Annotated in this window: 56 protein-coding genes, 1 tRNA gene and 3 pseudogenes (1 of these 60 running past the window's edge); 24 read left to right on the top strand and 36 right to left on the bottom strand. The window is 64.1% G+C overall.

The genetic code is table 11. The annotated features are described in order from the left end of the window. The 4 genes and pseudogenes from cobG to FJ986_RS17935 all read left to right on the top strand — a co-directional run. Window positions 1-1,123, top strand: a pseudogene (gene cobG, locus FJ986_RS17920) (precorrin-3B synthase) (it extends 447 nt beyond the left edge of the window). Further along, window positions 1,047-1,679 carry a precorrin-8X methylmutase gene (locus FJ986_RS17925; RefSeq protein ID WP_140495569.1) on the top strand — a complete coding sequence of 211 codons (633 nt, stop codon included), beginning with the start codon at window positions 1,047-1,049 and terminating at the stop codon, window positions 1,677-1,679. Before cobG ends, FJ986_RS17925 begins: the two are co-directional and overlap by 77 nt. Then, window positions 1,676-2,446, top strand: coding sequence for a precorrin-2 C(20)-methyltransferase (locus FJ986_RS17930; RefSeq protein WP_140554997.1), 771 nt, complete (start codon window positions 1,676-1,678; stop codon window positions 2,444-2,446). The genes FJ986_RS17925 and FJ986_RS17930 overlap by 4 nt, the downstream gene beginning before the upstream one ends. Next, on the top strand, window positions 2,443-3,207 hold the full coding sequence (locus tag FJ986_RS17935) for a precorrin-3B C(17)-methyltransferase (RefSeq protein ID WP_140521149.1): 765 nt from the start codon (window positions 2,443-2,445) through the stop codon (window positions 3,205-3,207). The genes FJ986_RS17930 and FJ986_RS17935 overlap by 4 nt, the downstream gene beginning before the upstream one ends. Here the strand turns inward: FJ986_RS17935 and FJ986_RS17940 are convergent. Further along, the gene (locus FJ986_RS17940) at window positions 3,171-3,932 is read right to left on the bottom strand and encodes a cobalt-precorrin-6A reductase (RefSeq protein WP_140521150.1); all 762 of its coding nucleotides are present in this window, start codon (window positions 3,930-3,932) and stop codon (window positions 3,171-3,173) included. The genes FJ986_RS17935 and FJ986_RS17940 overlap by 37 nt on opposite strands. 1 nt (window position 3,933) lies before the next feature. Between FJ986_RS17940 and cbiE the strand changes: the two genes are divergently transcribed. From cbiE to FJ986_RS17980, 8 genes are read left to right on the top strand one after another with little or no spacing between them, the layout of a single operon-like run. Next, on the top strand, window positions 3,934-5,175 hold the full coding sequence (cbiE, locus tag FJ986_RS17945; protein ID WP_140675294.1) for a precorrin-6y C5,15-methyltransferase (decarboxylating) subunit CbiE: 1,242 nt from the start codon (window positions 3,934-3,936) through the stop codon (window positions 5,173-5,175). Continuing rightward, the gene (locus FJ986_RS17950) at window positions 5,172-5,558 is read left to right on the top strand and encodes a cobalamin biosynthesis protein (protein WP_140675298.1); all 387 of its coding nucleotides are present in this window, start codon (window positions 5,172-5,174) and stop codon (window positions 5,556-5,558) included. The genes cbiE and FJ986_RS17950 overlap by 4 nt, the downstream gene beginning before the upstream one ends. Next, window positions 5,555-6,319 carry a precorrin-4 C(11)-methyltransferase gene (gene cobM / locus FJ986_RS17955; RefSeq protein ID WP_140675300.1) on the top strand — a complete coding sequence of 255 codons (765 nt, stop codon included), beginning with the start codon at window positions 5,555-5,557 and terminating at the stop codon, window positions 6,317-6,319. The genes FJ986_RS17950 and cobM overlap by 4 nt, the downstream gene beginning before the upstream one ends. Further along, window positions 6,316-7,134 (top strand): uroporphyrinogen-III C-methyltransferase, encoded by an 819-nt coding sequence (gene cobA, locus FJ986_RS17960; protein ID WP_140675303.1) that lies wholly within the window; start codon window positions 6,316-6,318, stop codon window positions 7,132-7,134. The genes cobM and cobA overlap by 4 nt, the downstream gene beginning before the upstream one ends. Then, window positions 7,131-8,444, top strand: coding sequence for a cobyrinate a,c-diamide synthase (locus tag FJ986_RS17965; RefSeq protein ID WP_140554993.1), 1,314 nt, complete (start codon window positions 7,131-7,133; stop codon window positions 8,442-8,444). The genes cobA and FJ986_RS17965 overlap by 4 nt, the downstream gene beginning before the upstream one ends. A gap of 3 nt (window positions 8,445-8,447) precedes the next feature. Further along, complete coding sequence (gene cobS, locus FJ986_RS17970; RefSeq protein ID WP_140516437.1) at window positions 8,448-9,224, top strand: adenosylcobinamide-GDP ribazoletransferase; 777 nt, start codon at window positions 8,448-8,450, stop codon at window positions 9,222-9,224. A 24-nt stretch (window positions 9,225-9,248) separates the two neighbouring features. Then, window positions 9,249-10,259 (top strand): nicotinate-nucleotide--dimethylbenzimidazole phosphoribosyltransferase, encoded by a 1,011-nt coding sequence (gene cobT, locus FJ986_RS17975; RefSeq protein WP_140675305.1) that lies wholly within the window; start codon window positions 9,249-9,251, stop codon window positions 10,257-10,259. Window positions 10,260-10,298: 39 nt separating this feature from the next. Beyond that, window positions 10,299-10,562: a hypothetical protein gene (locus FJ986_RS17980; RefSeq protein ID WP_140675308.1), complete on the top strand. Its 264-nt coding sequence runs from the start codon at window positions 10,299-10,301 to the stop codon at window positions 10,560-10,562. A 137-nt stretch (window positions 10,563-10,699) separates the two neighbouring features. Here the strand turns inward: FJ986_RS17980 and FJ986_RS17985 are convergent. Continuing rightward, a tRNA-Lys gene (locus FJ986_RS17985) sits at window positions 10,700-10,775 on the bottom strand. A gap of 107 nt (window positions 10,776-10,882) precedes the next feature. After that, a complete protein-coding gene (locus tag FJ986_RS17990) occupies window positions 10,883-11,815 on the bottom strand; it encodes a PhzF family phenazine biosynthesis protein (RefSeq protein ID WP_140495414.1) in 933 nt (310 codons plus the stop codon). Between the two features lie 130 nt (window positions 11,816-11,945). On the opposite strand from FJ986_RS17990, the gene FJ986_RS17995 reads away from it, so the two are divergent. Genes FJ986_RS17995 through FJ986_RS18005 form a run of 3 tightly spaced genes read left to right on the top strand, consistent with a single transcriptional unit; the run spans window position 11,946 to window position 15,170 of the window. Further along, on the top strand, window positions 11,946-13,238 hold the full coding sequence (locus FJ986_RS17995; protein ID WP_140675311.1) for an efflux RND transporter periplasmic adaptor subunit: 1,293 nt from the start codon (window positions 11,946-11,948) through the stop codon (window positions 13,236-13,238). A gap of 4 nt (window positions 13,239-13,242) precedes the next feature. Further along, the gene (locus FJ986_RS18000) at window positions 13,243-13,950 is read left to right on the top strand and encodes an ABC transporter ATP-binding protein (RefSeq protein ID WP_140564194.1); all 708 of its coding nucleotides are present in this window, start codon (window positions 13,243-13,245) and stop codon (window positions 13,948-13,950) included. 2 nt (window positions 13,951-13,952) lie between these two features. Then, entirely contained in the window at window positions 13,953-15,170 is a 1,218-nt protein-coding gene (locus tag FJ986_RS18005) for an ABC transporter permease (protein WP_140521160.1), read from the top strand. 24 nt (window positions 15,171-15,194) lie between these two features. Here FJ986_RS18005 and FJ986_RS18010 read toward each other — a convergent pair. The 3 genes and pseudogenes from FJ986_RS18010 to FJ986_RS18020 all read right to left on the bottom strand — a co-directional run. After that, window positions 15,195-15,443, bottom strand: a pseudogene (locus FJ986_RS18010) (PIN domain-containing protein); the annotation flags it as partial. A gap of 85 nt (window positions 15,444-15,528) precedes the next feature. Then, complete coding sequence (locus FJ986_RS18015) at window positions 15,529-16,245, bottom strand: hypothetical protein (RefSeq protein ID WP_140516449.1); 717 nt, start codon at window positions 16,243-16,245, stop codon at window positions 15,529-15,531. Window positions 16,246-16,248: 3 nt separating this feature from the next. Continuing rightward, a complete protein-coding gene (locus FJ986_RS18020) occupies window positions 16,249-17,361 on the bottom strand; it encodes an endonuclease/exonuclease/phosphatase family protein (protein WP_140675314.1) in 1,113 nt (370 codons plus the stop codon). A 188-nt stretch (window positions 17,362-17,549) separates the two neighbouring features. On the opposite strand from FJ986_RS18020, the gene FJ986_RS18025 reads away from it, so the two are divergent. Next, window positions 17,550-18,119 carry a BA14K family protein gene (locus FJ986_RS18025; RefSeq protein ID WP_140495400.1) on the top strand — a complete coding sequence of 190 codons (570 nt, stop codon included), beginning with the start codon at window positions 17,550-17,552 and terminating at the stop codon, window positions 18,117-18,119. A gap of 69 nt (window positions 18,120-18,188) precedes the next feature. Here FJ986_RS18025 and ilvC read toward each other — a convergent pair whose 3' ends face one another. From ilvC to FJ986_RS18040, 3 genes are all read right to left on the bottom strand, one after another. Next, window positions 18,189-19,208 carry a ketol-acid reductoisomerase gene (ilvC, locus tag FJ986_RS18030; protein WP_140495398.1) on the bottom strand — a complete coding sequence of 340 codons (1,020 nt, stop codon included), beginning with the start codon at window positions 19,206-19,208 and terminating at the stop codon, window positions 18,189-18,191. A 25-nt stretch (window positions 19,209-19,233) separates the two neighbouring features. Then, window positions 19,234-19,887: a TetR/AcrR family transcriptional regulator gene (locus FJ986_RS18035; protein ID WP_140670211.1), complete on the bottom strand. Its 654-nt coding sequence runs from the start codon at window positions 19,885-19,887 to the stop codon at window positions 19,234-19,236. 150 nt (window positions 19,888-20,037) lie between these two features. Next, entirely contained in the window at window positions 20,038-20,496 is a 459-nt protein-coding gene (locus tag FJ986_RS18040) for a MarR family winged helix-turn-helix transcriptional regulator (RefSeq protein WP_140516702.1), read from the bottom strand. A gap of 100 nt (window positions 20,497-20,596) precedes the next feature. Between FJ986_RS18040 and FJ986_RS18045 the strand changes: the two genes are divergently transcribed. Further along, entirely contained in the window at window positions 20,597-21,334 is a 738-nt protein-coding gene (locus FJ986_RS18045; RefSeq protein ID WP_140675316.1) for a glutathione S-transferase family protein, read from the top strand. On the opposite strand, the pseudogene FJ986_RS30855 reads toward FJ986_RS18045, so the two are convergent. Beyond that, window positions 21,282-21,442 (bottom strand): annotated as a pseudogene (locus FJ986_RS30855) (FAD-dependent monooxygenase); the annotation flags it as partial. The gene FJ986_RS18045 and the pseudogene FJ986_RS30855 sit on opposite strands and share 53 nt — an antisense overlap. Window positions 21,443-21,513: 71 nt before the next feature. Continuing rightward, the gene (locus FJ986_RS18055) at window positions 21,514-21,924 is read right to left on the bottom strand and encodes a helix-turn-helix domain-containing protein (RefSeq protein ID WP_140670207.1); all 411 of its coding nucleotides are present in this window, start codon (window positions 21,922-21,924) and stop codon (window positions 21,514-21,516) included. A gap of 134 nt (window positions 21,925-22,058) precedes the next feature. Between FJ986_RS18055 and FJ986_RS18060 the strand changes: the two genes are divergently transcribed. Continuing rightward, complete coding sequence (locus tag FJ986_RS18060) at window positions 22,059-22,952, top strand: SDR family oxidoreductase (protein ID WP_140675319.1); 894 nt, start codon at window positions 22,059-22,061, stop codon at window positions 22,950-22,952. 39 nt (window positions 22,953-22,991) lie between these two features. Here FJ986_RS18060 and FJ986_RS18065 read toward each other — a convergent pair whose 3' ends face one another. The 3 genes from FJ986_RS18065 to FJ986_RS18075 form a co-directional block, all read right to left on the bottom strand. Then, the gene (locus tag FJ986_RS18065) at window positions 22,992-24,032 is read right to left on the bottom strand and encodes an aldehyde reductase (RefSeq protein ID WP_140675322.1); all 1,041 of its coding nucleotides are present in this window, start codon (window positions 24,030-24,032) and stop codon (window positions 22,992-22,994) included. A gap of 40 nt (window positions 24,033-24,072) precedes the next feature. Further along, the gene (locus FJ986_RS18070; RefSeq protein WP_140495382.1) at window positions 24,073-25,992 is read right to left on the bottom strand and encodes a potassium transporter Kup; all 1,920 of its coding nucleotides are present in this window, start codon (window positions 25,990-25,992) and stop codon (window positions 24,073-24,075) included. Between the two features lie 103 nt (window positions 25,993-26,095). Next, window positions 26,096-26,836 carry a pyridoxine 5'-phosphate synthase gene (locus tag FJ986_RS18075; protein WP_140675325.1) on the bottom strand — a complete coding sequence of 247 codons (741 nt, stop codon included), beginning with the start codon at window positions 26,834-26,836 and terminating at the stop codon, window positions 26,096-26,098. A 112-nt stretch (window positions 26,837-26,948) separates the two neighbouring features. On the opposite strand from FJ986_RS18075, the gene FJ986_RS18080 reads away from it, so the two are divergent. Continuing rightward, window positions 26,949-27,350, top strand: coding sequence for an STAS/SEC14 domain-containing protein (locus FJ986_RS18080; protein WP_140495866.1), 402 nt, complete (start codon window positions 26,949-26,951; stop codon window positions 27,348-27,350). Here the strand turns inward: FJ986_RS18080 and FJ986_RS18085 are convergent. From FJ986_RS18085 to FJ986_RS18125, 9 genes are all read right to left on the bottom strand, one after another. Then, entirely contained in the window at window positions 27,343-28,470 is a 1,128-nt protein-coding gene (locus tag FJ986_RS18085; protein WP_140516474.1) for an ATP-dependent RecD-like DNA helicase, read from the bottom strand. The genes FJ986_RS18080 and FJ986_RS18085 overlap by 8 nt on opposite strands. Before the next feature lie 128 nt (window positions 28,471-28,598). Continuing rightward, entirely contained in the window at window positions 28,599-28,961 is a 363-nt protein-coding gene (locus FJ986_RS18090; RefSeq protein ID WP_181168352.1) for a nitrile hydratase accessory protein, read from the bottom strand. Further along, window positions 28,948-29,607, bottom strand: coding sequence for a nitrile hydratase subunit beta (gene nthB, locus FJ986_RS18095; protein ID WP_140521166.1), 660 nt, complete (start codon window positions 29,605-29,607; stop codon window positions 28,948-28,950). Before nthB ends, FJ986_RS18090 begins: the two co-directional genes overlap by 14 nt. Next, window positions 29,604-30,227, bottom strand: coding sequence for a nitrile hydratase subunit alpha (gene nthA / locus FJ986_RS18100; RefSeq protein ID WP_140521167.1), 624 nt, complete (start codon window positions 30,225-30,227; stop codon window positions 29,604-29,606). The genes nthB and nthA overlap by 4 nt, the downstream gene beginning before the upstream one ends. Before the next feature lie 73 nt (window positions 30,228-30,300). Continuing rightward, on the bottom strand, window positions 30,301-33,462 hold the full coding sequence (locus tag FJ986_RS18105) for an efflux RND transporter permease subunit (protein WP_140564201.1): 3,162 nt from the start codon (window positions 33,460-33,462) through the stop codon (window positions 30,301-30,303). Continuing rightward, a complete protein-coding gene (locus tag FJ986_RS18110; protein WP_140521169.1) occupies window positions 33,459-34,745 on the bottom strand; it encodes an efflux RND transporter periplasmic adaptor subunit in 1,287 nt (428 codons plus the stop codon). Before FJ986_RS18110 ends, FJ986_RS18105 begins: the two co-directional genes overlap by 4 nt. Window positions 34,746-34,960: 215 nt before the next feature. Beyond that, on the bottom strand, window positions 34,961-35,557 hold the full coding sequence (locus FJ986_RS18115) for a LysE family translocator (protein ID WP_140516483.1): 597 nt from the start codon (window positions 35,555-35,557) through the stop codon (window positions 34,961-34,963). 109 nt (window positions 35,558-35,666) lie between these two features. Beyond that, window positions 35,667-36,239: an acetolactate synthase small subunit gene (ilvN, locus tag FJ986_RS18120; RefSeq protein WP_023676680.1), complete on the bottom strand. Its 573-nt coding sequence runs from the start codon at window positions 36,237-36,239 to the stop codon at window positions 35,667-35,669. A gap of 82 nt (window positions 36,240-36,321) precedes the next feature. Beyond that, window positions 36,322-38,103: an acetolactate synthase 3 large subunit gene (locus FJ986_RS18125; RefSeq protein ID WP_140516486.1), complete on the bottom strand. Its 1,782-nt coding sequence runs from the start codon at window positions 38,101-38,103 to the stop codon at window positions 36,322-36,324. 445 nt (window positions 38,104-38,548) lie between these two features. Between FJ986_RS18125 and FJ986_RS18130 the strand changes: the two genes are divergently transcribed. After that, window positions 38,549-40,351, top strand: a complete 1,803-nt coding sequence (locus tag FJ986_RS18130; protein WP_140675328.1) for an NAD(P)/FAD-dependent oxidoreductase — start codon at window positions 38,549-38,551, stop codon at window positions 40,349-40,351. Between the two features lie 73 nt (window positions 40,352-40,424). Here the strand turns inward: FJ986_RS18130 and FJ986_RS18135 are convergent, their stop codons facing one another. Together FJ986_RS18135 and FJ986_RS18140 are read right to left on the bottom strand one after the other, a co-directional pair. Next, complete coding sequence (locus FJ986_RS18135) at window positions 40,425-41,015, bottom strand: HD domain-containing protein (protein ID WP_140495362.1); 591 nt, start codon at window positions 41,013-41,015, stop codon at window positions 40,425-40,427. Next, window positions 41,012-42,163: a gamma-butyrobetaine dioxygenase gene (locus FJ986_RS18140; protein ID WP_140675331.1), complete on the bottom strand. Its 1,152-nt coding sequence runs from the start codon at window positions 42,161-42,163 to the stop codon at window positions 41,012-41,014. The genes FJ986_RS18135 and FJ986_RS18140 overlap by 4 nt, the downstream gene beginning before the upstream one ends. 118 nt (window positions 42,164-42,281) lie before the next feature. On the opposite strand from FJ986_RS18140, the gene FJ986_RS18145 reads away from it, so the two are divergent. Continuing rightward, entirely contained in the window at window positions 42,282-43,169 is an 888-nt protein-coding gene (locus tag FJ986_RS18145; RefSeq protein WP_140675334.1) for a LysR family transcriptional regulator, read from the top strand. 3 nt (window positions 43,170-43,172) lie between these two features. Here FJ986_RS18145 and FJ986_RS18150 read toward each other — a convergent pair whose 3' ends face one another. The 3 genes from FJ986_RS18150 to FJ986_RS18160 are packed head-to-tail and all read right to left on the bottom strand — an operon-like array spanning window position 43,173 to window position 44,620. After that, a complete protein-coding gene (locus FJ986_RS18150) occupies window positions 43,173-43,694 on the bottom strand; it encodes a GNAT family N-acetyltransferase (protein WP_140495357.1) in 522 nt (173 codons plus the stop codon). A gap of 49 nt (window positions 43,695-43,743) precedes the next feature. Further along, complete coding sequence (locus tag FJ986_RS18155; protein WP_140516495.1) at window positions 43,744-44,052, bottom strand: hypothetical protein; 309 nt, start codon at window positions 44,050-44,052, stop codon at window positions 43,744-43,746. Window positions 44,053-44,056: 4 nt separating this feature from the next. Beyond that, window positions 44,057-44,620, bottom strand: coding sequence for an XRE family transcriptional regulator (locus tag FJ986_RS18160; protein ID WP_140675337.1), 564 nt, complete (start codon window positions 44,618-44,620; stop codon window positions 44,057-44,059). 155 nt (window positions 44,621-44,775) lie between these two features. Here FJ986_RS18160 and FJ986_RS18165 point away from each other — a divergent pair, with 155 nt between their 5' ends. Beyond that, on the top strand, window positions 44,776-46,608 hold the full coding sequence (locus tag FJ986_RS18165) for an ATP-binding protein (protein ID WP_140495864.1): 1,833 nt from the start codon (window positions 44,776-44,778) through the stop codon (window positions 46,606-46,608). Window positions 46,609-46,829: 221 nt separating this feature from the next. On the opposite strand, the gene FJ986_RS18170 is transcribed toward FJ986_RS18165, so the two are convergent. Together FJ986_RS18170 and miaA are read right to left on the bottom strand one after the other, a co-directional pair. After that, a complete protein-coding gene (locus tag FJ986_RS18170; protein ID WP_140495351.1) occupies window positions 46,830-47,621 on the bottom strand; it encodes a GGDEF domain-containing protein in 792 nt (263 codons plus the stop codon). 106 nt (window positions 47,622-47,727) lie between these two features. Continuing rightward, window positions 47,728-48,699, bottom strand: coding sequence for a tRNA (adenosine(37)-N6)-dimethylallyltransferase MiaA (miaA, locus tag FJ986_RS18175; RefSeq protein ID WP_140675340.1), 972 nt, complete (start codon window positions 48,697-48,699; stop codon window positions 47,728-47,730). On the opposite strand from miaA, the gene serB reads away from it, so the two are divergent. Next, window positions 48,683-49,570 (top strand): phosphoserine phosphatase SerB, encoded by an 888-nt coding sequence (gene serB / locus FJ986_RS18180; protein ID WP_140675343.1) that lies wholly within the window; start codon window positions 48,683-48,685, stop codon window positions 49,568-49,570. The genes miaA and serB overlap by 17 nt on opposite strands. After that, window positions 49,567-50,130 carry a GNAT family N-acetyltransferase gene (locus FJ986_RS18185; RefSeq protein ID WP_140559555.1) on the top strand — a complete coding sequence of 188 codons (564 nt, stop codon included), beginning with the start codon at window positions 49,567-49,569 and terminating at the stop codon, window positions 50,128-50,130. Before serB ends, FJ986_RS18185 begins: the two co-directional genes overlap by 4 nt. Here the strand turns inward: FJ986_RS18185 and FJ986_RS18190 are convergent, their stop codons facing one another. The 6 genes from FJ986_RS18190 to hflK form a co-directional block, all read right to left on the bottom strand. After that, complete coding sequence (locus tag FJ986_RS18190; RefSeq protein WP_140495345.1) at window positions 50,131-50,391, bottom strand: toxin-antitoxin system HicB family antitoxin; 261 nt, start codon at window positions 50,389-50,391, stop codon at window positions 50,131-50,133. Continuing rightward, window positions 50,388-50,813: a putative toxin-antitoxin system toxin component, PIN family gene (locus FJ986_RS18195; RefSeq protein WP_140495343.1), complete on the bottom strand. Its 426-nt coding sequence runs from the start codon at window positions 50,811-50,813 to the stop codon at window positions 50,388-50,390. The genes FJ986_RS18190 and FJ986_RS18195 overlap by 4 nt, the downstream gene beginning before the upstream one ends. A 55-nt stretch (window positions 50,814-50,868) precedes the next feature. Beyond that, window positions 50,869-52,383: a DegQ family serine endoprotease gene (locus FJ986_RS18200; RefSeq protein WP_140559553.1), complete on the bottom strand. Its 1,515-nt coding sequence runs from the start codon at window positions 52,381-52,383 to the stop codon at window positions 50,869-50,871. 138 nt (window positions 52,384-52,521) lie between these two features. Then, on the bottom strand, window positions 52,522-52,710 hold the full coding sequence (locus tag FJ986_RS18205) for a DUF2065 domain-containing protein (protein ID WP_140559552.1): 189 nt from the start codon (window positions 52,708-52,710) through the stop codon (window positions 52,522-52,524). A 6-nt stretch (window positions 52,711-52,716) separates the two neighbouring features. Further along, entirely contained in the window at window positions 52,717-53,685 is a 969-nt protein-coding gene (locus FJ986_RS18210) for a protease modulator HflC (RefSeq protein ID WP_140521174.1), read from the bottom strand. Next, complete coding sequence (gene hflK, locus FJ986_RS18215) at window positions 53,685-54,806, bottom strand: FtsH protease activity modulator HflK (protein ID WP_140495337.1); 1,122 nt, start codon at window positions 54,804-54,806, stop codon at window positions 53,685-53,687. The genes FJ986_RS18210 and hflK overlap by 1 nt, the downstream gene beginning before the upstream one ends. Window positions 54,807-54,946 lie beyond the last annotated feature (140 nt).

The following is a 54,946-nucleotide window of genomic DNA, read 5'->3' on the forward strand; positions in this document are numbered from 1 at the left end:
GATGCTGTGACGGCCGACGTGCGGCTGAAGGCGGCGAGCACCGAGGCGGGAATCCGCTGGCGGGTGTCGGTTGCCGGTGACGGGCGGAATGCAAGGCTGCTCGCGGTTGCTGATGAAGGTGTGGCTCGTGATATAGCCGTCGCGGCTCTAAGGATGATCGCCGAGAAAGGCCGCGATGCTCACGCAAGGGATTTGTCGGAGCGGCAGTTGGTGTCTCTGGCGGGTTGGCTATGCCTGACAAGTTTGCGCGAGGCGCCCCCCTCTGTCCTGCCGGACATCTCCCCCTCGAGGGGGGAGATCGGCGGCTTCGACGTCGGCTTTTCTTTAGCAGCACCGGAAATTGGCGAAACCGTCGGTGACCACGTAATCTCCCCCCTTGAGGGGGAGATGTCCGGCAGGACAGAGGGGGGCGCCTCGCGCAAACCTATCGGCCTTTTCCCCTTAGCCGGCGACGTCCCCACTCTCGGCATCGGTCTCCCCTACGGCAGCATGCCCACCGAAAGGCTCATCGCCCTCGCTCAAAGCGCCGTCACTCTCGGCACGTCAGAAATCCGCCTCGCCCCGGGCCGCGCCCTGCTCTTCCTCGGCCAGCCACCAGCCGCCAATCCTTCCCTCCAGCAAACAGCCGCCACCCTCGGCTTCGTCACCGCCCCCACCGACCCGCGCACGCGCATCGCTGCTTGTCCCGGCGCGCCGGCTTGCGCCTCGGGTCGCATCGCCACGCGCGACATTGCCGAGGCGATCGCCACCGAAAACGCCGATAGTCTTGACTTCACCTTGCATGTTTCTGGCTGCGCCAAGGGTTGCGCGCATCCCGGCCCAGCGGCGCTGACCGTGGTCGGCGGCGAAAATGGAGCCGGACTTGTCGTGAACGCGACGGCAAAGGCCCTTCCTGCCGGTTACAGGCCGGGCTATGACGCCGCGCGCGGCATCGGCCGCGTCGCGGCGGCAATCCGCAGCGCACGCTATCAGGGCGAGACCGCCGCCGCCTGCCTGACGAGGCTGGGGCCGGCCGACATCGCAGAGGCTTATCGACAGGAATGACAATGGTCGCCTACGACTACATCCACGACGGCACGGCGATCTACGAACGCTCCTTTGCCATCATCCGCGCCGAGGCTGATCTCGCGCGCTTTTCCGAAGCAGAGGCCGATGTCGCGGTCCGCATGATCCATGCCTGCGGCCAAGTGGAAGCCGCCAAGAATTTTGTCTTCTCCAGCGATTTCGTTTCCGCCGCACGGGCCGCGCTTGCCGCCGGCGCGCCGATCTTCTGCGACGCCGAAATGGTCTCGCACGGCGTCACCCGCGCCCGCCTGCCTGCCGGCAACGAGGTGATCTGCACCTTGCGCGACCCGCGCACGCATGAAATCGCCAGGACGATCGGCAACACACGTTCCGCCGCCGCGATCGACCTGTGGGGCGAGCGCATCGCCGGTTCGGTGGTGGCCATCGGCAACGCGCCGACCGCACTCTTCTATCTCCTGGAGAAGCTGCGCGACGGTGCGCCGAAACCGGCCGCCATCATCGGCATGCCGGTGGGCTTCGTCGGTGCCGCCGAATCGAAGGACGCGCTGGCGCAGAATTCCTACGGCGTACCCTATGCAATCGTGCGCGGCAGGCTTGGCGGCAGCGCCATGACCGCGGCAGCCCTCAACTCCCTCGCGAGGCCCGGCCTGTGAACGCGCTCCCCAAAACCGGCTCGAGGGGCCGCCTGGTCGGCGTCGGTACCGGTCCCGGCGACCCGGAACTGTTGACGCTGAAGGCCGCGCGTGCGCTGGCCGAGGCCGATGTGGTGGCGTATTTCGCCAAGCGCGGCAACAACAGCAATGCGCGCGCCATCGTCGAAACGCGCTTCCGGCCCGACATGCTGGAACTGCCGTTGCTCTATCCCGTGACCACGGAGATCGACAAGGATCACGACGATTACCGCGCGCAGATATCGGCCTTCTACGAGGAGTCCGCCGAGACCGTTGCCGGTCATCTGGATGCCGGTAGGATGGTCGCCGTGCTGTCGGAAGGCGATCCGCTCTTCTATGGCTCCTACATGCATCTGCATGTGCGCCTCGCCCATCGTTTTCCGACCGAGGTCATTGCCGGCGTTACCGCCATGTCGGGCTGCTGGTCGGCGACCGGCCTGCCGATCGTTCAGGGCGACGACGTGCTGACCGTGCTGCCGGGCACGATGAGCGAGTTCGAACTGACCCGGCGCCTCGCCGACACCGATGCCGCCGTCATCATGAAGGTCGGCCGCAACCTGCCCAAAATCCGGCGGGCGCTGGAGGCCACCGGCAAGCTGACACGCGCCGTCTATGTCGAGCGCGGCACCATGCCGGGCAGCGTCTCGATGCGGCTCACCGACAAGCCGGACGACAAGGCGCCCTATTTCGCCATTGTGCTCGTTGCCGGCTGGTCCGGACGCCCTGTCGCGTCGGCGGGTGGCGCATGAGCGGCCGCCTCACGGTCATCGGGCTCGGACCCGGCAACGCCGATCAGGTGACGCCGCAGGCGAGCCACGCCGTCGCCGAGGCAAGCTTCTTCTACGGCTACAAGCCCTATCTCGACCGGCTGGAATTGCGCCCGGACCAGACCCGCATCGCCTCCGACAATCGCGAAGAGCTTGCCCGCTCCAACGAGGCGCTGGCGAAGGCGGCCGAAGGTCACAATGTCGCCGTCGTCTCCGGGGGCGATCCAGGCGTCTTCGCCATGGCGGCGGCCGTCTGCGAGGCGATCGAAGCCGGCCCCTCCGAATGGCGCGCGATCGACCTCGCAATCGTGCCTGGCGTCACCGCCATGCTCGCTGTCGCTGCCCGCATCGGGGCACCGCTCGGCCATGATTTCTGCGCCATCTCGCTGTCCGACAATCTGAAGCCATGGGACCTGATCGAACTGCGCCTGCTGGCGGCCGCCGGCGCCGGCTTCGTCATCGCGCTTTACAATCCGATCAGCAAGGCGCGCCCCTGGCAGCTTGGCCGCGCCTTCGAATGTCTGAAGGCCATTCTGCCGGGCACCACGCCCGTCATCTTCGGCCGCGCCGCAGGCCGGCCCGATGAGCGCATCGAGGTGTTCCTGCTGGCGGATGCCGATGCCGACAAGGCGGACATGGCAACCTGCATCATCATCGGTTCGCCGGAAACCCGGATCATCAGGCGCGGTAACAGGCCGGCGCTGGTCTACACGCCGCGCTCCGCGGCAGGCTCGACAAGATGATCGACCATGTCGGCAAGCTGGTCGACGGTCGCAGCCGAAGGAACCTCCGGCAGCGCAGGCCTGTGCACCATGACGACGTCGAGGCCAAGCGCCCGCGCCGCGGCGATCTTGCCATAAGTCGCCGTGCCGCCGCTGTCCTTGGATACAACGATGTCGATACCGTGCCGCTGGAGCAGCGTGCGTTCCTCCGCCTCGCGAAACGGCCCGCGCGCCAGGAGATAGGTGGCATCGGGCACTGCCAGCTTCGGCTCGACCGGATCGACGCTGCGGATGAGATAGTGGTGCTGGGGCGCGGCTTCGAAAGCCGCGACCTCCTGCCGGCCGAGAGCCAGGAATACACGGCGCGGCGCCGGTCCAAGCGCCTGCACGGCATCGCCTGTCGTATCGACCTGCGTCCAGCGATCGCCCTCGACAGGCTCCCAGCCGGGACGGCGCAGAGCGACGATCGGCACCCCGGCCATGCGCGCGGCCTGCGCGGCATTGGCGGAAATTCGCGCCGCGTAGGGATGCGTGGCGTCGATCAGCAGCTCGATGCTTGTCTCCTTGAGATAGACGGCCAGACCATCGGCGCCACCAAACCCTCCACTGCGTACCGGCACGCCCTGCGCCACCGGGCTTTCGGTGCGGCCCGCCAGCGACAGCATCACCGAGTGACCGGCTGCCAGTTTTCCAGCCAGTTGCCGGGCTTCGGTGGTTCCGCCGAGGATCAGAATGCGGTGGGTCATCATGCCTGCTAAGGGTCCGCGCGGCGCCAAGCTCAACCAGAAATGGCTCACCATCGTCGGCATCGGCGAGGACGGTTTAGCGGGTCTCGGCGACGAGGCCAAGCAGCGGATTGCCGATGCGGAAATCATCTTCGGTGGCAAGCGGCACCTTGCGCTCGTTTCATCATTCGCCAAGGGCGATCCGCGCCCATGGCCGGTTCCCTTCGATGCCGAGATGCACGACGTGCTGGCGCTCGCCGGCAAGCGCGTTTGCGTCCTTGCCTCCGGCGATCCCTTTTTCCACGGCGTCGGCGTCACCCTGGCCCGCAAGGTCAAGCCTAGGGAGATGCATGTCATTCCCGCGCCGTCGGCCATTTCGCTGGCGGCCGCTCGCCTTGGCTGGGCGCTGCAGGACATCGAAACCGTCTCGCTGCATGGCCGCCCCGTCGACCTGATTCGTCCATTGCTGCAACCCAACGCACGCATCCTGGCCCTGACATCCGACGGCGATGCACCGGCGGCGATCGCCCGCCTGCTCACCGAGCTTGATTTCGGCGCCTCGCGGCTGACGGTTCTGGAGGCGCTTGGCGGGCCAAAGGAGAACCTGCGCTCGGCCCGCGCCGATGCGTTCAACCTCGAAAACATCAATCCGCTCAATGTACTGGCGCTCGAAATTCAATCTGGTCCGGATGCGCGTATCCTGCCTTTGACATCAGGCCTCGCCGATCATCTGTTCGACCATGACGGCCAGATCACCAAACATGACATCCGCGCCATCACGCTGTCGGCGCTGGCGCCGAGGCGCGGCGAACTGCTGTGGGATATTGGCGCCGGCTCCGGTTCCATCGGCATCGAATGGATGCTCACCCACCCTTCGATGCGCACTGTTGCCATCGAAGCCGACCCGATCCGCGCCGCCCGCATCAGCCACAACGCTGCTGCCTGTGGCGTTCCCGGCCTCATCGTGGTCGAAGGCAGCGCACCCAAGGCGCTTGCAAGGCTCGATACGCCAGATGCGATTTTCATTGGCGGCGGCGGCAGCGACGCCGGCGTGCTGGCCGCCGCCATCAAGGCGCTGCGCGCCGGCGGCCGCCTCGTTGCCAATGCCGTGACGCTGGAAATGGAGATGCTGCTTCTTGCCCGTCATACCGAGCTCGGGGGCGATCTCACCCGCATCGCCATATCCCGCGCCGCGCCTGTCGGTTCGATGCAGGCCTGGCGGCCGGCGATGCCGGTTACCCAATGGAGTTGGATCAAGCCATGATGGTCGCGGGCATCGGCAGCCGAAAGGGCGTGAGCGTCGAGGACGTGCTTGCCGCGATAGAAACCACGCTCGAAGCGCACGGGCTGGCGATGACGGCGCTCTCGTCGCTCGCCACCGCCATGCTCAAGAAAGATGAACAGGCGATCGCTGCCGCAGGTCGCACACTCAACCTTCCCGTCATCGTTGTCGATGAGGCAGCGCTTAAAGCAGCGTCGACGAAGGCGCTCAGCAACTCCAGCCTCTCGCAGGATCTGGCCGGCACACCGTCGGTTTCCGAAGCATCGGCGCTGGCCGTCGCCGGCGAAGGCGCCAGGCTGCTGGGACCACGCATCGTGCTCGGCCCGGTCACCTGCGCCATCGCCATCAGCGGAGACGCGGCATGACCGTGCATTTCATCGGCGCCGGTCCGGGCGCCGCCGACCTCATTACCCTGCGCGGCGCGCGGCTGCTGGCAAGCTGCCCGGTCTGCCTCCATGCCGGCTCGATCGTGGCGCCCGAATTGCTGCAGCATTGCGCCCCGGGAACGAAGCTGATCGACACCGCGCCGATGTCGCTCGAGGAGATCGAGGCCGAATATCTGGCCGCCCACAAGGCCGGCCATGATGTCGCGCGGCTGCATTCCGGTGACCTGTCGGTATGGAGCGCGGTTGCCGAACAGATCCGCCGGCTGGAAAGGCACGGCATTCCCTACACGCTGACGCCGGGCGTTCCCTCTTTCGCTGCCGCGGCGGCTGCTCTGCGGCGCGAGCTGACCATTCCCGAAGTCGCCCAGAGCCTGGTGCTGACCCGCGTCTCCGGCCGCGCTTCAAAAATGCCGCCTGGCGAAACGCTGGCCGGCTTCGGCCGCACCGGCGCCACGCTTGCCATTCATCTTGCCATCCACGCCATCGATCGCATCGTCGCCGAGCTGACGCCGCTCTATGGCCGCGATTGCCCGGTGGCGGTCGTCTTCCGTGCCTCCTGGCCGGACGAGCGCGTGCTGACCGGCACGCTGGAAACCATCGAGGCACAACTGGCCGCCGACCCGATGGAGCGTACGGCCATCATCTTCGTCGGCCGCTCGCTGGCGGCGGAAGGCTTTGGCGAGAGTTCATTGTACGACGCGCATTACCAGCGGCGTTTTCGCGGACGGGACGGATTGTGAGCGACAGCACCAAAAATAAGGGCGAGAACGCCGCGCTCCAACAGGCGCTTGCCCGGCTGAACTTCAAGCCGCGGACGCTTGAGCCCGGCCATGTCTGGCTCGCCGGCGCCGGCCCCGGCGATCCCGGCTGCCTGACGCTGGAAGTGCTGGCGGCGCTGAGTGAGGCGGATGCGCTGGTCTACGATGCGCTGGTCTCCCCGGACGTCGTCGCGGTTGCCGAAAACGCCGACCTTTTCTTTGCCGGCAAGCGCGGCGGAAAACCCTCGATGAAACAGGACGACATAACCGCCCTGCTGGTCCGGCTGGCGCGCCAGGGCCGCCGCGTCGTCAGGCTGAAGGGCGGCGACCCCTATATTTTCGGCCGTGGCGGCGAAGAGGCGCTGGCGCTGGCGCGGGAAAACATCCCGTTCCGCGTCCTGCCCGGCCTCACCTCGGGCCTCAGCGCGCTGGCCGCCACCGGCATCCCCGCGACCATGCGCGGCATCAACAAGGCGGTAATCCTGGCGACCGGCCATGCCGCCGGCACCGATGACGATCTCGACTGGGCCGCGATCGCGCGCACCGGCCAGCCTGTCGTGGTCTACATGGGCATGGCCAATCTGCCTGTGATATCGGCCGCATTGCTCGACGGCGGGCTGGCGCCATCGACGCCGGCGGCGGTGATCGTCGCCGCGACGACGCCGCAGGAGCGCATCGTCGTCGCCACGCTGGCCACCATCGCCGAGGAAGCCGCCGCCGCCGGCCTGTCCGCACCGGCGCTGATCGTCGTCGGCGGCATCGTCGCCATGCGCGCGGCGCTGGCGGGTGCGTCGTGAGCGCCCGCGCGATCATCATCGGCGCGCCGCGCTCCGGCTCGGGCAAGACCAGCGTCACCATCGGTATTTTACGCGCACTCACCCGGCGCGGCCTGAAAGTACGCGGCGCCAAGTCCGGCCCCGATTACATCGATCCCGGCTTCCACACCGCCGCCACCGGCCTGTCCGGCGTCAATCTTGACAGCTGGGCGATGTCGCCGTCGCTGCTCAACGCACTGGCCGTAAATGCCGCCGACGACGCCGATTTTGTCATCCTCGAAAGCGCCATGGGCCTGTTCGACGGCATTCCGGCCGCGCCGGGCCGCAGCGGTTCGGCGGCCGATCTCGCGCGGCTCTACGGCCTGCCGGTGCTGCTGGTGCTGGACGTTTCCGGCCAGTCGACCACGGCGGCGGCCGTCGCCAAGGGGTTCGCCACCTATGATCCGGAGGTTCGCATGGCGGGCGTCGTGCTCAACCGGCTGGGCAGCGAGCGCCACCGCCGGCTGTCCGGCGACGCCATCGAGGCGATCGGCCTGCCGGTCGTCGGCGCCATCCTGCGCGATCCCACCTTGAACCTGCCCGAACGCCATCTCGGCCTCGTCCAGGCCGGTGAATATGATGACCTGATGGCGCATCTCGACCGGTTGGCCGACATGGCGGAAAAGTCGCTCGACCTCGACGCCGTCATGGCGCTGGCAACACCTCTCGCCCCGGAGCCCGGCAGCTTCGACGATGCGCTGCAGCCGCCCGGCCAGCGCGTCGCACTTGCCGAGGATACCGCCTTCACCTTCCTCTATCCGCACGTCGCGGCCTACTGGCGCAAGGCCGGCGCGGAGATGGTTCCGTTCTCGCCGCTCGCGGACGAGGCGCCCGACGACAGCTGCGACGTCTGCTGGCTGCCCGGCGGTTATCCCGAGCTTCACGCCGGCCGTCTCGCCGCTGCTGCGAATTTTCGGAGAGGAATGGCAAGGTTTGCCGGGACGAAGCCCATCCATGGTGAGTGCGGTGGCTTCATGGTGCTTGGCGAAGCTCTGGAAGATGCATCTGGCGAAACACACAAAATGCTCGGCCTGCTCGGCCATTCAACCAGCTTCGCCAAGCGCAAGATGAACCTCGGCTATCGCGAAGCACGGCTGCGCGCCGACTGTCCGCTCGGCCCGCGGGGCGCGTTGATCCGTGGGCACGAATTCCACTATGCGCAGATGACGGCGACCGGCGATGACGAGCCCCTGGCCGACCTCGCAGACGGGCAAGGCAATCCGATCGGCGCCTCGGGCTACCGGCGCGGCCAAGTCAGCGGCACCTTCTTCCATGCCATCGCAAGGGGCTGAGGCATGAAGTTCCCGAAGGTCACCCTTTCGCCCCGGCAAATCCCCAGCGATGTTGCCCTCTGCCTGGTCTTCTTCACCAGGCTGCCCTTGCCCGTCATCGACTTTCGCGGCCGCAGCCTTGCCGCCGCGATCTGGGCCGCCCCGGTCGCCGGCCTCGTCGTCGGCCTGATCGGCGCCATCGTCTTTGCCACGGCGGAACGGTTTGGCCTTGCCATCGGGTCGGCGGCAGCCCTTGCCCTGGTTGCAACCGCGGTCACCACCGGCTGCCTGCACGAGGACGGGCTGTCCGATGTCGCCGACGGTTTTGGCGGCGGCAACACGCGCGGTCGAAAGCTGGAGATCATGCGCGACAGCCGAATCGGCGCCTACGGCGCCATGGCGCTGGCGCTGTCGCTGCTCATCCGCTGGAGCGCGCTGTCGGAATTCGTCGATCCCACACAAGCTCTCTTCGCGCTCCTGGCCGCCCATGCGGCCTCGCGCGGCGTATTCGGCACCTTCATGCATCTCTTGCCCCCGGCGCGCGACGATGGCCTCTCGGCCGGCGCCGGCACCGTCTCGCGGGAAATTGCCCTCGCCGGCGCCGTGCTCGGCGCCATCCCGCTCCTCCTGCTCGGGCTTGGCGGCGCCATCGCGGCGCTTATCCTGCTCGGACTGCTGTTTGCCGCCTTCCACGCGCTTTGCCTCAACCAGATCGGTGGCCAGACCGGCGACACGATCGGCGCTATGCAACAGGTGAGCGAAATCGCGGTGCTGCTCGTCGCTTCCGTAGCCCTTTCCTGACTCTGTTTCGGAGAATTTCCTTCCATGGCTTTCAAATCCCTAGATGAACTGCGCGCTGCTTGCCTCGACCTGCCTGATGGCGATGACGCCGCCGCGAGCGCGGTCGCTCGCCGCCAGGACACGTTGACCAAGCCGCAGGGCAGCCTCGGCCGGCTTGAGTCCATCGCCGCGTGGCTGGCGCGCTGGCAGGGCCGCGACATGCCTAGGCTCGAGCGGGTGAAAGTTTTCGTCTTCGCCGGCAACCACGGCGTTACCGCGCAAGGCGTGTCGGCTTATCCTTCGGAAGTCACGGTGCAGATGGTGGCGAATTTCGCCGGCGGCGGTGCGGCCATCAACCAGCTCGCCCGCATCGCGGGCGCCGAACTCGACGTCATTCCGCTCGATCTCGACCATCCGACCGGCGATTTCACGCAAACGCCGGCGATGGACGACAAGGCATTTCTTGCCGCCGTCTCGGCCGGCTACGATGCGATGACTGATGATCTCGATCTCGTCTGCTTCGGCGAGATGGGTATCGGCAACACCACGCCGGCCGCCGCGATCTCGGCGGCGCTGTTCGGCGGCGATGCCGAAAAATGGACCGGACGCGGCACCGGCGTCGACGATGCCGGCCTCGAGCGCAAGGTGGTTGCCATCGAATCGGGCTTGAAGCGCCACGCCGCCATTCTTGCCGACCCCCTGGGGGTTGCCGCGGCGCTCGGCGGCCGCGAACTCGCCGCCATCTTCGGCGCCACGCTTGCCGCCCGTCACATGGGCATACCGGTGCTGCTTGACGGCTTCGTCTGCACCGCAGCCGCAGCACCTTTGGCAAAGCTGCACTCCACAGGCCTTGCTCATACGATCGCCGCCCACGTCTCGGCTGAATCGGGTCACCGCGGCCTGCTCGAAGCGCTCGACCTGCCGCCGCTGCTCGACCTCGGCATGCGGCTCGGCGAAGGCTCCGGCGCTTGCCTCGCCGTCAACATCGTCCGCTCGGCGCTGGAGTGCCATGCGAGGATGGCGAGCTTTGCCGAGGCCGGCGTGTCGGAGAAGTAACATCTTCCGGTTGTAGCGATTCTCGAATAGATCTGGTGGATGAAAAAGCTTCACCCGGCTGCCGCTGCTATGACTATCGCCGTGCTGCTTGCTGGTGTGCTTCGGCACAGCGGATATTCAACTTACGGCCCGATCGACACCGCAATTCTCGTTGTTTTTCTGGTTTTCTTCTGGTGGCTCATCAGCGATTTCTCAGGCGGAAAGGCCGCCATTGATGCCGACGACGGTCGGAGCGCGCACAACGGCATGGCTTTTCGGTTCGGCAGGTTTCTGAGCCGCGTTTTTCGGCGCGGCCAATCGTAGTCTTTGACCAAGCTGCAAAGTCCCGCGTCTCACCTGGCCAACGGCGGCCGGGTTGCGAAGGCAGCCAAACACTGATGAACGAGCGCGGCAATTGAACCGGCCTATTCAGGGTCTTTCCACCAAGTCTTTGAAGAATTTGGTGGGTGCGCACAGGATTGAACTGTGGACCCGCTGATTAAGAGTCAGCTGCTCTACCAACTGAGCTACGCACCCACTCGGCCGGCAAAAACCGGCGTTGGCGGGCATATAGCCGCCGATGCCGGTCCTGTCCAGCCCTGCCGGAATCATTTCCCGACAAATCGCTGAAGTGACGCAGATGGTCAGACGAACAGCTTGCCTTCCGCCACCTTGACCGCGTTGCCACCGATGCGCGCCGAGACCAGTTTTCCGCCCTGTACACTTAGTTCCAGGCGGATACGCGAGGGCCGCCCCATCTCCAGCCCCTGTTCGATCCACAGCTGCGAAACGCCATCCGTCGGAGCGTCGAAATGCATGACGGCGCCGGCGAAAGCCGCCGCCGCCGAGCCGGTCGCCGGGTCCTCGTAGGAAGGCGTGCCGGGCACGATCATGCGCACATGGAAGGCGCTCTCGTGGTTCACCGTCTCTCGGCAATAGACATAGGGACTGGCAAAGGCCCATTCGCTCTTGCGCGGCGCCAGTTCCGACCAGGCCTGATTGTCGAGCCGGATCCGGCCGGCCGCCTCCAGATTGGCCACCGGTATGGTCACGTAGGGCACGCCCGCCGACCAGAACGCGACGCGGTGATTCTCGAAACCGATCTCGTGCGGCGCCAGGCCAAGGGCGGCGCCGATCGCCACCGGGTCGGCTTCGAGCTTCAGCGGCTCCGGCAACTTCGCCAGGTCGAATTCGGCGAATGTCGCGCCATCATGCTTGCTGACGGCGCAGCGCACCGGGCCGATGTTTTCCTCCAGCACGAAAATGCTCGCAGCGCCATCATTGTCGGCCATTTCAGCGAGCGCGATATCGGCCAGTTCGGCCAGCGCGATCGCCGAACCCACGGTCGGGTGGCCGGCGAAAGGCATTTCATAGTCGGGCGTGAAGATGCGGATGCGGGCGCGGTGCTTGGGATTGTCCGGCGGCAGCACGAACACCGATTCCGACAGGTTGAACTCTCGCGCGATGGCCTGCATCGCAGCCGTGTCCAGTCCGCCGCTGTCCAACACCACCGCCAGCGGGTTGCCGGCCAGCCGATCGGTCGTAAACACATCGTAAAGCAAGTAATCGCGTCTCATGGAGGAAACCTTCCGCTTTGATCCGAATTTCTGCCTCAATCCCAACATGAGCGAAATTTAATTTGATATTCGAACCATTAGCACTGATCTGTGCACTCATAGGGACTTATTGCGCTTCAGGGGGTCCGGCGTGGACCAGATTGTCAATCTGCCAAAGACGGAATCGGATTCCGCCATCGAGACCGCGCTCGGGCTCGACCAGACGGGGCGGCGCAAGAATCGCCGCCGCGGCTGGCTCTATGCGCTGCTGGCGCTGATCGTCCTTGTCGCGGCTTTTGCCGGCTACCAGTGGTATGCCGGCTCGCCGGTCAAGATCGACTATACGACGGCGCCCGCCGCCAAGGCCGACCTCACTGTCGAGGTTTCGGCGACCGGCACCTTGCAGCCCCTCACCCAGGTCGACATTTCCAGCCAGCTCTCGGGCATCATCCGTTCAGTCTCGGTCAACGAGAACCAGCAGGTCAAGAAGGGCGATGTGCTGGCCGCGCTCGACACCGCCAAGCTGCAGGTGCAGATCGAACGCGCCGAGGCATCCGCCAAGGCGGCCGCCGCCAATGTCGCGGACGCCACCGTGACGCTGGCCGAGAATGAAAGCGCGCTCGTGCGCGCCGCCGCCCTCACCAAGCGCGGCATGGCCACCGACCAGTCGCTCGAAGCGGCGACCGCGACCCGCGACCGTTCGAAGGCAGCGCTCGATAGCGCCGAGGCCAATCTCGCCATCGCCAACGCCGACCTGAAATCGCAGCAGACCGACCTTGCCAACAGCACCATCTATGCGCCGATCGACGGCATCGTGCTGACGCGCTCTGTCGACCCCGGCCAGACGGTCGCCTCATCGCTGCAGGCGCCGGTGCTGTTCATCATCGCCGCCGATCTCAGGAACATGGAACTGGTGGCGGCGGTCGACGAAGCCGATATCGGCGCGGTGAAGCCGGGCCAGCATGCCCGCTTCACCGTGGATGCCTTCCCGGAGCGGCCGTTCGACGCCGAGATCCGCGACATCTCCTACGCCTCGGTCACCACCGACGGCGTCGTCACCTACAATGCGCGGCTCGAGGTCGACAACAGCGAGCTGTTGCTGCGCCCCGGCATGACCGCCACTGTTTCGGTCGTCACCCGGCAGGCCAAGGACGTGCTGACCGTCCCCTCCTCCGCCTTCCGCTATCGTCCTGCGCAGCAGGCCGCCCGCGGCTGGAACCTGAGCGACCTGTTCACCGGCCGCATGGGACGTCCCGGCGGCAATCGCCAGCGCCAGGCGGCAGCGCCGCCGACCGACGGCTCACGCATGCTCTACGTGCTGGAGAAAGGCCGTCCGCATCCGGTCAACGTCAGGATCGGCTCGACCGACGGCGAGCTGACCGAGATCACCTCGGGCCTGTCAGAGGGGGCGCAGGTCATCACGGCCTCGCAGCAGCGGAGCTGACGCCGTGGCGATGGGCGCCCCCCTCATCACCTTCGACAAGGTCTGGAAGAGCTACGGCCATGGCGAAGCCAAGGTGCACGCGCTGGCCGGCGTCGACCTGGCGATCCGGCGCGGCGAATTCGTCGCCATCATGGGCCCGTCCGGCTCCGGCAAATCGACGGCGATGAACATCATCGGCTGCCTCGACACGCCGACCGCCGGCACCTATTCCTTCATGGGCGTCGATGCTGGCCGGCTCGACCGCAACCGCCGCGCCATGCTGCGCAACCTCTATGTCGGCTTCGTCTTCCAGGGCTATAATCTGCTGGCGCGCACCACGGCGGCGGAAAATGTCGAACTGCCGCTGATCTATCGCGGCGTGGCCGGCCGCGAGCGCCGCGATCTTGCCATGCAGGCGCTGGCGCAAGTCGGCCTTGTCGGTCGCGAGCATCACACGCCGGCCGAGCTTTCCGGCGGCCAGCAACAGCGCGTGGCGATCGCGCGCGCCATCGTCACGAGGCCGACGCTGCTCGTCGCCGACGAACCGACCGGCAATCTCGACACTGCCCGCACGCACGAGATCATGGAGTTGCTGACGCAACTGAACAAGGAGCTTGGCCTGACCATCACCATGGTCACCCACGAGGCCGACGTCGCCGAATATGCCGAGCGCACGGTGCGCTTCCTCGACGGCCATGTCGCCTCGGACACCATGACCGTCGAGGTGGCCTGACAATGCTCTGGGAAACCGTCCGCCTCTCCTTACGCTCGATCCGCCGCAACATGCTGCGCTCGTTCCTGACCTTGCTCGGCATCGTCATCGGCGTCGCCGCGGTCATCGCCATGCTCACCATTGGCGCCGGCACCACCGCCAAGGTCAAGGACGACATCGCCAAGCTCGGCAGCAATCTTCTGGTTGTGCGCTCCGGCCGCCCGGCCGGTCCCGGCGGCCCGGGCGGGCTCGACCAGGTCGTCCGTCCGCTCACCGAAAAGGATCTTGCCGCGCTCATTGCCCATCTGACAGGCGCACGCGCCATTTCGCCGGCCTCGCAGAAGCAGGTCCGCGTCATCTTCGGTACCGAGAGCCTGACCTCCGGCGTCACCGGCACCGACAGTGCCTATCTCGATGCTCGCGACTGGAAACTGGTCTCAGGCCGTTCGTTCAGTGAGTCCGAGACCCGCTCGGGCACCGGCGTATGCCTGATCGGCGAGACGGTGCGCCAGCAGTTCTTCGGCGCTGGCGACCCTGAGGGCGAAATCATCCGCGTCAACCGCACCTCCTGCAAGATCATCGGCCTGCTCGAGCCGAAGGGCTATACCGGCTTCGGCCAGGACCAGGACAATGTCGTCTTGATGCCGCTGCATGCCTATCAGCGGCGCATTGCCGGCAACCGCAACATCGACAACATCTACGTCGCCGCCGACGACCGCACGCCCACCAGCGAGCTGCAGCCGCGCGTCGAGGATATTTTGCGCGACGCCAGACGCCTCACGCCCGACCGCGAAAGCGATTTCGCGATCCGCGACATGACCCAGATCGCCGACGCCATGGCCAGCGCCACCACCACCATGACCGGGATGCTGGGCGCGGTCGCCGGCGTCAGCCTGCTGGTCGGCGGCATCGGCATCATGAACATCATGCTGGTGTCGGTCACCGAGCGCACCCGCGAGATCGGCATCAGGCTCGCCATCGGCGCGCATGAAAAGCACATCCTCATCCAGTTCCTGGTCGAGGCGACGGTGCTGTCGCTGCTCGGCGGCATCATCGGCATCCTGATCGGGCTCTCGCTGGCCGGTCTCGCCTCGGCGACGCTGGCCATTCCCTTTGCGCCGAGCCCGGCAGTCATCCTGCTCGCCGTCGGCTTTTCCGCGCTGATCGGCATGGTCTTCGGCTTCTTCCCGGCGCTGCGCGGCGCCAGGCTCGACCCGATCGACGCGCTGCGGCATGAATAAGGCGATTGGAAAGCAAAGGCGCGGCTACGACGCTGTTTCCCAGGGATTGATGGTATTCAATCCGGCGGCCGCGAATGGACTGGTGTCGCGGGTGGCGACCGTAAGACCGTTTGCTGCGGCCGTGGCTGCGATGTAGCCATCCGCATTGCCGATCGCCTTTCCTGAGGCTCTCGCCTTTACCATGAGGTCGGCATAGGCGCGCGACGCGTCGAGGTCGAAAGGCAGAATGCGGCCTGCAAACAGTGGCAACACATCCTGATCGAGACGATTGTCCGCGCACGCACCCGATGTTTGGGGTTGCAGGCAGCCACTCAGACCTTCGTATGCCGGCATTGGCGATCAGCACGGAAGGTAAGGTTTAGTCCGCGTTCGCAAAATGCCACTCGATCAGCGGCTTCATGTGCGGCATCAGCCCGTGCGGCAGGTCGGCGGCGTGGCGGATGATGACCGGACCGACGATCTCCGGTTCGGCCTCGGTTGCGACGAAGGCCGAGATGCGCCGCGCGATCTCCTCGGCGGGCTCGGGAACCCGGTAGCGGCGGAAGATCACCGTGCCGCTTTCCGTCGACAGGGCATGGTAATGCAGGCCGCGTGCGGCGCCTGAAATGTCGAGGCCGGTTTCTTCCCGCACCTCGCGGATCATATTGAAATCGACATCGACGAGGCCATCGCGAAAATCGGCCGGTTCGAAGGAACCGGCGGCGAAATAGACGCGGCCGGCAGTAACGGTGTGGGCGGCCATGCGAATCGCCACCAGCGCATTGTCGCCGGCCACAAGCATGGCATGGGCATAGGCGTGCTCGGCGCCGGAATTCTCGCGCCGTTTACGCCAAAGCATGAACGTGGAGTAGTTGACCGCGTGGCACCGGCCGACGAGGCGATTGTCGCGCCAGGCCAGTCGCGAGAGCAGCACCACGGGGCCGTCGAAGAGCGCGGGGTTGGCCGCGATCTCATGCTGCCAGTTCGCGGCGATCGCCTCGGCATTATCCAGCGAAAAAGGATGCGGGCCAGGGTCGAGCCGGACATCGACGGCGTCGACCGGCAAAATAACGTTGCGCGGCAGGTCGAAGCTCACGGCTCAGGCCATGTCCAGCGTGATCGCCACCGGACAATGGTCCGATGCCTTGGGCCGGTCCCAGCCGGCGCGCGGAAAGCGCTCCACTTCCTGGCCGGCAGGAAAGATCGTGCGCCAGGGCTGGCCGTTGCGGATGATGTCCGGGACGGCGGTGGCGTTCTTAGCCGCCAATCCCTTGGACAGCAGGATATAATCGAGCTGGCACAAATGCCGCTCTTGCGGCCCACGCGTGTGGTAGAAGGTCCAGCGGTTCATTTCCGGCCGCCTCTCGACCACGTTTTCGCAAAAACCGCCGGCCGTCAGCACGTTGATGCAGGACAGGTTCTCGTCGACCACCTCGAAACGATAGCCGTCGAATTCGTCGCCGGCGATCTTCACGCGCTGGCGGTAATCGTTCATGTCGCCGCAGATCGCCCAGCGCTTGTCGGCTGCATGATCCGCCCCGAAGCGCTCCTCGATGATCCGGCGCACCGCCTGCGCCTCCGCGATGCGGACCGGCATCGTCGCTTCACGCCCGTCGAGCCCGTTGCGGGGCGAGCCCATCGACTTGAAGTGCACGAGATAGAGTGTCAGCGGCGAACCGCCAACGGTAATGTCCACTTCCAGGCAGTCGCGCCGGAAGATACGTTCATTGGGCTGGTTGCCGAGCGCCGCCAGCTCCGGCGTGTGCAGCCCGAACTGTTCATAGGCCACATAGGCGTGGCTGGTCATGCGCACGAATTCGATGGGCTGGCCCTGCGCGGTCTCGCTGCGCATCATCACGGCGACGTCGATGCCGCGCGAATCATTGCCGGCAGCGGTGTACTTCTGGCGGTAGCCCTGCCCCACCATCTTGAAAAGATAGCCATATTCGAACGCCTTGAGGGCTTCGATATTGTCGACCTCCTGCATGCAGATGATATCCGCGCGCGTGGCCGCTATGGCCAGCGCCGTCAGCTGCCGCATGTCGTCCGACTGCGCGATGGCGCGGGCCTGCTCCAGCATCTTGTACTCGGCCTCGCTCTGGATATCGAAGAGAGCCAGCGTCCGGTCCTCGTTGAGCTGGTTGCGGTATCCGGAGAAATCGAACCTGTTCATCAGGTTCTCGACATTGAAGGTTGCAAGACGCAGCGACATATCATGACCTTTGCCCGCAAGCGCGGCAGAAAACAAGGCCGGGCAACCACCAGCTGGAATCGATTGATCCTGGCGCGCCTCGCGCCATGGTTGAGGGAACCTTTCCGTTCATCCGCCGTTCAGACGCAAAGACCCACAGTGGGCCCATCCCAGGGTCGGCGTGGGGCCTGTTCTCTTGGAGAAGTGCAATGAACGCGCTCTTTTCTTCCACAGTCAAATCCGGGCTGATAGCGCTCGGTATCTTCTCCGGCATCACGGCACCATCCGCTGCCGGACCAATCCTTCAGCCGGAGCTGTCGATCCCAGCCAGCACCGCGGCGCCGACGGTCACGCCTGTGCGTGACAGCTGGGCCGGCGGCAACAACCGGAGCTTCAACAACGACTGGAGATGGCGCCGGTCGGGCGGGTGGAACCACGGCAATTGGAACCGCGGCGATTGGGGCGGCCGTCACTGGAGCGGTCGTCACTGGAACGGCGGCGATGATTGGCGTTGGCGCCGCCACCATTATCGCGGCCGCTACTATGATGACAGCGCCGGCGCCGCGATCCTGGGGCTTGGCTTGGGGCTCGGCCTCGGCAGCATGTACAACAACTACAATTACTACGATGCACCGCCGCGCCGCTACTATCGCGCCGGCCGGCTGTCGAGCGCCCATGTCCGGTGGTGCTACAACAGATACCGCTCGTATCGCGCTTACGACAACACCTTCCAGCCCTATAACGGCCCACGCCAGCAGTGCTACTCGCCCTATCGCTGAGCCAGGCCGCACAATCCTGCAATAAAAAACGGCGCCGCGCGGCGCCGTTTCTTTTGGAGCGTGGATCGCTCAGTTCTTCGCCTTGTCGACCAGCTTGTTCTTGGAGATCCACGGCATCATCGCGCGCAGCTTGGCGCCGACTTCCTCGATCTGATGGCTGTCGTTGTTGCGGCGGATGCCCTTGAAACGCGACAGGCCGGCACGGTATTCCTGCATCCACTCCGAGGTGAACTTGCCGGTCTGGATATCCTTCAGCACCCGCTTCATCTCGGCCTTTGTCTCGGCGGTGATGATGCGCGGCCCCGAGACATATTCGCCCCATTCGGCGGTGTTCGAGATCGAGTAATTCATGTTGGCGATGCCGCCTTCATAGATCAGGTCGACGATCAGCTTGACCTCGTGCAGGCACTCGAAATAGGCCATTTCGGGCGCATAGCCGGCTTCCACCAGCGTCTCGAACCCGGCGCGGATCAACTCCACCAGGCCGCCGCACAGCACGACCTGCTCGCCGAACAGATCGGTCTCGCATTCCTCGCGGAAATTGGTCTCGATGATACCCGAACGGCCGCCGCCGACGCCGCAGGCGTAGGAGAGCGCGAGGTCGAGCGCGTTGCCCGAAGCATCCTGGTTGACGGCGACCAGGCACGGCACGCCGCCGCCCTTCTGGTATTCGCCGCGCACCGTATGGCCGGGCCCCTTCGGCGCGATCATGACGACGTCGACCGTCGACTTCGGCTCGATCAGGCCGAAATGCACGTTGAGGCCATGCGCGAAGGCGATTGCCGCGCCGTCGCGGATGTTCGGCGCGATCTCGTTTTTGTAGATGTCGGCCTGCAATTCGTCGGGCGTCGCCATCATCATCAGGTCGGCCCATTTGGCGGCGTCGGCCACGCTCATCACCTTGAGCCCGTCGGCCTCGACCTTCTTGGCGGTCGCCGATCCGGCCTTGAGGCCGATGGCGATCTCCTTGGCGCCGGAATCCTTGAGGTTGAGCGCATGCGCCCGGCCCTGGCTGCCATAGCCGATGATGGCGACCTTCTTGCCCTTGATCAGGTTGAGATCGGCATCACGATCGTAATAGACGCGCATTTTTGTCTTCCTTCCCGTTTGAAGATCAGAGGCCTTGCGGCCCGGTTTTTGCTCCGAAAAGAGCGAGAAACTGCTGCGTCGCGCGGACGGCATCACCGCCGATCGCCGCCTCAGTCAATTCCAGCCGGTCGCCAAGCAAGAGACGGATCTGCACGTCGCGGGCGACCAGCCCGAAAAACGTACGGAACGCCGTCTCGGCGTCCGAGAAATCGAGCAGCCCGGCCTGGCGGCCGGCCTCCAGCACCGGCTTCAGGCGCTTGGCGAGGGCAAACCGCCCGTTCTCCAGCACCACCGCGCCAAGATCATCCTTGCCCGAACCGGCATGGCCGACCGCCACCCGGTTGAGTGCGATCGAAGTGTCGCTGGAAATGACCTTCAGCCAGTCGGAAGCAAATCGCTCCAGGCTCGCGGCCAACGACGCAAGGTCGAGCCCCCTGCCGTCGACCGCCGTCACCCGCACCTTCGAGGCCTGCCATTGCACCGTCGCCGTCAGCAGTCCGTCGCGGTCGCCGAACCATTTGTAGAGCGTTTCCTTGGAGCAGCTCGCCCGCCGCGCCACTGCGGTCATGGTCAGATTGTCGCCCTCTTCGACCAGCAGGCGGAGCGCTGCATCCAGGACCGCCTTCTGACGCTCCGTCAGCGCTTCGCCGTTGTCGATATCGGCATTTGCCTCCAACACGCTCTGTTCCCGTTTGATGGTAGAGCCGTAGATCGCCCGAGCTCAGTACCGTACGTTACGGTTCGGCATATTGCGCAATCCGAAGATCGGCGCAAGGCCAAAATGACGAAATGTCTTTCCCGTGTCCCCGCAGCCGCGCAACGCGTATGTTCAGTCGCCGGCTGGCGGATCGCGCAACCGCCCGAGCAAGGCCGATACCGTGTTCAGTTCTTGCGGCGAGAGCTTGTCGCCAACCAGCTCCGCGATCGACCTGCCATAGACGGCCCACATACGGCGGCGCGTCTCTCGTCCCTTGGCCGTGATGCGGACGGTTTGGCCGCGGCCGTCATCAGCCACCGGCAGCTTCTCGACAAACCCATCGGCTTCAAGTCGGGCCAGCAGCCGCGAAATATTATACTGCGCGAACAGGGTTCGTTCGATCAGCTGGAACGGCCGCAAGCCGCCCTCGCCCGCCTCAGCGAGTTCGTGCAGCACGTCATACCAGGCAAGCGGCGGCAGGCCGCCTTCCTTCAGCGCGTCTTCGGCACGTTCCACCAGCTGGCGTGATACCCGCATCAGGCGTGCCCAGGTCTTGATGGCCTCCGGCGATGGCATGGCTGTCTCGATCATGACGGCATCATAAGAGATAGATGCAACTGCATCAAGCTTGACGACCAATGCATTTGCATCTAGATAGATGCGAATGCATCGATATTGAGAGGCAAATCCGATGAAGCATGCCAACACCCTCATTCTCGTCAGCCATCCCCTTTGCCCCTATGTCCAGCGTGCGGCGATCTCGCTGACCGAGAAAGGCGTGCCGTTCGAGCGCGTCGACATCGACCTCGCCAACAAGCCTGACTGGTTCAAGGCGGTCTCGCCGCTCGGCAAGGTGCCGCTGCTGCGCGTGCAGCGGGGGAACGATGAGACGGTGATCTTCGAATCCGCCGTCATCCTCGAATTCCTCGAAGAAACTGAGGCCAATCCTCTCCACCCGGCCGACCCCTATGCCCGTGCCCGGCATCGTGCCTGGATCGAGTATGGCTCAGCCATCCTCAACGCCGTCGGCCGGTTCTATTCGGCGTCGACCGAGGCAGGATTCCTTGCCGAGTCTCGGACGCTGTCGGAAATGTTCGATCGTGTGGAGACCGAATTGGCGGGCGAAGCCGGCCGGACTGGACCATGGTTCGAAGGCGGGCGCTTTTCGCTCGTCGACGCAGTCTACGGCCCTGTCTTCCGCTACATCGATACCTTCGACCGGATCGGCGATTTCGGCATTCTGGACGGCAAACCGCTCGTCCAGGCCTGGCGCCAGGCATTGAGTGGACGCCCGTCCGTCAAGCATGCCGTGGCGCAGGACTATCCACTGCGCCTGCATGCCTTCCTGCGGGCGAAGGGATCGTATCTTTCGACGGTCATTCGCAAGAACGATCCGGCCAGCGCGCTTCCGCCAGCCCGGTTCGCCTGAACGGATGGACCACCGTGCCGGCCACCATTGAGGCGAGGAACTGCGGCGCCGGGGGATTTTCGCCACCGTCGCCACCAGCCTGTTCCGGATGAAGGGCAGCGCCAATGCCCCCAAGCCGAATAGGCCGGGACAATCCTTCGGCGGCCGGGTGAAATCAAGTCGCGGCGCCGCCCCGTGGCTTATGCCTGGGCGGCATCGAAATCGGCGCGCGCTTCACGCACCGCATCATGGTTGAGTTCGGCCCATAGGATGAATTGGTGCAAGGCGCCGAACATCGAATGTCCGAGATCGGTCAGGCTGTACTCGACGCTCGGCGGCTTGGTTGGGAACACTTCGCGATGCACATAGCCGTCGCGCTGCAGATCGTGGAGCGTCTGGGTCAGCATGCGCTGCGAGATGTCAGGCACCAGCCTGCGCAATTCGCCAAACCGATAGGACCTCTCGGCCAGCGCCATCATCAGCAGCGAACTCCATTTGCCGCTGACGCCGTGGATGACATTGCGAACCGGACAATCGGCAAAATTGCCGCCCCCGCTCATCGCTTTGTAGATCTCCAGCTTCGATTTCAGATTGGTGACCTTGCCGTCCATCGCTGGTTCCCTGGATGTGCCTACCTCCCGAAAAACTGCCTCCTTTACGGTGGCAGGTCAATTCCTATTTTAGTGCTGGTCTCTTTCTGAGACCACTAGAGCACCCGCCGCTTCGGCACAAATCAGGATCTCCGATGACCGAAACCCTTCTCGTCACCGGCGCCTCCGGCCAGCTTGGCCGCGGCGTCATCCGCTATCTCCTGGACGCGCATAAAACTCCGCCTGCAAAGATCATCGCCACGACGCGCAATCCCGAAAGCCTGGCAGATTTGGCGGTGCGCGGCGTCGTTGTCAGGGCCGCAGACTTCAACGACGCCATTTCGCTGGAAACCGCATTCAAGGGCGCCGACAAGGCGCTGATCATTTCGACCGGCGATCTCGATCTCAAAAGCGGCAAGCGCCTGAAGCAGCACGAGAATGCAGTCGCGGCGGCCAAAAACGCCGGCGTTTTGCACCTGCTCTACACCTCGATGCCCAACCCGGAACCGGTGTCGCCGGTCCTGTTTGCCGGTGACCACTACAGCACCGAGCAGGCAATCAAGGCGAGCGGCATCCCCTACACGATCTTCCGCAACGGCTGGTACCAGGAGAACCTGTTCATGGCGCTGCCGCACGCGATCGCCTCGGGGCACTGGTACACGTCCGCCGGCGAAGGCCGCATCGCCCATGGCGCACGCGAAGACATGGCAGCGGCGATCGCCGCCGGTCTCGCTTCTGGCACGACCGACAACAAAACCTACACGCTGACTGGCCCGCAAGCGTACACGACGGCAGAGATCGCCGCCCTCGTCAGCGAAGTCACCGGCAAGCCGCTCGATGTCGTGCAGGTTTCGGATGATGTCCTGACCGAAGGGGTAAAGGCATCAGGCGTTCCCGAGGATTTTGCCGGCGTCGTCGTTTCCTTCGACGTCAACACGCGTGCCGGCCGCATCGCCATGGTGACGGACGCGATCGAGATGCTTTCCGGCAGGACGCCAAGGACGTTGAGACAATTCCTCGAGGCGAACAAGGCTGCCTTGGCAGGTTGAAATCCACGCGGCGGGAAGTCTGTTCTCGACTTTCCGCCCCTACTTCGATGTTTTGATCAGGCCGTGCCGAATAAGGCTCTCTCCGGTCGCCGCCAGCGCGTCTTCGCGCGAACGCGGCTTCCAGCCGAGCATGCGAACCGCCTTGGCATTGGTGGCATTCTTGACCTTGCCCAGCTCAGGCACGAGCTGCGCGACTTCCGGATTGAACAGTCCCACCATGCGCACCAGCCAATCGGGAAGCTCTCTGGTCGAAACGCGCTTCGCCGCGTTGCCGAGCCGCTTTCTCAAGGTTTGCGCGATTTCCCGCACGGTCATGAAATCGCCGGCCACCGCCAGGAAGCGCTCGCCATTGGCAGCTGGATCGGTCATGGCGCGGACATGTAGGTCCGCCACGTCGCGTGCATCGACGGCGCCGAAGGACAGGCGCGGCAGCCCCGGCATGGCTCCATTCATCATGCGTTGGACAAATTCGGTGGAGGTCGAATGGTCCGGGCCAAGCACAGGCCCGAAGATGCCGACGGGGTTGACGGCAGCAAGCTCCAACCCGCCACCCTCGGCGGCGATAAAATCCCAGGCCGCGCGCTCGGCGAGCGTCTTCGACTTCACATAGGCGCTGACCCTTCCCATCGGATCGGTCCAGCTCTCCTCGGTGAACGGACGGCCGTCGGGCGGCATCTTGCCGTAGCCGACAGCCGCGAAGGAGGACGTCAGCACGACGCGTCTGACACCGGCATCTCGTGCCGCCCGCAGCACCCGCAAAGCGCCTTCACGGGCCGGAATGATCAGCTCGTCATCATGCTTGGGCACGCCGGGCGGGAACGGCGAGGCGACATGCAGGACATAGTCGCAGCCCGCAGCGGCTAGCGGCCAGCCGGCATCGCTCATGAGATCGGCGATTGTAAAGGAGAGCCTGTCATCCGGCTCGACGCCACCTGCCTTGAGCATGGCCAGGACATCGGCTTGCCGCCTGGCCGAGCGCACAGTCGTGCGCACGCGGTAGCCAGCCTTCAGCAATTCAAGGATACAGTGAGCGCCGAGAAAGCCAGATCCGCCGGTGACAAGCACCAATTCGCCGCTCATGCCCGTCCCCCGAAGCGTCAGCCCAAGGCGATCGAGACAGTCAGATCGCCACCTGCGTGCCGATCTCTACCACACGGCCGGTCGGTATCTGGAAATATTCGGTGGCGTCGGCCGCCGTGCGCGCCAGCCCGATGAACAGCCGGTCCTGCCACACCGGCATGCCGGAATTGGGCGAGGCTTTCAGCGAGCGCCGGGACAAGAAGAAGGACGTCGTCATGATGTCGAACTTCCAGCCTTGCTTGCGGCAGATCGCCAGCGCGCGCGGGATGTTGGGCTGCTCCATATAGCCGAAGGTCAGCGTCACCCGCATGAACAGCTCGTTGACCGTCTCCATCTTGACCCGGTCGCTGTCGGGCACCACCGGTTGCGGCGCGGTCACCACCGAGAGGATCACATTCTGCTCGTGCAGCACCTTGTAGTGCTTCAGGCTGTGCATCAGCGCGGTCGGCGCGCTGAGCGGATCGCTGGTCAGGAACACCGCGGTGCCGGATACCAGCTGCGGCTTCTTCTTCAACAGATTGCCGGCCAGGAAATCGAGCGGGATCTCGTTGCGGCGGGTCTTGTCGAAGAGATAACGGCTGCCGCGCACCCAGGTCCACATCGCCAGAACGATGGTGAAGGCCACCGCCAGCGAGGCCCAGCCGCCTTCGAACACCTTGACGATGTTGGAAGCAAAGAAACCGACATCGATGAAACCGAACAAGGCTGTCATCGCGACAGCCACCCACAGCCGCCATTTCCAGATGCGGGTCATGACGACAAACAGCAGCACCGTGGTCACCAGCATGTTGCCGGTCACCGAGATGCCGTATGCCGAAGCCAGCCTGCTGGATTCGCCGAAGCCCACCACCAGCATCATCACCACCAGCGCCAGCAACAGGTTGACGCGCGGCATGTAGATCTGGCCGGACTGTTTTTCCGACGTGTGCAGGATTTCCAGCCGTGGCAGCATATTGAGCTGCACCGCCTGCCTGGTCAGCGAGAATGCGCCTGAAATCACCGCCTGGCTGGCGATCACCGTCGCGGCGGTCGCCAGCACCACCATCGGGATCAGCGTCCAGCCTTCGTTCATTTCGAAGAAGGGATGGCCGACCACGCCGTTCTTGGCCAGCACGAAGGCGCCCTGGCCGGCATAGTTGAGCAGCAGGCAAGGGAACACGATCGCCAGCCAGGCGAGCACGATCGGCTTGCGGCCGAAATGGCCCAGATCGGCATAGAGCGCTTCGGCGCCGGTGACCGCAAGGAAGATGGCGCCGATGGTGACGAAGGCGACATCGGGCGAATTGATCAGGAAGGCGACGATATAGTGCGGGCTGATCGCCCACAGGATTTCCGGGTCGGCGATGATATGGTTGAGGCCGGACAGGCCGATAGCCAGGAACCAGACCGCGGTGATCGGGCCGAAAATCAGCGCCACGCCGCCGGTGCCGAAGCGCTGCACCGAAAACAGAACCGCCAGGATGACCAGTGTCAGCGGCACGACATAAGGCTGGAAGGTCGGCGTGACGACATTCATGCCCTCGACCGCCGAGAGCACCGAAATTGCCGGGGTTATGACGGCGTCGCCGAAAAACAGCGAGGCGCCGACGATACCGATGCCCAGGATGATCGCCGAGCGCTTCGGGAAACTGCCGCGCGCCAATGCCATCAACGACAGCACGCCGCCTTCGCCGCGGTTGTTGGCGCGCAGCACGAACATGATGTATTTGATGGTGACGATGATCGTCAGTGACCAGATGATCAGCGAGAGAACGCCAAGAATGTCGCCACGGTCGGCCACTTCGCCGCCCGACGACGCCACCAGCGCCTCGCGGAACGCGTAGATCGGGCTGGTGCCGATATCGCCGTAAACAACGCCGAGCGCGCCGAGCATCAACACCTTGGTGCTGTGCTGCTCGATTTCAGGATGGCTCGATTGTTCGACGGTTTCTGCCTCACTACCAGTGTTGGCAAGGGCCATGAACGACACTCCGATAAGCGGGCGGTGCTCTACGCTTGCTGCGATGCAATATCAAGTACCGTCGCGTTATGGCTGCCATGCTTTGCACGCGAGGCTGCCACCATTACCACCCGCAAGCCCTGAGAAAGCGGCCCACCGTGCCGGCCATGCCATACTCCAACGCGTCGGCTGTCAACCCATGTCCGATCGACACTTCGGCCAATGCCGGAACGCGTCGCGCCAAGGCCGGCAGGTTGCTCACCGTCAGATCGTGCCCGGCATTGACCTCAAGGCCCGCAACAAAGGCCGCATCGGCCGTTTTTCCCAGTCTTTCCAGCTCCTTGGCCGCCTTGGCGGAATCGGCATGGCAACTGCCATAAGGTCCCGTGTAAAGCTCGATGCGGTCGGCGCCGGTATCGCGCGCGGCGTTTATGCCGGCAGGATCCGCATCGGAGAACAACGAGACCCGGAAACCGCCCTTCTTCAGGCGTCTCACGATCGGTGTCAGGAACGTTGCATCGGCGATGAAGTTCCAGCCATGGTCCGAGGTTGCCTGGGAGGGATCGTCGGGCACCAGGGTCACCTGTTCCGGCTGGTGCTTTTCCACGAGCGCCAGGAAATGCTCGGTCGGATGGCCCTCGATGTTGAATTCGGCCCGCGGGAACTCATCGTCGATCAAGGCCCTGATCTTAGGCAGGTCTGAAAGGCGGGTATGGCGCTCGTCCGGGCGAGGATGCACCGTCAGCCCATGCGCTCCCGCCGCAAGCGCGATGCGGCCAAGCCTGATCACATCAGGCCACGGCAGGTCGCGCCGGTTGCGCAGCATGGCGATGGCGTTGAGATTGACGGAAAGCTTTGCGGGCATGGCTTCGGATCCTGCTCGATTTCGGCGCATCTATACCGCCTTTGACGGGAACAGATAGGGGGTTTCCGGTGTTCCAGAAGATCGGATGACGTTTGTGAAAGGATACGATCCCTTGAATTTCCTCGAAGCCGTGCCGGCAATCCGGCGCATCGATACGGACCGTGAGGATCTCTTCGCCATCGATATCGTCGGCCATGTCTCGGCGGCCGACGCGGAAAACCTGTTCGGCCTGCTCGAAGCGGCCTACGCGCTTCACCCGCGAATCGATGTGCTGGTGCGCGTGATCGATCATGACGGCGTCGACTGGAACGACATATCGGACGAGACGCTGCGACAGGGCGCGGTGCAGGCCGCAGAACATATCGGTCGTTGTGCCGCGATCGGCGAGCCGGACTGGACGGCGCAGGCGCGAGACTTCCTCCCTACCCCGCCGCCGGTCGAACTCAGGCATTTCAAAGACGAGGCCGATGCCTGGCAATGGCTCGGCGCCAGGCAACTGGGCTCCGCTACCTGACGATCGTCAACCGTTCGGCCGCCCGGGTGATCGCGGTGTAAAGCCAGCGCTGGCGCGTTTCCTTGAACGCCCAGCTTTCGTCGAACAGCACGATCTCGTTCCACTGAGACCCCTGCGCCTTGTGCACGGTCAGCGCATAGCCATAGTCGAAATCATCGAACCGCTTCTTCTGCTGCCACGGGATATCGGCGTCGGGATCCTCGAACGCCGCCTTGAGCAGCTTGATCTTGGCGACACCGCGGTCCGGATCATCCTCTTCGGGCGACACCAGGAGGTTGATGCCAGGTTTCACCGTCTCGCGCGACGAGGTCATCACCTTCCACAGCGAACCGTTGAGCAGGCCCTTGGCCGGGTCGTTGCGCAGGCACACCAGCTTGTCGCCGGCCTGCGGATAGTCGGCATTGAACCCCTTGAGCTCGCGCAGGCGCTGGTTGTAGCGGCGGCGCGTGCGGTTGGTGCCGACCAGCACCTGGTCCGCCCTCAGCACTAGGTCCTGGTTGACGTCTTCCTTGCCGATCACCTGCGCCGTGCCGTAGTCGCCGCGCATGAATTCGCGCCCCTCGCGCACGTCGAGCGCCAGCCGCAGGATCGGATTGTCGCGCGCCTGCCGGTGGATTTCGGTGAGCAGGAAATCCGGCTCGTGGTCGGTGAAGAAGCCACCGCCCGAGATCGGCGGCAACTGGCCGGGATCGCCCAGCACCAGGATCGGCGTGCCAAAGCTCAAGAGGTCACGGCCAAGCTGCTCGTCGACCATCGAGCATTCGTCGATGATGACCAGTTTCGCACGCGAGATCGGGCTCTGCCGGTTGAGCGAAAAAGTCGGCGACATCGACGTCTTGCCAGTCACCTCGTCTTCGACCGATTCCTCCCCCTTGGGCCTGTAGATCAGCGAATGGATGGTGCGGGCATTGACCGCGCCCTTGGAGCGCAGCACCTGCGCCGCCTTGCCGGTGAAGGCGGCGAACTGCACCTGGCCGTCGACATGTTCGGCGAAATAGCGCGCCAGCGTCGTCTTGCCGGTGCCGGCATAGCCGAACAGCCGGAACAATTGCGGCTTGCCGGCCTTGAGCCAGCGCGCGACCGCCTGCAGCGCCTCGTCCTGTTGGGGTGAAAATTCCATCTGATCGTGTGACCGGATTCGCAAGGGAAAGACAAGATGGCGGCCACCGCCATCGAGGCAGCCGGCGGCAAACAAGGTTATCAGGCGAGGACGGGAACGTAAAGGGAACGGGCGGCGTGTCCGCACGATCACCTGACGGCGTGCGGATCGTTCTCCAGCAGGATCGGCTTGCCGTGCGGCGTGGCATGCGCGGCGCGCTCCCAGGCCCGTGCCATCGCATCGACATCGGGCTTGGCGGCCAATCCTTTCGACGCCAGCAGCGTTTCCAGCGCTGCCAACCAATGTTCGTAATAGTCATGGCCGTCAGCCCCGGCGCCGGGTTTCTTCACTTCGGCCGACAGTGCCTGCGCCCACTCGCTCCACGAAAACAGGCCCTTGTCGTGCAGCGCCACCGTCATCGCGAAGGCTTCGGCCTGCCAGGGCTCGGCGAAGACGGGCGCATCGAGGCCGGCGGGCAGACCGGCAGGCCCGTTCGCCTCAGGCCGGTTCAAGATAGTTCTCCCAGGCATCGATGGACACGGTCAGCGTCGGATCGGCCCCGTCGCCCCAGATCTCGGCTCCGTCGAAAACCACCGTATAGACCCATTGCGGGTTCTCGCCCTGCCCATGCGCGTTGGTGTCCGGGAATACAAAGCCGTCGCGCACCGCTTCGATCCTCCCATGCTTGCCACGCGCGTAGCGCGGCAGCCTGGTGTGGCCGGTCGGATTGAAATTCCTGGTCCGCACGCGGTCGCCGGCCCTGAACCGCGGCGCCGTTTCGACCGGCCGGTTGCACGGAGCGCCCTTGGCCAGCACGGCCGGAACGTCATCGGCCTTCAGCACTCTTTTGGGCGTCGCCGCCGCATCGATCGCCTCGCCTGCCTTGAGATCACGCTCGCTGACGAAACCATGGCGCTTGAGCAGGGTTTCCAGCGCCTTGATCCAGATCTGGTAGTAGCTGGAGGCATAATAGTCGGCCGGATGCAGCGATTCCCGCGCATGCCGACTCTCATCGATATTCCAGGCGCCCATTCCGCCGGCGGTGAGCGTCACGCCGAGCGCCCGCCGCTCCCAGTCGGCATGAAAATACGGCTCGTCCCGTTCCGGCGCCACCGGTCCGAATCCCATCTGTCCACCGAGATCCTGCGGGCCGTTCATGCCGGCTCCCCCGTTTGTTCCGTTTTTTGGGCCAGCGCGGTGCCGATCATGGCATCGCGGCTTACCAATTCGGACAAGCGCTCCTCGCTCCAGCCATCGGTTCCTTGAGGCCGCATCGGGACGACGAGATAGCGCAACTCCGCCGTCGAATCCCAGACGCGTATCTTTGTTGAGGCCGGCAGCGTCAGCCCGAATTCCTCAAGCACGCCGCGCGGATCGATGACCGCGCGCGAGCGGTATGGCGGCGCCTTGTACCAGACCGGCGGCAGGCCGAGCACCGACCATGGATAACAGGAGCACAGCGTGCAGACGACGAGATTGTGCGTCTCTTCGGTGTTGAACACCGTCTGCATGTGCTCGCCTTGCCGGCCGGTGTAGCCCAGCGACCCGATCGCCGCCGTCGCATCGCGCTTCAGCCAGTCGGCAAAAGCGGGATCGCTCCAGGCCTTGGCCACCACCCTCGCGCCGTTGCGCGGACCGATCTTGGTCTCGTAGGTATCGACGATGACATCGATCGCGGCCGGATCGATCAATCCCTTGCGGGTGAGAATGGTTTCCAGCGCGCGCACGCGAGCGGCAAACGGATCGAGTTCGTTGTCGTGGTCATGATCGTGGGACATGGCCACAAACTACGGCTGCGATCCGCCGGCCGCAAGCATGACGACTTGGGCCAGTGGGCGCGACGCGGATACACTACTCCGCGGCCGTCTTTTGCGGCTCGCCTCGGATTTCGTCATCATCGTCGAACAGCGAAGGCTGATCCCCCGCTTCGACCAGATGCAATTCGGGCTTGCGCTTCGGCATCAGCCCGACCAGCCAGCCCGAGAAATTTTCCATGTAGACATAGATTACCGGTGTGACGAACAGCGTCAGCGCCTGCGAGGCGAGCAGACCGCCGACAACGGCGACGCCCAGCGGCTGGCGCAGCTCCGCGCTGGCGCCCGTGCCGAGCGCGATCGGGAACGTGCCCATCAAGGCGGCCAGGGTCGTCATCATGATCGGCCGGAACCGCATCAGGCAGGCCTTGTGGATGGACTCGGTGGCCGACATGCCCTCTCGTCGCAATTCGAGCGCGACGTCGACCATCATGATGCCGTTCTTCTTGACGATGCCGATCAGCATCAGGATGCCGATCACCGCGATGACGGACAGGTCCATGCCCGCGAAGCGCAAGGCGACAACCGCCCCCAGCACAGCCGATGGCAAGCCTGTGAGGATCGTGAGCGGATGGATGAAGCTCTCATAGAGAATGCCAAGCACGATATAGATGGTCAGGATCGCGCCGCCGATCAGCAGGCCCTGGTTGGCGAGCGAATCCTGGAAGGTCTTGGCTGTGCCGGCAAAGCTGGTCGAGATCGTCTCCGGCATGCCGATCTGCTCCTTGAGCGCGTCGATGCGGCTCACGCTGTCGCCGAGCGCCACGCCTTGCGGCAGATTATAGGAGATCGTCACGGCCGGAAGCTGGCCGAGCTGGTTGACCGTCAAGGCGCCGGCCGTGCGATCGACCCGGGCGAAGGCGCCAAGCGGAACCAGGGAGCCGCTCGCCGTCCTCATCTGGATGGCCAGCATCCGCTCCGGCGACCACTCGATCTTGGGATCGAGCTCGGTGATGACTTCGTAGCTGTCGGCGGAGCCGAAGATCGTCGAAACCTGGTCGGTGCCGAACCCGCCATAAAGCGCCGAGCGCAGCGTGTCGGTGTCGATGCCGAGCTGGGCCGCCTTGTCGCGATCCACCACCAGCGTCGCCTGCAGCGCATTGTTCTGCAAATCGCTGGTGACGTCGGTGAAGGTCGCATGATCGGCCGCCATCGCGTCATTCAGTTTCTGCGCCCAGATGTCTGTCTGGCCGGTGTCGAGGCCCTGAACCACGAGCTGGTAGGCGCTGGCAGACGAGCGCGAACCCAGCCTCAGATTCTGCACAGGCTGCATGTAGGTCTCGATGCCCGCGACGCCGGCCAATTGCTTGCGTAGATCCGCAAGCACCTTCTCGATATTGGGCCGCTGGTCCTTGCCCTTGAGCTGGACGAAAAGCTGCCCCTGGTTGAGCGCATTGTTGCCGCTGCCCGCCGACCACGCAACATGGTCGACATAGGGCGAATGCGAGAACACGCTGGCCACCTGCCCCTGCAGCTTTGCCATGGCGTCGAACGAGATGTCCTGGCGCGCAATGGTCGTCACCGATATCTGGCCGATATCCTCCTGCGGGAAAAAGCCCTTCGGCGAGACCTCGATCAGCCACACCGACGCCGCCGCGGTGCCTATGAAGACCAGGAACACCAGGAAAGTGTGCCGCAGACAGAAGCTCAGGATCCGGTCGTAGCCGCGGGTGATGAAATCGCGCCTGTGGCCATCGCCATGCGCCTCGCGGTCGGCCTTGGTCACCGACAGCAGCCGCGAGCACAGCATCGGCGTCAGCGTCAGCGACACGAACATTGACGCCAGGATGGCGACCGTCACCACGACGGCGAACTCGTTGAAGATGCGCCCGATCACGCCGCCCATCAGAAGCACCGGGATGAACACGGCCACGAGCGAGATCGAAATCGAGATGATGGTGAAGCCGATTTCGCGCGCGCCCTTCAGCGAAGCATCGAACGCCGACAACCCATCCTCCTCCATATGGCGGAAGATGTTTTCCAGCATCACGATGGCATCGTCGACGACGAGGCCGACCGCGAGCGTCAGGCCCATCAGTGAGATGTTGTCGATGGAAAAGCCGAACAGGAACATCGCGCCGAGCGTGGCGATCAACGAGATCGGCACCGCCACGGCCGGGATGATGGTCGCCGTAACGCGGCGCAGGAACACGAAGATCACCATGACCACCAGTGCGATGGTCAACAGCAGCGTGAACTGCACGTCGTCCACGGCCTGGCGGATCGAGGTCGAACGGTCGTTGAGCAGTTTGATCTGGGCGGCGGCCGGCATCTGGTCCTGGAAGGACGGCAGCATCGCCTTGACCTTGTCGACGACGTCGACAGTGTTGGCGTCGGGCTGGCGCTGCACCGCCATGATGATCGCGCGCGTGCCGTCATACCAGCTCGCAGTCGTCGTGGTCTGCACCGAATCGACGACGCGTGTCACCTCGCCCAGCCGCACCGGATGACCGTTCTTGGTGGCGATGATGAGGTTGGAGAATCCGGCGGCGTCGGTCAGCTGCGTATTGGCCGTGATCGTCAGCTGCTGTTTGTTGTTCTTCAGAACGCCCAGCGGGGTATTGGAGTTGGCGGATGCGATCGCCGCCTGCAGCTGGTCGATCGAAATGCCGCGCGCGGCAAGCGCGGTCGGGTCGATCTGGATGCGGACCGCATATTTCTGCTGGCCGAAGATGGAGACCTGCGCCACGCCGTCGATGGTCGACAGCGACGGCGAGATGACGTTTTCGGCGAAAGCATCGAGATCGGTCAGCGGAACCGTATCGCTGACCAGCGACATCAAAAGGATCGGCGCGTCGGCCGGATTGACCTTGCGATAGCTCGGCGGCGAGGTCATCTGCGGCGGCAGCGATCTTTGCGTGCGCGCGATCGCTGCCTGCACGTCCGCGGCCGCGGCATCGATGTCGCGGTTGAGCACGAACTGGATGGCGATCGAGGTCTGGCCGAGCGAGTTGGTGGTCGAGATCGAATCGATTCCGGCAATGGTGGCGAATTGCTTGATCAGCGGCGTCGCCACCGACGTTGCCATCGTTTCCGGCGAGGCTCCGGGTAGCTGAGCCGAGACGTTGACGACAGGGAATTCGGCACTGGGCAGCGCCGCCACCGGGAGGAACTTGTAGGCGAATAGCCCGCCCAGAACGAGGGCGAACGACATCAGGAGGGTGGCGACAGGCCTGCGAATGCAGAACTCGGAGATCATTGGGCCGCCTCGCCGGCCTTGTCCGCTTGCGCGATCTTGGGTGCTGCCTGGTCGCCGGATCCGGCGGATGCCTTGCCTTCGTGCACGGCAGCCCCGTTCTTCAGTCGCGTCTGGCCTTCGATAACAACCTTCTCGCCGCTTTTCAGGCCATCGCTGATGGCGGCGCTCTGACCCACGGTCAGCGCCACTTGCACCGGCCGCATTTCGACTGTGTTGTCAGGCTTGACCACATAGACGAACGGCCCCTTCTGGCTGGGCTGCACCGCGACCGTGGGGACGGACGTCATCTGCGGCATGATGCCGGCGTCGAGCACGACATTCACATATTGGCCCGGCCACAGCGACAGATCGGCGTTGGGTATGCTGGCTCGCGTTGCGATGGTGCCGGAAGCGGTATCGACGCTGGAATCGACGAAATCGAGCGTGCCCTTGCCAATGGGTGTCGGGTCGCCGTCCTGGGTCAGGGTCACTGCCCCTTGCTGTGGCTTTGCCAGTGCCTTGTGCAGCAGCGCAAGATTGCTTTCGGGCAGGTTGAAGTTCACCTGCAGCGGATCCATCTGGGTGATGGTGACGAGCGGGGTCGAGGTGCTGCTGCTGCCATTGCTCGTGGTCACGAGATCGCCCACGGCAACGTTGACCGCGCCAAGCCTGCCGGAAATCGGCGCGGTGATCCTGGCAAAGCCAAGCTGGACATTGTCTGCATCGATTGTCGCCTTGTCGGCATCGACAGTCGCTGCCGCCGCCTTCTGCGCGGCAACGGCCTGGTCGTAGGTCTGCTGCGTACCGGCCTGCTTGGCGACAAGATCCTTGGCGCGCTGAAGATCGGAATTCGAACTGGCAAGCAGCGCCTGATCCTTGGCGAGCGTCGCCTGATCCTTGGCGAGCTGCGCCTTCAAGGCACGGTCATCCAGCGAAAACAGGAGATCGCCGGTTTTCACCATCTGCCCGTCCTTGACGTCGATCGACACGATCTGGCTGGACACGCGCGCGTTGATGCTGACCACGGCGGGAGAGGAGACGAAGCCGATGGCGTAGCGCCGGACCGGGAAATCGGCCGTCGTTGCCGTGGCCGAGATGATCGAGGCCGAACGGGCGCCAGTGCCGCCAGCCGCCTGCTTGCCCCCTGCCTGCGGATCCTGGCTATCCGGCGCCGGCTTGTCCGACGCGACCTGATTTACACCGATGATCTGCCGGGCCCTGCTCAGCGCATCGGGAGACAGATAGAGCCAGGCCGCGCCTGCGCAGGCGACCGCAAGCAATGAAAGAATGACTTTTCCACGCATCGACAAAAGACCCTCTCCGTCCGACACGCCATAGCCAGGTGGTCGTATTCTAGCTCAAATCACGACGCCCTGCCGCGATTTCGCTGAATAGATAGGACAGGGCTTTGGCGGAAAAGGGCCAAAACACGGCATTACGAAGATTTAATGTGCACTGCACAATGCATGGGCTGGCCACCATGATCGCGTGCAAAAGCCGGATCGCGAACCTGGACAACTCACCGCAGCATCGGCCAAAGCGTCGCGGCCAGCAACACGCCCATGGCGATGTTGAACCATTTCAGCCGCACTGGATCGGACAGGAAACCGCGCAGCGCCGTGCCGAATCCCGCCCACACTGAAACACTCGGCAGGTTGACGATGGTGAAGGCCACCGAGATCAGCGCCACCGACAGGAACGGATGCTCCGGATTGGAGTAGACGGCCATGGCGGTGATCGCCATCACCCAGGCCTTGGCATTGACCCACTGGAACGCCGCCGCCTCGATGAAACGCATCGGCCGCGCCTTCGTCTCGCCTTTGCCGCTGAGCGAGCGTGACATGGCGATTTTCCAGGCAAGGTAGAGCAGATAGGCGGCGCCGGCGATCTTGAGCGCGGTGTGCAGCGCCGGGAACGCCGTCAGCACGGCGCCAAGACCAAGGCCGACCGCCAGCAGCAAGACAAGAAACCCGATGCTGATGCCGAACATATGCGGCACGCTCCTCACCAGGCCGAAATTCACACCTGAGGCGAGCAGCATCAGATTGTTAGGCCCGGGCGTGATCGAGGTCACGAAGGCGTAGACAAGCAAGGCGAGGAATGCGTCGAGCGACATGATATCCTCCCAGATAAGCCAGTATTATTGTCACTTCCAACGACCGCACAAATGCCACCCTCGGCCGGTGGCCGATCCCGTCGTCACGCTGTGGAGAAACTTACCGGTGCTACATCCCCTGCGGGCCACGGTTCATCGCCGCCACGCCGGTGCGGCAGATCTCTACCAGGCCGAGCGGCTTCATGATGGCGATGAACTGGTCGAGCTTGGAGCCCTTGCCGGTGATCTCGAAGATGAAATGCTCGGTGTTGGCGTCGATGACGCTGGCGCGGAAGGCATCCGCCAGGCGCAGCGCCTCGACGCGGGCCTCGCCGGTGCCGGCGACCTTGACCAGCGCCAGTTCCCGCTCCAGCGGCCGCTCCTGGCCGAACTCCTGCGAGCGCACGGTGAGGTCGACGACGCGGTGGACCGGCACGATGCGCTCGAGCTGGTGCTTGATCTGCTCCAGCACATGCGGCGTGCCGCGCGTCACGATGGTGATGCGCGACAGATGTTTCTCATGCTCGGTTTCCGAGACTGTCAGGCTCTCGATGTTGTAGCCGCGCCCGGAAAACAGGCCGATGACCCGGGCAAGCACGCCCGGCTCGTTGTCGACCAGCACTGAAAGCGTGTGGTTCTCGGGCTTTTCCGTTTCCTTGGCGATGAAATAGGCGGAGCCGGTCGGTTGTAGCTGTGCGTTCATGATGTGAATCTCGACTTCAAACTCTTGGATCTAATCTCTGTTTACGCACGGCTTCTCGCGACAGCCCTGCCTCTGTCCGCTGCTAAACCAGTTCCCTGCCCTTGGCGTCGATGGCGTTGGCCACCGCCTCGTCCGTCGCCTCGTCCGGCAAGAGCATCTCATTGTGCGCCTTGCCCGACGGGATCATCGGGAAGCAGTTGGCGAGCGTCGCCACGCGGCAGTCGAACAGCACCGGCTTTCTGACCGAGATCATCTCCTTGATGGCATCGTCCAGCTCGTCCGGCTTGTCGCAGCGAATACCGTGGCCGCCATAGGCTTCGGCCAGCTTGACGAAATCAGGCATGGCTTCGGTGTAGGAATGCGACAGCCGGTTGCCGTGCAGCAGCTGCTGCCATTGCCGCACCATGCCCATATACTGGTTGTTGAGAATGAAGATTTTGATCGGCGCGTCGAACTGCACCGCGGCACTCATCTCTTGCATCGTCATCTGCACCGAAGCGTCGCCGGCGATATCGACGACCAGCGCGTTCGGATGCGCGATCTGCACGCCCAGTGCCGCCGGCAGGCCGTAACCCATCGTGCCGAGCCCCCCGGACGTCATCCAGCGGTTCGGCTTCTCGAAATGGTAGTGCTGGGCCGCCCACATCTGGTGCTGGCCGACCTCCGTCGTGATGTAGGTGTCCATGTCCTTGGTCAGGGCATAGAGCCGCTGGATGGCATATTGCGGCATGATCACGTCGTTGTTCATCTTGTACGCGAGCGAATCGCGCGCGCGCCATTTGGCGATCTGCTCCCACCAGGGATAGAGCGCCTTCTTGTCGGCCTTGGCGGTTGCCCGCCACAGCCGCACGAGATCCTCCAGAACCCGGCCGACATCGCCGATAATGGGCACGTCGGTGTGGACGTTCTTGTTGATCGAGGACGGATCGATGTCGATATGGATCTTCTTCGAGTTCGGCGAGAACGCGTTGAGCCGGCCGGTGATGCGGTCGTCGAAGCGCGCACCGATGCAGACCATCACGTCGCAGTCATGCATGGCCATGTTGGCTTCGTAGGTGCCGTGCATACCGAGCATGCCGAGCCAGTTCTTGCCAGATGCCGGATAGGCGCCGAGCCCCATCAGCGTCGAGGTGATCGGGAAACCGGTGAGGTCGACCAGTTCGCGCAGCAGATGGCTCGCTTCCGGACCGGAGTTGATGACGCCGCCGCCGCTGTAGATGATCGGTTTCCTGGCACCGGCCAAAAGCTCGACCGCCGCCTTGATCTTCTCCAGATCACCCTGCACCTTCGGCTGATAGCTGGTGCGTGGCGCGGTTTGCGGAGAAACGTAAAAACCCTTGGCGAACTGCACGTCCTTCGGGATGTCGACCACGACAGGACCGGGACGGCCGGTGGTGGCGACATGGAAGGCCTCATGGATGGTTGCGGCAAGTTCGTTGACGTCCTTCACCAGCCAATTGTGCTTGGTGCAGGGGCGCGTGATGCCGACCGTGTCGCACTCCTGGAAAGCGTCCGAACCGATCAGCGAGGTCGGCACCTGCCCGGTCAGGCACACCAGCGGGATCGAATCCATCAGCGCGTCCTGCAAAGGCGTCACCGCGTTGGTCGCGCCCGGACCCGATGTCACCAGCATGACGCCTGCCCTGCCGGTCGAGCGCGCATAGCCCTCGGCCGCGTGGCCGGCGCCCTGCTCGTGCCTCACCAGGATGTGCTCGACGTCGTCCTGCTGGAATATCTCGTCATAGATCGGGAGAACCGCGCCGCCCGGATAACCGAAGACATGCTTGACGCCATTGTCCTTCAGCGCCTGCACCACCATTTCGGCGCCAGTCATTTCGCGCCGCTCGCTCTGTCCGTTGCTCATCGGTTTGGTCCCGTACTGTCCGCCATCTGGCGATTTGCTGGTCGTTTAGTCGTGTTTAAGGCAATAAAAAAGGCCCCCGAGGGAGCCTGTGTGTTGCGCATGGGAGGTTTTCGCCCGGCGGTTACACCGCCTTGCCCACGCGCCTTCCTACGAGAATGAGTGCCTTTTTCATGGTGGCGAACCATAAGGGTGAAAGCAGCCGTTCGTCAATGGGGTCGATTCCGCTTTCATGCCGGCTTGCCCGGTGCATGGCACGAAGCACGCGCACGCCGTCATTTAGACCCGGCTCGACGTCGGGTCGCTGGTCAAACCCTTGAAAACAAAGCGAACTATTTGGCGACGTGACGCGGCCCATGGTTTGCCGCGATACTGCCCGAGGCCGGACCCCAAGCTCGGCAAAGGCAGCTCGCAACGAGGCCGATCAACAAAAACGCGGAGGAAACTGATGCTCGACAAGGCCCCGAACAGGAAGCTTTCCGACCTTCTCGAACGATTTGGCGCGGCCCTTGCCGCCGGCGACGTCGACAAGGCGGTCGAATGCTTCCAGGAAGATTGTTATTGGCGCGACCTCGTCACCTTCACCTGGAATATTAAGACCATGGAAGGCCGCGATCAGGTGCGTGACATGCTGGAAAGCCAGCTGTCGAAGACGAAGCCATCACATTTCGCCATCGCCAGGGGCGAGGACGCGACCGAGGCGAACGGGGTGATCGACGGCTGGACCAGCTTCGAGACGGATGTGGCGCGCGGCTTCGGCCATATCAGGTTGAAGGACGGCAAGATCTGGACGCTGCTGACCACGATGGTCGAGCTGAAAGGGCATGAAGAGCCGGCCGGCTTCGCCCGGCCGATGGGCGCCAAGCACGGCTCCGGCAAGAACCGCCCGACCTGGAAGGAAGAGCGCGAAAAGGAAGCGGCCGAGCTTGGCTTCAAGACGCAGCCCTATACGGTCATCATCGGCGGCGGCCAGGGCGGCATCGCGCTTGGCGCGCGGCTCCGCCAGCTCGGCGTGCCGACGATCATCATCGAGAAGAATGAACGTGCCGGCGACAGTTGGCGCAAGCGCTACAAGTCGCTCTGCCTGCACGACCCGGTCTGGTATGACCATTTGCCCTACATCGATTTTCCCCGGAACTGGCCGGTTTTCTCGCCCAAGGACAAGATCGGCGACTGGCTGGAAATGTACACCAAGGTGATGGAGCTGAATTACTGGTCCTCAACCGAGGCCAAGAGCGCTTCCTACGACGAGGAGAAGAAGGAATGGACGGTTGTCGTCCACCGCGACGGCAAGGACATCACGCTGAAGCCGAAGCAGCTGGTGTTGGCCACCGGCATGTCCGGCCGTCCCAATCTGCCGAAGTTCAAGGGCATGGAGACTTTCAAGGGGGATCAGCACCACTCCTCCAAGCACCCCGGCCCCGACCAATATGCCGGCAAGAAGGTTGTCGTCATCGGCTCCAACAATTCCGCGCACGATATTTGCGCAGCACTGTGGGAAGCCGGCGTCGACGTCACCATGGTGCAGCGATCGACCACCCACATCGTCAGATCCGACACGCTGATGGATATCGGGCTTGGCGCGCTCTACTCGGAGCAGGCGGTGCAGAACGGTATGACCACCGCCAAGGCCGACCTCATCTTCGCCTCCCTGCCCTACAAGATCCTGCACGAGTTCCAGATTCCGCTTTATGAGAAGATGAAGGAGCGCGACGCGGCGTTCTACAAGGGCCTGGAAAAGGCGGGGTTCATGCTCGACTGGGGCGACGACGGCTCCGGCCTGTTCATGAAATATCTCAGGCGTGGCTCAGGCTACTACATCGATATCGGCGCTTCGCAGCTGATCATCGATGGCGCCATCAAGCTCAAGAGCGGCGTCGATGTGGCCGAGATCAAAGAACATTCCGTCCTGCTCAGCGATGGCACCGAACTGCCGGCGGACGTCATCGTCTACGCCACCGGCTACGGCTCGATGAATGGCTGGGCGGCGGAGCTGATCTCAAAGGAGGTTGCCGACAAGGTCGGCAAATGCTGGGGGCTCGGCTCGAACACCACCAAGGATCCCGGCCCATGGGAAGGTGAGCAGCGCAACATGTGGAAGCCGACGCAGCAGGAGGCGCTCTGGTTCCATGGCGGTAACCTGCACCAGTCGCGCCATTATTCGCAGTTCCTGTCGCTGCAGTTGAAGGCCAGGCAGGAAGGCATTGCGACGCCCGTCTATGGGCTGCAGCAGGTTCACCACAAGGGATAAGCCAGATCGTGGCGAAAAACCGAGGGAGGCGCGGTTTTGGACCGCGCCTTCCTTTCCTGATCGGTGCGATCGGCTACGCCGCCTGGTCGGCCGCGAACCGCGCCACCACGCGTTCTAGCAACGGCACATAGTCGCGAAACGTGCGCGTCCTCATGTCGGCGACCTTGCCGCCCTCGTCCCAGATGCGGACGCGCACCGCCTCTTCGTGAAACGGGTTCTTGCGGAACCCGGCCACCTCGTCCGGGCTCATCGGCCCGCCCTGCAACGACAGCGTATGAACTGATGCCGGCGACAGCTTGTCGAAATAGGTCGGGTCGGTGGCGCAGAGATAGCGCTTGGCCGAGACATGCAGCCTGACGCATTCGACGATGACCGGCGGGAAGAACGGCGCCAGCACCTCGCCGCCGGCCTCGTCATGGTGCTTGTCCTCGACGTCATCGGGCGAATAGGTACCGAACTCGCTGGTGTAGTGGCCGATATCGTGCAGCAGGGCTGCTGCCACCAGTTCTTCCGGCGCACCATCCTGCTCTGCGAGCCAGGCGCCCTGCAGCATATGCTCGGACATCGTCACCGGCTCGCCGAGATAGGATTCGGCTCCCCGGCGCTCGAAGATATCGGCGATGAATTCGACGATGTTGCCGGCGTTCAGATCATGTGCGTTCATTCCGCCGCCTCCTTGAAACCGTGCTCGATCGCCGCCAACGTCGACAGCAGGCCGTCCTTGTCGGCATAACAGCCCTGCAGCCAGCGTTTCCCGGTTCCCGAAAACGCCTTGCGCGCATGCATGACGCGGGTGTTGTCGACGATGAAGGCCTGCCCCGGCTCAAGCTTGAACGTTACTTCGAAAGCCGGGTCCTCGATCAACTCCGCAAAGCGGCGATAGGCGGCGTAGTAGGCATCCATCTCGGCGAAAGGCACGTCGATTGTCGGCGCCAGCGAGCGGTTGTTGAAGCGGATGCAGATCAGTTCGCCGTCCGGCCCGAGTTCGATCATAGGCCGCTTCGCCTGCAGCCGCACGCCGGACGATCCGGCATATTCGAAACGGGCAGGATGCGAACTCAGGAGTCGGAAGCCTTCGGGATTCTCGGCCTGCAATGCGGCCGCCACGGCGAACCCGTCGACCACGCTGGACTCACCACCCTCCACCGTGTTCTCGATACAGGACAGGATCTGCAGCGTCGGCACCGGGTCGCGATAAGGATTGTCGGTGTGCGCCTGGAGGCCGAGATTGGTGTAGGCCAGATTGTTCGGATTGACCTCGGCGCGCACTTCGAACCAGCGCCCGTAATTGGTCTCCCTGATGTAGCCGAACAGGTCGGAGACCTTGCACAGAGCGCCGGATTCGGCCGGCAGTCCGTCCATCACTGCAAAACCGTAGACCCTCACCGCCAAGAGCCATTCCCGCAGCACACTGCGGCTGCGGCTTGCCTTCGGATAACCGGCGCGCGGCACCGAATTCTGCATCGTCGCCCTTGTCCAGCGCTGCACCGCGTCGGCGGTCCATCCGGACTGACGGGCCTCGGCGCGATCATAGGCATTGGCTCGAAGCCACGCCTCGGGAAAGCTGACCGTCTTCTTCTCGGGCACGAATCTGATCTCCACCGCATTGCCCTTGATCGAAGCGGCACCGATCCGCGTCTCGGCTGGAATATCGAGGATGGTGATCAGTCGCTGGCCGTTGCCGGCGCTGCGTGTCTTGTCGTCGAGTGCGTTGTCGCGAAGCCACATGGCATGGAACCGGCAGCGCGTCCCGTCCTTCCAGCCCAGTTCGATCATTCTTCCTGCGTCGCCTATCAGCGCATCGGTCAACATAGAGATGTTCCTGTCCATTGCGCCCCGCAGTCCGCTCAGCGGGGCCTCGATTGCATGTTGATCGAGCGGAAGGTATAATTGAAATTATCATTTTTCGGTCAATGGCTGGAAAACCGTAATGCCTGCGAGAACCGTCCCCACATTGCCCCCGCTCGACTGGCTGCGCAGCTTCGAGGCAGCGGCGCGACTTTCGAATTTTACGGCGGCCGCCGCCGAGCTCGGCCTGACCCAGGCGGCCGTCAGTCAGCATGTCCGGCTGCTCGAGGATCGGCTGAAGACGCGTCTGTTCTCACGGCTGGCGCGGGGCGTCGCACTGTTGCCGGAGGGCGCCGCCTACTTGCCCCACATCCAATCAGCCTTCGCCACCATCGGCAGCAGCACGGCGGAACTGTTCGAGCCCCGCGCCGTCGAGAACGTCACCTTGCGGGCGCCGATCTCTTTCGCTTTGCTGGTGCTCGTTCCGAAGCTGCCCGACCTTGCCAAGGCGCTGCCGCGCATCCATGTCGACCTGGTGACGATCCATCGCCCGACCGACTATGACCTGCCGGGCTCAGCGCTGGACATCCGTTTCGGCAACGGATCCTTTCCCGGACGCCTGGCCGACAGGCTGACCGCCGAGCGGCTTGTGCCGGTGGCCGCCCCGGCCTTGGCCAGTGATGCCGACTGGACATCCCTGCCGCTGCTCCTGGTCGCCGGTGCGCGCGAGATGTGGGCGGAATGGTTCGCCGCGGCGGGATTGGCCGGTCACCCCAGGCGCTCGCATCGCTTCGACAGCTTCGTGGCTGCGATGGAGGCTGCGCGAGCCGGCGCGGGCGTGCTTCTGGGCTCGCGGCCGCTGATTGACGCGGCACTCGAAAGCAAGGCCCTGGCCAGGCTTTCCGATTTCGAGCTCCCGAGCACATCGGGGCATTTTCTGACCAAGGCACCGATCGCGCGACTGACCGGTGCCGAGCAGGATTTCCGCCAATGGCTGCTGTCGCGCCTCGGCGAGCCATCTCCGACATGACGTTCACCGGCCGATGCGCTTCCAGTAGATGAGCGTGCCGGTCAGCCCGCCATGGGGCTTCAATGCATAGTCCGGTATTTCCCCGGTCAGCGTGAAGCCCAGCCTCTCATAGAGCCCGGACGCCCCCTCTTCGGTCGCCGTATCCAGAACCAGAAGCGTGCGGCCCCTCTCCACCGCAAGGGCCTCGGCCGCTTGCATCAGGCGGGTCGCCACGCCTTTGCCTCGACGATCGAGGCGCGTCATCAGCTTGGCGATCTCGGCCCGGTGCGGCTGGTTGGGCGGACAGTCGAGCAGCAGCGTGACCGTGCCGACCAGCGTGTCTGCCTCCCACGCGCCAAGCACCACCCGCTCACCTCTTGCGGCCGCCGTCAGCGACGTGTCCCAGAACCTGCGGGCGGTTTCCGGCGCCAGCGGATGCATGAAGCTCACCGACCCGCCCGCGGCAACCGTTTCGACCAGAAGATCGCCAAGCAACGCCTGTGTCCGCGCGTCCTGCGTCAACATTCTGATCTCGATGGAATGCATGCTCGTTCTGCCTGGCTGAGATGGAAGGATCGATACGGTCGAACTGGCGTCAATCGAAAGCGCTGAATCGCTTTCCCTTGCGCGCCGCCTTGATCGCGGCGATGCGTTCGGTGTCCTCTTCCTGAAGGTGGCGTCCGCGTTCGAGGAGTTCGAGCGTGTATTCCTCATAGGTAAGTCCCAGCCGTTCCGCCTTGTCCACGCGCATCAGCATGACGTCGCGGCTCGGTGCTTTCCACGCCTTGGCATGCGCGGCCTGCCAGGCCAGGAAAATATAAGGATCGCCCTTGCCCCATGGCGGCCCCTTGTAGTCGTCGAGCGGCGGTCCCCCATTGTGGGAGCGCTTTGGACGTCTCGGCATGATGTCAGGCCCTGACCAGCGCGACGAGATAGTCGGCTCCCGCCTCGAGTGCATGGAAGGTGCAGTCCGACGGCGCGCCGTGCGCCAGACAGTCGCCGGGCTCGAGCCTGTGCACCAGATCGCCCTCGGTGAATTCCAGCCGTCCGGAGATCAGCCATATCTGCTGTTTGATGAAGGCGTAGGATGCCGCGGGCAGGCTGACCTTGGCGCCCGCCGGCAGATGAACCCTGATCAGTTCGAGCGGCATGTCGCCGGCCGGCGAAAGATGCCGCCTGACATAGCCGGTGTCGGGATCGCGCCAGACGGGCTGGTCGCTCGCCCGCAGCAAGCCGCCGCCCTGCAATTCCGCGCGTGCGATAAGGGTCGACAGCGTCATGCCGAAGGCGGCGGCGATCCGCACCAAGAGCGCTGCCGTCGGGCTGGTCATGCCGCGCTCGATCGTGCTCAGCATGGCTTTGGAGACGCCGGAGCGCTCGGCGAGTTCGGCCAGGGACCAGTCCCGTATCGTCCTCTCGGCGTGTATCCGTCTGCCGATTGTGGAGGAGATATCGTTCGCTATATCATTCATTCGTTTATTATAGCGAAAATCCGACAGCTGGAAAAGAGCCTTGTCGCGACAATTTTCACCAGCTTCTTAATCCTCCCTACACCATCCGGCCACACTCGACCTTAACCCCGTTCCTGTAGGCTTCGACGTGAGGGAAAATGGGGATTGGCCTGTCCATGTATGTCGAACGCGAAGCCTCGGTCGGAGAACCGACATCGCAGGAGCGCCGCAACGCCGAACAGAACGACAGGCGCATCCTGGGCAATGTCGTGCAATGCGACGGCGCCCGCGCCACCATCAGCGCCTTTGCGGACGACGTCGACGGCGCGGTGACCGGCCTGTGGACGGTCGGCAAGATGATCTCGGTCAATCTCGGCACGACACGCACCGTCGGCCTGGTCTATGCGATCGGCAAGTCGGATCGCGCCTGGAACAGCGAAGGCCAGAACGCCATCGAGGTCAGCATCGAGCTGATCGGCGAAGTGCGCGACGGCGCCGAACCCGGCTCCAAGCCGATCTTCGACCGCGGCATCACCACCTATCCCCATATAGGCGCCATCGCGCACCGCATCCGCAGCCGTGACCTGCAGGCCGTCTACGATCTGGCCGGGCGTCATTCGATCACCATCGGCTCGCTGTCGCAGGACGAGGCGATCGCCGCCAACATCGCCATCGACGACACGCTGGCGCGCCACTTTGCCATTGTCGGCACCACCGGCGTCGGCAAGTCCACCGCCGTCTCGCTGCTGCTGCGCAAATCGATCGCGGCGCGGCCGGATCTGCGCATCCTGATCCTCGATCCGCACAATGAATTCGCCGCGTCGCTGCCCGAATATTGCGTCAAGGTCGATTCCAAGACGCTCGACCTTCCGTTCTGGATGTTCCGGCTCGAGGAATTCGCCGAGGTTCTATTTCGCGGCCGCGAGACCGTGCCCGACGAGATCGATGCGCTGCGCGACCTCATTCCGCTCGCCAAAAACCTCTATCGCAACCCCAATTCCGGTGCCTATCTCAGGCGCGGCAGCGATGCGCTGACCGCCGATACGCCAGTGCCCTACCGCATTGCCGATCTGCTCAAGCAGATTGACGAGCGCATGGGCATGCTCGAAAGCAAGAACGAGCGCCCGACGCTCAAATCGCTGAAGACGCGCATCGAATCGGCGGCAGCCGATCCGCGCTACCGTTTCATGTTCAACTCGCGCCTGATCGAGGACACCATCCACGAGACGATCGGCAACATCTTCCGCGTGCCGCATAACGGCCGCCCTGTGACCTGTTTCGAAATGGCCGGCATGCCGTCCGAAGTGGTCAATTCCGTCTGTTCGGTGCTGGCGCGCCTGGCGTTCGACCTTGCACTGTGGAGCGAGGGCAAGCTGCAGCTCCTATTGCTGTGCGAAGAAGCGCATCGCTACATGCCGGCCGATGCGCGCCTCGGCTTCGCGCCGACAAGGCACGCGCTGTCGCGCATTGCCAAGGAAGGCCGCAAGTATGGCTGCTATCTCGGCGTCGTCACACAGCGCCCGGGCGAACTCGACCCGACCATCCTGTCGCAGTGCTCGACCTTCTTCGCCATGCGGCTCGCCAATGAGCACGACCAGGCGATCATCCGCTCGGCCATCGCCGACTCGTCCGCCTCCACGCTTGCTTTCCTGTCGTCCATGGGCCAGCGCGAAGCGATCGCCTTCGGCGAAGGCGTGGCCACGACGATGCGGCTGAAGTTCGAGAGACTGCCGGCTGAACTGATCCCCGGCACGGCCAAGCGCGAACAAGCCATGTCGTCGAAAACCGGCGACGATGTCGATCTGGTGACGATCGTGGAACGGCTTCGCAACGTTCCAAAGCCGCAGCAGCAGGCGATGGCCTTTGCCGAAGTGGTCGATTCTGGCCGCCAGGCCGGCGATCCCGACTACCGCAAGCCGCCGGCCGCACGCGTGCAATCGGACGATGATTTCGACATGCGCTACGGCCTAAAGCCCGCCACCTTCGGCATGCGCCCCCAGAACGATTGAGCCTGCAAGCTCTCTGACGACCGGCCGGGAAGCCGCACACAAGCTTCCAAGGGCTTCACATCATCGAACCAGCTTGGTCAAATCCCGAAAGGGAATTCATCAGGCCGGATTGAATGGCGTGGTTTCGAGAAGCCGGAGCGGAGCGGACATTCAGTCCGTGAGCACCGGAAGTCGAAAAAGCCGCGTCAGGCAACCGGCCTCGTGAATTCTTCTTCGGGATTTCAGGCGCAGACGCGGTTGCGGCCTTGCCTCTTGGCCTCGTAGAGCTGGCGGTCGGCGCGGCGATAGAATTCTTCCGCCGTCTCCTTGCGGTCCCAGACGGCAAGGCCGACGCTGGTGGTGATCTTGAGCCGGACATTGCCCGAAAGAACCGACATGTTGGCGATCGCCTTGCGGATACGCTCGGCGAATTTCGACAACAATTCCGCCTCCATGTTGGGCGTGACCACGGCGAATTCCTCGCCGCCCAATCGCGCCACCACGTCATGGTAGCGCGTCATGTCCTTGAGACAGCTGGCGACGGCCTTGAGCACCTCGTCGCCGACGTCGTGGCCATGTGTATCGTTGACCTGCTTGAAATGATCAAGGTCGAGGATCATCAGCCCGACGGGTTTCTCGATGCGCTTGAACTCCTCGAGATATTCCTTCAGCGCGTCGTCGAAATAGCGCCGGTTCTGCATGCCGGTCAGGCTATCTGTCAGCGCCGCATGTTCGAACGTCTCGGAGCGGGCGCTCAGTGACACGGTCATGGCGCGCAGCTTGCCTTCCTCCGTCGCCTGCCTGCGGATCAGCGGGTAGATGAAGAAGATGCCGAAGAACAGCGCGGTCGCGAGCAGCACGCCCGTCGCGAAAAGCAGCTTGTTGAGGTAGATGACCTTGTCCAGGCCGGAGGCCGTGTGCAGTTCGGTGGCAAAGGATTGCAGCAGTCCATAGGCATGCAGCGTCACCAGGCCGGCGGCCAGGATCACGAAGATAAAGACGAAAAACGCCGATTCCGCCTTGTGGAAACGCATCTGCTCCCCGATGGAAAAATGCCCATCGACCTTATGGCATGGCGGGCCTTACGGAGGGTTAATTTGGACAACCACAACGAGAACCTTTCCGTGAAGGAAAGGCTTTCTAGGTTGCATTAGCAACAAGCGTTTGGATCGTGGTTTCGATATCGTCACCAGGATGCAATCTTTGCCATTCCGGTCCTAGCTGGTGCCGAAACCAGGTCCTCTGCCGCTTGGCATATTGCCTGGTTGCGATCTTGGCGCGCTCAATCGCCTCGGGAAAACCCGATTGTCCGGCCATCGCCGCTTGCAGTTCGCGAACGCCGATCGCCTTCATCGCCGGCAATTGCGGATCGAGACGAAGCGATGCGAGTTGCCTGACTTCGTCCAGTGCGCCCTTGGCCAGCATCTGGTCGAAACGCCTTTCGATGCGTCCGACCAGCGCGGCCCGGTCCGGCTCGATGACGAAGAAGCGGGCCGTCTGTCTGTCGATGAGCGGCCGGCCCCGCGCGGCCTGCCAGTCCAGGATCGAGCGGCCGGATGCGTCGAGCACTTCGAGCGCCCGCACGATGCGCTGGCTGTCCGTTGGCTTCAACTGCATGGCTGCCCTGGAATCCTCGCGCAGCAGGATGCCATGCAGTTTGACGGCGCCTTGCTCCTTCAACTCGTAGCGCCAACGGTCGCGTACCTGCCGCGGAATGTCGGGCATTTCCGAAATGCCCTCGGCCAAGGCGCGAAAGTAAAGGCCGGTGCCGCCGACGAAGATCGGTCGCCGCGAGAGCGCGCCGTCTTCGATCAGCCTCGTCACGTCGCGCAGCCACGCCCCGGTCGAGTAGGCGGTGCCGGGATGGACATGCCCATAGAGATAATGCGGTGCCCGAGCGAGGTCCGCCGCCTCCGGCCGGGCAGTCAACACGTCGAGAACCGAATAGGCTTGCATGGAATCGGTGTTGACGATCACGCCGCCTATACGTTCGGCCAGGCCGACCGCCAGCGCCGACTTGCCGCTGGCGGTCGGCCCGGCTATCAGGATCGCATTCTTCACGCGGCCTTCGCCCGCATCCGCACCGGAATTATCGATGCCGCTTGTCGCCACGCTTGTTTCCCATCCCACCGATCGTGCCTTGTCACCATCGCTTGCGAATATGGCCTCACGGTCGGTGGGCGCAAGCACTGTTCGCTGGATGGCCGAAGACATTGCCTGCGATCTCGCACTGCCGGCGAATGCACAAGCCGACGAGGCGGCCGCCAATCTGCGCGCGGCGCTGGCCGCCGAGCCGATCGACGTGATCGTCCAGCAGTCGGCAACGCGCCGCAAGAAGATCCTCATCGCCGACATGGATTCGACCATGATCGACCAGGAATGCATCGACGAGTTGGCCGACGAGATCGGCGTCAAGGAGCACGTCGCGGCGATCACCGCACGATCGATGAATGGCGAGGTCGCCTTCGAGCCCGCCCTGCGCGAGCGCGTGGCGTTGCTCAAGGGGCTCGATGCGGCCGTGGTCGATCTGATCGTTGCCAACCGGTTGACATTGGCCTCCGGCGGTCGCGCGCTGGTGCAAACGATGCGGGCCAACGGCGCCTGGACCGCGCTAGTCTCGGGCGGCTTCGAGGTCTTCACCTCACGCATCGCCGCCATGCTCGGCTTCCATGAAAACCGCGCCAACCGCCTGCTCGAACAGGATGGCCTCTTTGCCGGGTTGGTCGGCGAGCCGATCCTCGGCCGCGCCGCCAAGGCCGAGGCGCTGATCGAGATCACGGCGCGTCTCGGCCTCACCCCGGCCGATGCCATTGCTGTCGGCGACGGGGCCAACGATCTCGACATGATCCGCCTTGCCGGCACCGGTGTTGCGCTGCATGCCAAACCGATGGTGGCTGCACAGGCAAAGGTTCGCATCGACCATGGCGACCTGACCGCATTGCTCTATCTGCAAGGCTACGGGCAGGAAGAGTTCGTCCAATGAAACCAATGCGCACCGAGCGCCTGATCCTGCGCAACTGGGAGGATCGCGACCGGGAGCTGTTCCATCGCATCAATTCCGATGAACGCGTGATGGAGTTCTTCCCCTTCCGTCGCGGCCGCGCCGCAGCAGACGCCAAGATGGACGAACTGCGGGCCATCATCGATCGGGACGGCTATGGCTTTGCCGCCGCCGAGGTCGCCGCATCAGGTCAATGCATCGGCTTTGTCGGTATCACCGGGACCGACCATCTGCCGTTCCTTCCCGCCGGGACCGTTGAGGTCGGCTGGCGGCTGGCGCCCGAATTCTGGGGCAAGGGTTATGTCACGGAAGCTGCCGAGGCATGGCTGGCCTACGGCTTCGAAAAACTCGGCCTTGGCGAGATCGTCTCCTTCGCGGTCGAGAACAACCGCCGCTCCACTGCCGTCATGAAGCGCCTCGGCATGACCGCCGATCCCTCGGCCAACTTCGACCACCCCGGCATTCCCGACAGCCACCCGGAGCTGAAGAGGCATGTGTTCTACAGGCTGACGAGCGCGGATTGGCGGAAGAATCGTCGCTGATCAATGCCTGTCAGGTGGAAATTCGTCGCCGGACTGTGGCGATCTGTCTGCGACCCGCCCCAGCATTTTCGCGAAATCGCCCGGTGACGCGTCGCCGGCACGACGACGCAGGAAGTCAGCTGCCGCTTCCATTGCCCCGACCTTTTGCGCCACAGCCGACGCAATCCATTGATTGAGCGACACGCCATCGGCCTTCGCGAGGCGCGCGGCTGCTTCCTTAACCGACTGTGGCAGTTTCAGCGGATAAGTCGCTTTGCTCATGTACGAAGTCCTTCCAAGAACTCGGCCGGGCTCACAAGCAGTACATCAAAACGGCCTGCCGCAGCTAGGAAGTCCCGGCGATTGTGAGTCACCAACGCATCGGCCCGGCCGTTGATCGCTGCTTCAAGCACCATCTCATCCTTCGGATCGTTCAATTGCGGCCGCCAGAGAAAGTGCAGCTCGACCGGCTCAGCCAGCAATGCAAAGCCGGCCAGCAAACGGCCCAGATCCGGCGCGGACAACCCGTGAGCCGCCACCTGCTCGGGTCTGGCCAGCACGGTTTCATATTCAAGAAACAGCGCTGTCGTCACTAATGGGCGAATTTGCCGATCCGCAATCAGCTGCAGGATGGCGAAAGACGCGCCATTCCTGCTTCGCAAGCCTGCCGTCAAAACGTTTGTGTCCAGTACGATCCGCCTCACAAGTCAAAATAGTACATCCCATGGGATGTTACAATATGACCATCGTTAGCGATCCTCAGTCCATCCGGATCGTCACAAACCTCAGCTCACCGGTCTTGGACGCCAGCATCAACAGTGCGTTCTTGCGTCCCTGCTCCTTCAGCGCGCCGATCCGGTCCATCACATCCTTGGGCGTGGCAACCGATTCCTGTGCAATTTCGGTGATCACCTCGCCCGGCTGGATGCCGCGTTCAGCCGCGGCCGAATCCTTGGCGACATCGGTGATGACGACGCCCGAAACATCGGCGGCGATGCTGAACTTCTTGCGCGTATCGTCGTTCAATTCGCCGACGGTCATGCCGAGCACCGAGGCCGTCGAAACCGCCGGCGCCTTGTCGCCTTTGTCCTGGTCGGTGTTGCCGTTTTCGCCGCTGGCGAGCTTCTCGCTGTCCTCGAGCCGGCCAAGTGTTACCTTCACCGTTTGCTCGACACCCTTGCGCACGATCAGCACGTCGACCGCCTTGCCGACCGGGCTCTCCGCGACCACACGCGGCAGGTCGCGCATTTCGTGGATGTCCTTACCGTCGAACTTGATGATCACGTCGCCGGCCTGGATGGTGCCGTTGTCGACCGGTCCACCCTTGATGACGCCGGCGACCAGCGCACCCTTGGCGGTCGCCATGCCGAGGCTCTCGGCAATATCGTCGGTCACCGGCTGGATGCGCACGCCAAGCCAGCCGCGCCGCGTTTCGCCATATTGGCGCAGTTGCTCGACAACGCCCGATGCGAGCTGCGAGGGGATGGAGAAGCCGATGCCGATCGAGCCGCCGGACGGCGAAATGATCGCCGTGTTGATGCCGATGACCTCGCCGGCGCTGTTGAACAGCGGCCCGCCCGAATTGCCGCGGTTGATCGCGGCATCGGTCTGGATGAAATCGTCATAGGGGCCTGAATTGATGTCGCGGTTACGCGCCGAGACGATGCCGACCGTGACCGTGCCGCCGAGGCCGAACGGATTGCCGATCGCCATCACCCAGTCGCCGACGCGCATCTTGGTGGAATCGCCGAACTTCACCGCCGTCAGCTTGTGGCCCTTCGGATCGACCTTGAGCACCGCGACATCGGTCTTGGTGTCGGTGCCGACCAGCGTCGCCTTCAGCGTGACTCCATCGGAGAAATTGACCTCGATATCGTCGGCATCGGCGATGACATGGTTGTTGGTGACGACGATGCCCTGCTCGGCGTCGATGACGAAACCGGAGCCGAGCGACTGCACTTTCTGCGAGCCATTGTCCTTGTCGCCGCCACGGTTCTTGAAGAAATCGTCGAAGAAATCCTGGAACGGCGAGCCTTCGGGAAGCTGCGGCATCGGCACCGCGCCCGGACCTTCCGTGCCCTTCACCGTCTGCGACGTCGAGATGTTGACCACCGCGCCGAGCAGGCCTTGCGCCAGGTCGGCCACCGAAGCAGGCCCGTCGGCGGCCATTGTCGACGTCACGAAGGCCGGAACGGCCACGGTGCCCAGAAGAAGCGCTGCCGCGCCAGCGACGAACGTGCGTCGAACCGCGCGCAAAAGGGTGTTGGATGTCATCGAGAAGCCTCCCGGCACTTCTGAAAGAGAAAAGCGCTTCGACGGAAACGCCGTGTCGCGCCATGATGGCAAGAAATAGGGCACGTTTGCGGCTATGGCTATTGGCAGAGTGTAAATCCCGCGTTTTTGCACACCCCCCTAGCCGCCGCGGACCAGCCAGACGATACCGACGCCGGCGCCAATCGCCACCAGCCCGGCAATCCGCAATGCATTCTCCGGCAATGACAGCACCTCGCCCGCCAGTTTCCTGGCGAAACCGGGAAAGCCGCCATAGACCAAGCCCTCAATGACGAGGACCAGGCCTATTGCCGCCAAGAAATCCTGCACCGGCCGCTACTGGCCGGTGCCGGGCGAAGTTGCGGGTGCGGTCGCCGGTGCGGCAGGAGGTGCCGGTTGCGGAGCCGCCGGCCTTGCCGGCGCCTCCTTTCCGTCAGGGTCGCGGAAGAAACGGAAGAACTCCGAATTCGGCGACAGCACCATTGTCGTGCCGGTGTTGTCCAGCGCCGTGCCATAGGCGTTCATCGACCGGTAGAAATCGAAGAACGCCGGATCGCGCTGATAAGCCTCGGCAAAGGTGGCGCTGCGCTGCGCCTCGCCCTCGCCGCGCAGGATTTCGGACTCCTTCTGCGCTTCCGCGATGATCTCGACCACCTCACGGTCGGCGCGGGCCTTGATGCGCTGCGCCGCCTCATTGCCGCGCGCCCTCAGCCTTTCGGCCTCAGCCAGACGTTCCGCCTTCATGCGATCGAAGGTCTGCTGCGAGACTTCGGCGGTGAGGTCGGTGCGGCGGATGCGGACATCCTCGATCTGCAGGCCGAGCGAGGTGGCGTCGGGCCGTAGCTGATCGCGCACTTCGCGCATCATCACAGCGCGCTCCTCCGAAAGGGCGGCCTCGAAGTCGCGCAGACCGTAGACGCGGCGCAAGGCAGCGTCGAGACGCGTCCTCAGCCGCGCTTCGGCGAGCTCGATCTGGCCGGATACGGCGGCACGGAAGACACGCGGATCCGAGATGCGGTAGGCGATGAAGGCATCGACCTCATAGAACTTGCCGCCCGAGACCTGGACGCGGATGTTGTCGAGGTCGAAGCGCAGCACCCGATTCTCGATCAACTGCACCGTGTCGGCGTCGAAGAACGAGAACGGCGCCTTGAAGTAGATGCCGGGCTCGGTCTTGACGTCGACGATCTCGCCGAACCTCAGCACCAGCGCCTGCTGGCGCGCATTGACCACGAAGACTGACGAATAGAGCAGGAACAGGATGACCGCCGCGATGACGACGATGACGGGGAGACGGTTGGCCATCACTGGTTACCTCCCGTCGTCGCGCCAAGCGGGGCCGGAGCCGGCGCTTTCTGCTGCAATGCCGGCAGCGGCAGATAGGGGACGACCCCCTGCCCGTTGCCTTGCTCGACGATCACCTTGCCGGAGTCCTTCAGCACCTTCTCCATCGTTTCCAGGTAAAGCCGCTTGCGCGTCACGTCGGGCGCCTTGGCATATTCGTCATAGACGGAGATGAAGCGCTGGGCCTCACCTTCGGCCTCCTGCACCACCCGGTTCTTGTAGGCGGCCGCGTCTTCGCGGACCTGTGCGGCCTCGCCGCGTGCCTGGCCGAGCTTCTGGTTGGAGTACTGGTTGGCCTGCTCGACGAACTTATCCTCGTCCTGCTCGGCGCGCTGCACCTCGTCGAAGGCATCGGCGACCTCACGTGGCGGTGCGGCGTCCTCGATCGAGATGGCGTTGACCTGAAGCCCGGCTTTGTAGCCGTCGAGCGTGGTCTGGATGATCTCGCGCACCGAAGCCGCTATGCCCTGGCGGTCGTCACGGAAGATGTCCTGCGCCGGCCTGCGGCCGACGGCCTCGCGCATCGCGCTCTCGGCGACCTGCCGCAGCATGCCATCCGGGTCGGAGACGTCGAACAGATAGGCGCGGGGATCGGAGACCTGGTAGGCGACCGAGAACTGCACGTTGACGATGTTCTGGTCGCCCGAAAGCATCAGCCCCGACGTGTTGCCGCTGGACGCGCCACCGCCAATGTCGACGAGCTGCTCGGAAATCTTGGCCGTTTCGACGGTTTCGAGCGGCCACCAGTGGAAATGCAGGCCGGGCTGCGACAGCTCGGCCTTCGGCTTGCCGAAGCGCAGCTCGACCGCGACCTCATCGGGCTGCACGGTGTAGACTGCCTGGAACGCCCATAGCACGACCAGCGCCGCGCCGATCAGCCCGAATATGGCCGGACTGGCGCCGCCACCGCCGGGCAGCGCGCGCCGCAGCCTGTCCTGGCCACGGCGGATGATGTCCTCGAGGTCGGGAGGCGAGCCTTGCGGGCCGCTTGGCCCCTTCGGTCCCTGCCCCCAGGGTCCCTGATTGTTGCCGCCGCCGCCCCACGGGCCGCCGCCACCGCCACCTTTGTCGTTCCAGGGCATGAATGTCCTTTCGCTTGGAATTCCCTCAAGCGCCGGAATTTCGGCGCAAATCCAGTCTTGTTCTTCTATAGGGACGCCACGGCATGCTTTCAACGCGATGCTCTGCTGGCATCATCGGTTTTGGGCCGGTCGCGACCCTT

Origin of the sequence: Mesorhizobium sp. B1-1-1, assembly GCF_006442955.1 — a bacterium.
Lineage (GTDB): Bacteria > Pseudomonadota > Alphaproteobacteria > Rhizobiales > Rhizobiaceae > Mesorhizobium.

Coding starts and splice junctions, on each gene's coding strand:
- FJ986_RS17925 (WP_140495569.1), top strand. CDS start 1,047: ATGGTCGCCTACGACTACATCCACGACGGCACGGCGATCTACGAACGC.
- FJ986_RS17935 (WP_140521149.1), top strand. CDS start 2,443: ATGAGCGGCCGCCTCACGGTCATCGGGCTCGGACCCGGCAACGCCGAT.
- FJ986_RS17940 (WP_140521150.1), bottom strand. CDS start 3,932: ATGACCCACCGCATTCTGATCCTCGGCGGAACCACCGAAGCCCGGCAA.
- cbiE (WP_140675294.1), top strand. CDS start 3,934: ATGCCTGCTAAGGGTCCGCGCGGCGCCAAGCTCAACCAGAAATGGCTC.
- FJ986_RS17950 (WP_140675298.1), top strand. CDS start 5,172: ATGATGGTCGCGGGCATCGGCAGCCGAAAGGGCGTGAGCGTCGAGGAC.
- cobM (WP_140675300.1), top strand. CDS start 5,555: ATGACCGTGCATTTCATCGGCGCCGGTCCGGGCGCCGCCGACCTCATT.
- cobS (WP_140516437.1), top strand. CDS start 8,448: ATGAAGTTCCCGAAGGTCACCCTTTCGCCCCGGCAAATCCCCAGCGAT.
- cobT (WP_140675305.1), top strand. CDS start 9,249: ATGGCTTTCAAATCCCTAGATGAACTGCGCGCTGCTTGCCTCGACCTG.
- FJ986_RS17980 (WP_140675308.1), top strand. CDS start 10,299: ATGAAAAAGCTTCACCCGGCTGCCGCTGCTATGACTATCGCCGTGCTG.
- FJ986_RS17990 (WP_140495414.1), bottom strand. CDS start 11,815: ATGAGACGCGATTACTTGCTTTACGATGTGTTTACGACCGATCGGCTG.
- FJ986_RS18005 (WP_140521160.1), top strand. CDS start 13,953: ATGCTCTGGGAAACCGTCCGCCTCTCCTTACGCTCGATCCGCCGCAAC.
- FJ986_RS18020 (WP_140675314.1), bottom strand. CDS start 17,361: ATGTCGCTGCGTCTTGCAACCTTCAATGTCGAGAACCTGATGAACAGG.
- FJ986_RS18025 (WP_140495400.1), top strand. CDS start 17,550: ATGAACGCGCTCTTTTCTTCCACAGTCAAATCCGGGCTGATAGCGCTC.
- ilvC (WP_140495398.1), bottom strand. CDS start 19,208: ATGCGCGTCTATTACGATCGTGATGCCGATCTCAACCTGATCAAGGGC.
- FJ986_RS18040 (WP_140516702.1), bottom strand. CDS start 20,496: ATGATCGAGACAGCCATGCCATCGCCGGAGGCCATCAAGACCTGGGCA.
- FJ986_RS18045 (WP_140675316.1), top strand. CDS start 20,597: ATGAAGCATGCCAACACCCTCATTCTCGTCAGCCATCCCCTTTGCCCC.
- FJ986_RS18055 (WP_140670207.1), bottom strand. CDS start 21,924: ATGGACGGCAAGGTCACCAATCTGAAATCGAAGCTGGAGATCTACAAA.
- FJ986_RS18060 (WP_140675319.1), top strand. CDS start 22,059: ATGACCGAAACCCTTCTCGTCACCGGCGCCTCCGGCCAGCTTGGCCGC.
- FJ986_RS18065 (WP_140675322.1), bottom strand. CDS start 24,032: ATGAGCGGCGAATTGGTGCTTGTCACCGGCGGATCTGGCTTTCTCGGC.
- FJ986_RS18070 (WP_140495382.1), bottom strand. CDS start 25,992: ATGGCCCTTGCCAACACTGGTAGTGAGGCAGAAACCGTCGAACAATCG.
- FJ986_RS18075 (WP_140675325.1), bottom strand. CDS start 26,836: ATGCCCGCAAAGCTTTCCGTCAATCTCAACGCCATCGCCATGCTGCGC.
- FJ986_RS18085 (WP_140516474.1), bottom strand. CDS start 28,470: ATGGAATTTTCACCCCAACAGGACGAGGCGCTGCAGGCGGTCGCGCGC.
- nthB (WP_140521166.1), bottom strand. CDS start 29,607: ATGAACGGCCCGCAGGATCTCGGTGGACAGATGGGATTCGGACCGGTG.
- nthA (WP_140521167.1), bottom strand. CDS start 30,227: ATGTCCCACGATCATGACCACGACAACGAACTCGATCCGTTTGCCGCT.
- FJ986_RS18105 (WP_140564201.1), bottom strand. CDS start 33,462: ATGATCTCCGAGTTCTGCATTCGCAGGCCTGTCGCCACCCTCCTGATG.
- FJ986_RS18110 (WP_140521169.1), bottom strand. CDS start 34,745: ATGCGTGGAAAAGTCATTCTTTCATTGCTTGCGGTCGCCTGCGCAGGC.
- FJ986_RS18115 (WP_140516483.1), bottom strand. CDS start 35,557: ATGTCGCTCGACGCATTCCTCGCCTTGCTTGTCTACGCCTTCGTGACC.
- ilvN (WP_023676680.1), bottom strand. CDS start 36,239: ATGAACGCACAGCTACAACCGACCGGCTCCGCCTATTTCATCGCCAAG.
- FJ986_RS18125 (WP_140516486.1), bottom strand. CDS start 38,103: ATGAGCAACGGACAGAGCGAGCGGCGCGAAATGACTGGCGCCGAAATG.
- FJ986_RS18130 (WP_140675328.1), top strand. CDS start 38,549: ATGCTCGACAAGGCCCCGAACAGGAAGCTTTCCGACCTTCTCGAACGA.
- FJ986_RS18135 (WP_140495362.1), bottom strand. CDS start 41,015: ATGAACGCACATGATCTGAACGCCGGCAACATCGTCGAATTCATCGCC.
- FJ986_RS18140 (WP_140675331.1), bottom strand. CDS start 42,163: ATGTTGACCGATGCGCTGATAGGCGACGCAGGAAGAATGATCGAACTG.
- FJ986_RS18145 (WP_140675334.1), top strand. CDS start 42,282: ATGCCTGCGAGAACCGTCCCCACATTGCCCCCGCTCGACTGGCTGCGC.
- FJ986_RS18150 (WP_140495357.1), bottom strand. CDS start 43,694: ATGCATTCCATCGAGATCAGAATGTTGACGCAGGACGCGCGGACACAG.
- FJ986_RS18155 (WP_140516495.1), bottom strand. CDS start 44,052: ATGCCGAGACGTCCAAAGCGCTCCCACAATGGGGGACCGCCGCTCGAC.
- FJ986_RS18160 (WP_140675337.1), bottom strand. CDS start 44,620: ATGAATGATATAGCGAACGATATCTCCTCCACAATCGGCAGACGGATA.
- FJ986_RS18165 (WP_140495864.1), top strand. CDS start 44,776: ATGTATGTCGAACGCGAAGCCTCGGTCGGAGAACCGACATCGCAGGAG.
- FJ986_RS18170 (WP_140495351.1), bottom strand. CDS start 47,621: ATGCGTTTCCACAAGGCGGAATCGGCGTTTTTCGTCTTTATCTTCGTG.
- serB (WP_140675343.1), top strand. CDS start 48,683: ATGCCGCTTGTCGCCACGCTTGTTTCCCATCCCACCGATCGTGCCTTG.
- FJ986_RS18185 (WP_140559555.1), top strand. CDS start 49,567: ATGAAACCAATGCGCACCGAGCGCCTGATCCTGCGCAACTGGGAGGAT.
- FJ986_RS18190 (WP_140495345.1), bottom strand. CDS start 50,391: ATGAGCAAAGCGACTTATCCGCTGAAACTGCCACAGTCGGTTAAGGAA.
- FJ986_RS18200 (WP_140559553.1), bottom strand. CDS start 52,383: ATGACATCCAACACCCTTTTGCGCGCGGTTCGACGCACGTTCGTCGCT.
- FJ986_RS18210 (WP_140521174.1), bottom strand. CDS start 53,685: ATGGCCAACCGTCTCCCCGTCATCGTCGTCATCGCGGCGGTCATCCTG.
- hflK (WP_140495337.1), bottom strand. CDS start 54,806: ATGCCCTGGAACGACAAAGGTGGCGGTGGCGGCGGCCCGTGGGGCGGC.